At 66.9% G+C, this 57,671-nt stretch carries 47 protein-coding genes (1 of these 47 running past the window's edge); 28 read left to right on the top strand and 19 right to left on the bottom strand.

The window, feature by feature from the left end; translation table 11 throughout:
* Positions 1-817: the 3' portion of a hypothetical protein gene (locus AAGA11_11290; protein ID MEM9603439.1), read on the top strand. 152 nt of this gene lie to the left of the window's left edge; the window shows 817 of its 969 coding nt (coding positions 153-969); the start codon falls outside the window, past its left edge; it ends in the stop codon at positions 815-817.
* Positions 818-845: 28 nt separating this feature from the next.
* Here AAGA11_11290 and AAGA11_11285 read toward each other — a convergent pair whose 3' ends face one another.
* Together AAGA11_11285 and AAGA11_11280 are read right to left on the bottom strand one after the other, a co-directional pair.
* Positions 846-2,339: an oligosaccharide flippase family protein gene (locus AAGA11_11285; protein ID MEM9603438.1), complete on the bottom strand. Its 1,494-nt coding sequence runs from the start codon at positions 2,337-2,339 to the stop codon at positions 846-848.
* A gap of 48 nt (positions 2,340-2,387) precedes the next feature.
* Complete coding sequence (locus AAGA11_11280; protein ID MEM9603437.1) at positions 2,388-3,593, bottom strand: GNAT family N-acetyltransferase; 1,206 nt, start codon at positions 3,591-3,593, stop codon at positions 2,388-2,390.
* A gap of 309 nt (positions 3,594-3,902) precedes the next feature.
* Between AAGA11_11280 and AAGA11_11275 the strand changes: the two genes are divergently transcribed.
* From AAGA11_11275 to AAGA11_11255, 5 genes are all read left to right on the top strand, one after another.
* The gene (locus tag AAGA11_11275; GenBank protein MEM9603436.1) at positions 3,903-4,160 is read left to right on the top strand and encodes an OadG family protein; all 258 of its coding nucleotides are present in this window, start codon (positions 3,903-3,905) and stop codon (positions 4,158-4,160) included.
* A 30-nt stretch (positions 4,161-4,190) separates the two neighbouring features.
* Positions 4,191-5,999 carry a sodium-extruding oxaloacetate decarboxylase subunit alpha gene (gene oadA / locus AAGA11_11270; protein MEM9603435.1) on the top strand — a complete coding sequence of 603 codons (1,809 nt, stop codon included), beginning with the start codon at positions 4,191-4,193 and terminating at the stop codon, positions 5,997-5,999.
* The gene (locus AAGA11_11265; GenBank protein MEM9603434.1) at positions 5,996-7,132 is read left to right on the top strand and encodes a sodium ion-translocating decarboxylase subunit beta; all 1,137 of its coding nucleotides are present in this window, start codon (positions 5,996-5,998) and stop codon (positions 7,130-7,132) included. Before oadA ends, AAGA11_11265 begins: the two co-directional genes overlap by 4 nt.
* A 193-nt stretch (positions 7,133-7,325) precedes the next feature.
* Positions 7,326-9,533, top strand: a complete 2,208-nt coding sequence (locus AAGA11_11260; GenBank protein ID MEM9603433.1) for a di-heme-cytochrome C peroxidase — start codon at positions 7,326-7,328, stop codon at positions 9,531-9,533.
* A gap of 18 nt (positions 9,534-9,551) precedes the next feature.
* A complete protein-coding gene (locus tag AAGA11_11255) occupies positions 9,552-10,811 on the top strand; it encodes a cytochrome P450 (protein ID MEM9603432.1) in 1,260 nt (419 codons plus the stop codon).
* A 29-nt stretch (positions 10,812-10,840) separates the two neighbouring features.
* Here AAGA11_11255 and lptE read toward each other — a convergent pair whose 3' ends face one another.
* The gene (gene lptE, locus AAGA11_11250) at positions 10,841-11,341 is read right to left on the bottom strand and encodes an LPS assembly lipoprotein LptE (protein ID MEM9603431.1); all 501 of its coding nucleotides are present in this window, start codon (positions 11,339-11,341) and stop codon (positions 10,841-10,843) included.
* A gap of 64 nt (positions 11,342-11,405) precedes the next feature.
* Here lptE and AAGA11_11245 point away from each other — a divergent pair, with 64 nt between their 5' ends.
* The 3 genes from AAGA11_11245 (at position 11,406) to AAGA11_11235 (ending at position 14,053) form a co-directional block, all read left to right on the top strand.
* Positions 11,406-12,278 (top strand): 1-aminocyclopropane-1-carboxylate deaminase, encoded by an 873-nt coding sequence (locus AAGA11_11245; GenBank protein MEM9603430.1) that lies wholly within the window; start codon positions 11,406-11,408, stop codon positions 12,276-12,278.
* 64 nt (positions 12,279-12,342) lie between these two features.
* The gene (kynU, locus tag AAGA11_11240; GenBank protein MEM9603429.1) at positions 12,343-13,536 is read left to right on the top strand and encodes a kynureninase; all 1,194 of its coding nucleotides are present in this window, start codon (positions 12,343-12,345) and stop codon (positions 13,534-13,536) included.
* 280 nt (positions 13,537-13,816) lie between these two features.
* Positions 13,817-14,053, top strand: a complete 237-nt coding sequence (locus AAGA11_11235; protein ID MEM9603428.1) for an Lrp/AsnC ligand binding domain-containing protein — start codon at positions 13,817-13,819, stop codon at positions 14,051-14,053.
* 25 nt (positions 14,054-14,078) lie between these two features.
* Here AAGA11_11235 and AAGA11_11230 read toward each other — a convergent pair whose 3' ends face one another.
* Complete coding sequence (locus tag AAGA11_11230; protein MEM9603427.1) at positions 14,079-14,885, bottom strand: 2OG-Fe(II) oxygenase; 807 nt, start codon at positions 14,883-14,885, stop codon at positions 14,079-14,081.
* Positions 14,886-15,007: 122 nt separating this feature from the next.
* Between AAGA11_11230 and AAGA11_11225 the strand changes: the two genes are divergently transcribed.
* Both AAGA11_11225 and AAGA11_11220 read left to right on the top strand, forming a co-directional pair.
* On the top strand, positions 15,008-15,907 hold the full coding sequence (locus tag AAGA11_11225) for a DNA-formamidopyrimidine glycosylase family protein (GenBank protein ID MEM9603426.1): 900 nt from the start codon (positions 15,008-15,010) through the stop codon (positions 15,905-15,907).
* Positions 15,908-15,994: 87 nt separating this feature from the next.
* The gene (locus AAGA11_11220) at positions 15,995-16,834 is read left to right on the top strand and encodes an MBL fold metallo-hydrolase (GenBank protein ID MEM9603425.1); all 840 of its coding nucleotides are present in this window, start codon (positions 15,995-15,997) and stop codon (positions 16,832-16,834) included.
* 4 nt (positions 16,835-16,838) lie between these two features.
* On the opposite strand, the gene AAGA11_11215 is transcribed toward AAGA11_11220, so the two are convergent.
* Entirely contained in the window at positions 16,839-18,098 is a 1,260-nt protein-coding gene (locus AAGA11_11215; GenBank protein MEM9603424.1) for an MFS transporter, read from the bottom strand.
* Positions 18,099-18,212: 114 nt separating this feature from the next.
* Positions 18,213-19,025: a LysR family transcriptional regulator gene (locus AAGA11_11210; GenBank protein MEM9603423.1), complete on the bottom strand. Its 813-nt coding sequence runs from the start codon at positions 19,023-19,025 to the stop codon at positions 18,213-18,215.
* 93 nt (positions 19,026-19,118) lie between these two features.
* Between AAGA11_11210 and AAGA11_11205 the strand changes: the two genes are divergently transcribed.
* The gene (locus AAGA11_11205; GenBank protein ID MEM9603422.1) at positions 19,119-20,351 is read left to right on the top strand and encodes an aminopeptidase P family protein; all 1,233 of its coding nucleotides are present in this window, start codon (positions 19,119-19,121) and stop codon (positions 20,349-20,351) included.
* 44 nt (positions 20,352-20,395) lie between these two features.
* On the top strand, positions 20,396-20,905 hold the full coding sequence (locus AAGA11_11200; GenBank protein ID MEM9603421.1) for a carboxymuconolactone decarboxylase family protein: 510 nt from the start codon (positions 20,396-20,398) through the stop codon (positions 20,903-20,905).
* A gap of 69 nt (positions 20,906-20,974) precedes the next feature.
* Here AAGA11_11200 and AAGA11_11195 read toward each other — a convergent pair whose 3' ends face one another.
* Positions 20,975-21,706 carry a transporter substrate-binding domain-containing protein gene (locus tag AAGA11_11195; protein ID MEM9603420.1) on the bottom strand — a complete coding sequence of 244 codons (732 nt, stop codon included), beginning with the start codon at positions 21,704-21,706 and terminating at the stop codon, positions 20,975-20,977.
* 172 nt (positions 21,707-21,878) lie between these two features.
* On the opposite strand from AAGA11_11195, the gene AAGA11_11190 reads away from it, so the two are divergent.
* From AAGA11_11190 to AAGA11_11140, 11 genes are all read left to right on the top strand, one after another.
* Positions 21,879-22,634 (top strand): amino acid ABC transporter ATP-binding protein, encoded by a 756-nt coding sequence (locus AAGA11_11190; GenBank protein ID MEM9603419.1) that lies wholly within the window; start codon positions 21,879-21,881, stop codon positions 22,632-22,634.
* A gap of 4 nt (positions 22,635-22,638) precedes the next feature.
* Complete coding sequence (locus AAGA11_11185) at positions 22,639-23,379, top strand: amino acid ABC transporter permease (protein ID MEM9603418.1); 741 nt, start codon at positions 22,639-22,641, stop codon at positions 23,377-23,379.
* A 35-nt stretch (positions 23,380-23,414) separates the two neighbouring features.
* Positions 23,415-23,996: a peroxidase-related enzyme gene (locus tag AAGA11_11180; GenBank protein MEM9603417.1), complete on the top strand. Its 582-nt coding sequence runs from the start codon at positions 23,415-23,417 to the stop codon at positions 23,994-23,996.
* A gap of 83 nt (positions 23,997-24,079) precedes the next feature.
* Positions 24,080-25,057 carry a 2OG-Fe(II) oxygenase family protein gene (locus AAGA11_11175; protein ID MEM9603416.1) on the top strand — a complete coding sequence of 326 codons (978 nt, stop codon included), beginning with the start codon at positions 24,080-24,082 and terminating at the stop codon, positions 25,055-25,057.
* 3 nt (positions 25,058-25,060) lie between these two features.
* Positions 25,061-25,657, top strand: a complete 597-nt coding sequence (locus AAGA11_11170; GenBank protein MEM9603415.1) for a helix-turn-helix domain-containing protein — start codon at positions 25,061-25,063, stop codon at positions 25,655-25,657.
* Positions 25,654-26,739, top strand: coding sequence for a hypothetical protein (locus AAGA11_11165; protein ID MEM9603414.1), 1,086 nt, complete (start codon positions 25,654-25,656; stop codon positions 26,737-26,739). The genes AAGA11_11170 and AAGA11_11165 overlap by 4 nt, the downstream gene beginning before the upstream one ends.
* 76 nt (positions 26,740-26,815) lie before the next feature.
* On the top strand, positions 26,816-28,498 hold the full coding sequence (locus AAGA11_11160) for an AMP-binding protein (GenBank protein MEM9603413.1): 1,683 nt from the start codon (positions 26,816-26,818) through the stop codon (positions 28,496-28,498).
* A 191-nt stretch (positions 28,499-28,689) separates the two neighbouring features.
* Positions 28,690-30,741 (top strand): EAL domain-containing protein, encoded by a 2,052-nt coding sequence (locus AAGA11_11155; protein MEM9603412.1) that lies wholly within the window; start codon positions 28,690-28,692, stop codon positions 30,739-30,741.
* Between the two features lie 83 nt (positions 30,742-30,824).
* Positions 30,825-31,715: a helix-turn-helix domain-containing protein gene (locus AAGA11_11150; GenBank protein ID MEM9603411.1), complete on the top strand. Its 891-nt coding sequence runs from the start codon at positions 30,825-30,827 to the stop codon at positions 31,713-31,715.
* 178 nt (positions 31,716-31,893) lie between these two features.
* On the top strand, positions 31,894-33,546 hold the full coding sequence (locus AAGA11_11145) for an HlyD family efflux transporter periplasmic adaptor subunit (protein ID MEM9603410.1): 1,653 nt from the start codon (positions 31,894-31,896) through the stop codon (positions 33,544-33,546).
* Positions 33,547-33,551: 5 nt separating this feature from the next.
* Complete coding sequence (locus AAGA11_11140) at positions 33,552-36,950, top strand: efflux RND transporter permease subunit (protein MEM9603409.1); 3,399 nt, start codon at positions 33,552-33,554, stop codon at positions 36,948-36,950.
* 46 nt (positions 36,951-36,996) lie between these two features.
* Here AAGA11_11140 and AAGA11_11135 read toward each other — a convergent pair whose 3' ends face one another.
* A complete protein-coding gene (locus tag AAGA11_11135; protein ID MEM9603408.1) occupies positions 36,997-38,187 on the bottom strand; it encodes a M24 family metallopeptidase in 1,191 nt (396 codons plus the stop codon).
* Between the two features lie 67 nt (positions 38,188-38,254).
* On the opposite strand from AAGA11_11135, the gene AAGA11_11130 reads away from it, so the two are divergent.
* Entirely contained in the window at positions 38,255-39,007 is a 753-nt protein-coding gene (locus tag AAGA11_11130) for a sulfite exporter TauE/SafE family protein (GenBank protein ID MEM9603407.1), read from the top strand.
* A gap of 18 nt (positions 39,008-39,025) precedes the next feature.
* Here the strand turns inward: AAGA11_11130 and AAGA11_11125 are convergent, their stop codons facing one another.
* From AAGA11_11125 to AAGA11_11090, 8 genes are all read right to left on the bottom strand, one after another.
* Positions 39,026-40,627, bottom strand: coding sequence for a tetratricopeptide repeat protein (locus AAGA11_11125; GenBank protein ID MEM9603406.1), 1,602 nt, complete (start codon positions 40,625-40,627; stop codon positions 39,026-39,028).
* 193 nt (positions 40,628-40,820) lie between these two features.
* The gene (locus tag AAGA11_11120; GenBank protein ID MEM9603405.1) at positions 40,821-41,126 is read right to left on the bottom strand and encodes a hypothetical protein; all 306 of its coding nucleotides are present in this window, start codon (positions 41,124-41,126) and stop codon (positions 40,821-40,823) included.
* 98 nt (positions 41,127-41,224) lie between these two features.
* Positions 41,225-43,057 (bottom strand): ABC transporter ATP-binding protein, encoded by a 1,833-nt coding sequence (locus AAGA11_11115; protein MEM9603404.1) that lies wholly within the window; start codon positions 43,055-43,057, stop codon positions 41,225-41,227.
* Between the two features lie 74 nt (positions 43,058-43,131).
* Positions 43,132-43,887, bottom strand: coding sequence for an Asp/Glu racemase (locus AAGA11_11110; protein MEM9603403.1), 756 nt, complete (start codon positions 43,885-43,887; stop codon positions 43,132-43,134).
* The gene (locus AAGA11_11105) at positions 43,884-44,912 is read right to left on the bottom strand and encodes a histidinol-phosphate transaminase (GenBank protein MEM9603402.1); all 1,029 of its coding nucleotides are present in this window, start codon (positions 44,910-44,912) and stop codon (positions 43,884-43,886) included. Before AAGA11_11105 ends, AAGA11_11110 begins: the two co-directional genes overlap by 4 nt.
* A gap of 26 nt (positions 44,913-44,938) precedes the next feature.
* A complete protein-coding gene (locus AAGA11_11100) occupies positions 44,939-46,600 on the bottom strand; it encodes a hydantoinase B/oxoprolinase family protein (protein ID MEM9603401.1) in 1,662 nt (553 codons plus the stop codon).
* A 1-nt stretch (position 46,601) separates the two neighbouring features.
* A complete protein-coding gene (locus AAGA11_11095; GenBank protein ID MEM9603400.1) occupies positions 46,602-48,707 on the bottom strand; it encodes a hydantoinase/oxoprolinase family protein in 2,106 nt (701 codons plus the stop codon).
* Between the two features lie 227 nt (positions 48,708-48,934).
* Positions 48,935-50,224, bottom strand: a complete 1,290-nt coding sequence (locus AAGA11_11090; protein ID MEM9603399.1) for an Hsp70 family protein — start codon at positions 50,222-50,224, stop codon at positions 48,935-48,937.
* 251 nt (positions 50,225-50,475) lie between these two features.
* On the opposite strand from AAGA11_11090, the gene AAGA11_11085 reads away from it, so the two are divergent.
* Positions 50,476-51,129: a flavin reductase family protein gene (locus tag AAGA11_11085; protein ID MEM9603398.1), complete on the top strand. Its 654-nt coding sequence runs from the start codon at positions 50,476-50,478 to the stop codon at positions 51,127-51,129.
* A gap of 117 nt (positions 51,130-51,246) precedes the next feature.
* Positions 51,247-51,705, top strand: coding sequence for a prepilin-type N-terminal cleavage/methylation domain-containing protein (locus tag AAGA11_11080; protein MEM9603397.1), 459 nt, complete (start codon positions 51,247-51,249; stop codon positions 51,703-51,705).
* 31 nt (positions 51,706-51,736) lie between these two features.
* On the opposite strand, the gene AAGA11_11075 is transcribed toward AAGA11_11080, so the two are convergent.
* The 3 genes from AAGA11_11075 to AAGA11_11065 form a co-directional block, all read right to left on the bottom strand.
* A complete protein-coding gene (locus tag AAGA11_11075; protein MEM9603396.1) occupies positions 51,737-52,861 on the bottom strand; it encodes a DUF4147 domain-containing protein in 1,125 nt (374 codons plus the stop codon).
* A 184-nt stretch (positions 52,862-53,045) separates the two neighbouring features.
* The gene (locus AAGA11_11070; protein ID MEM9603395.1) at positions 53,046-55,307 is read right to left on the bottom strand and encodes a DUF255 domain-containing protein; all 2,262 of its coding nucleotides are present in this window, start codon (positions 55,305-55,307) and stop codon (positions 53,046-53,048) included.
* A 62-nt stretch (positions 55,308-55,369) separates the two neighbouring features.
* A complete protein-coding gene (locus AAGA11_11065) occupies positions 55,370-56,056 on the bottom strand; it encodes a hypothetical protein (GenBank protein ID MEM9603394.1) in 687 nt (228 codons plus the stop codon).
* Between the two features lie 188 nt (positions 56,057-56,244).
* Here AAGA11_11065 and glyA point away from each other — a divergent pair, with 188 nt between their 5' ends.
* Entirely contained in the window at positions 56,245-57,501 is a 1,257-nt protein-coding gene (gene glyA, locus AAGA11_11060) for a serine hydroxymethyltransferase (protein ID MEM9603393.1), read from the top strand.
* Positions 57,502-57,671 lie beyond the last annotated feature (170 nt).

Below are 57,671 nucleotides of genomic sequence, written 5' to 3'. Positions count from 1 at the left end.
GCAGGCCTTCACCATGGGGACGGACCCCTGCAGGGCACAAGACTGGAAGAGTGTCGACATCCCCGACGGGATGTCGGGTGCCGAGATCTGGCGTGCCGTTGCCAATGGCCGACTGTGGGTCAACCTGACCCACGTCGAGGATGTCAGCGCGGCGTGTGCCAGTCTGATCGGCGGTATGTACGCCCACCTCGGCAGCCAGTGTCCGTCCCTGCACGAGCACTCGCCCGGCTACAGCACGCTGCTGATCAGTTCGCCGCGTGCCCAGGTGTACTTCCACGTGGATTCGCAGCCAAACATGCTCTGGCACCTGCGGGGCACCAAGCGGGTCTGGGTGTACCCGGCGCTCGACTCCCGGCTGACGCCGCAGACGCTGCTCGAAGACATCTACGCCGGCGAGATCGACGAGGATCTGCCGTTCGACCCGGCCTTCGACGAGATCGGACAGGCCTACCCGCTGTCGCCCGGTGACGTGATCTCCTGGCCGCACAACGCGCCACACCGCGTCGAGAACGACGACATGAACGTGTCGCTGACAACAAGCTACTACGCACCGGCGATCTACCGCCGGCAGTACGTGCAGCTGGCCAACCGGTTCCTGCTGCGCAACCTCGGCGTCCGGAACCGCAGCATGGCAGAGACCGGGGTGATCCCGTCGCTCAAGCGCGTGTCCTACCGCCTGATCAACAAGGTCCGTCCGTTTGCCCGGCGCGACCGCGCCGCAAGCTACGTGACCGACCTCGCCATCGACCCCGATGCGCCGCTGGGCTACCGCAACACCGGGAAGATGCGGCCAGCCTCCTTCTCGCGCGCCGCCTGAGGCGGTGGCCACACTGCGCCGAGCGGTGTCAGCCGCGGGGTGATTCGCCGGGCTGGATGTCATCCCAGGCCTGGCGTTTGAGTGCCACCGAGACCCAGGCGCGCGTGCGTGCACTGAGCACGAGCATGGCGGCGACGTAGCTCAGCAACGCCACCGTGCCGCGCGCGACCAGGTCGAGGAAGGGGTGGGCAGTGTGGATCGCGCCTGTGATCACCACGATGACCGCACCGACGGTCGCCCCGGTGGCCATCACGGCCCATGGCAGCGCCACGGGAAACACGGTTCTGAACGACCACTGCACGCCGAAGAACTGGAGCATCGACGCGAGACAGGTCACGACCGCCGCGGCCTGCAGACCCCAGATTGGCACGGTCAGCAGGTTGAAGCAGAAGTTGAACACCAGGGCGACGCAGGTCCAGGCCAGCAGCGGTTGGGGCCGTTTCAGTACGAAGGCGCCGGCGCCGGTGATCGTCAGGGCACCGAAATGCACCAGGCCGATGGTCAGCCAGGGAATCACCACCAGGCCCGGTGCGTAGCGTTCCCCGGCCAGTAACAGCACGAGCGCCGGGGCGGCGGCACCGAACACCGCGAACACGCCCAGACCGACAATGAAATAGATTTCGGCCGCCGCGTTCAGGAAACGCTGGGTCGCCGCCCGGCCACGCTCTTCGAAGAGCTTCACGTACTGCGGCACGATGGTGTTGTCCAACGCCAGCAGCAGCACCCACTCGAGGTACATGGTGACGTTGACCGCCGCGGAGTAGTGGCCGAGCGCCTCGCCGCCGAGGTAGCCCTGGATGATGTACTTGTCGCCCGTCTCGAGCAGCACGCCAACCAGCTCCTTGGCCATCAGCGGCACACCGAAGAGCACCATCGGGCGCAAGGTCGGTGATGACAGGGTGGGGCGCGTGTTCACGAGGTACTGCCGGCACCAGTAGAGTGCGACGCACAGCACGGTGATCTCGACCACCACGGCAACCCAGAGGATGCGCGACGCAGTGGCGCCCAGGGTGAAGACCACGGCGAGAATCAAGGCGAGTCGGCCGAGCTTGTCGAGCACCGTGAGCGAACTCACACGCGCACTGCGTTGGTCGGCCTTGAGCACGCTGGTGGCGATGCTGAACACCACGCCGATCGGCAAGAGCGCTGCGGCGATCGTGAACAGCGGCACCGTGTGCTCGCCGTCCTTGAGCAGCGGCACGGCAAATTGCGTGTAGAGCAGCCAGAGGCCGAGCGACAGCGCGGACAACACCAGCGTCGCGCCGACGATGTTGCTGATCAGATCGCTCAGGGCGCGTTCGCCAGCGGCTTGCGCTTCGCTGAAATAGCGGATCACCGACGACGACAGGCCGAGCTTGCCGACGCTGATGAACACGGTGAGCGTCGCGGTCACCAGCCCGATCCAGCCGTACTCTTCGACGGTCAGGGAACGGGTCAGCAACGGGAAGCTGATGATCCCGATCAGACTGCCGATCAGACCGGCGGAGAAGTAGTTGCGAAAGTGCCGGACAAACGGGCTCATGCCCTTGGCGTCCCGGGCGGCTGTGTCATGGCAGCGGCACCGAACCCGTCACGCCGCGTCGCGCCGCTGCGGGCCACCGTCGTCGCGGTCGATCCAGTTGCGTGCGGTGTGCAGGCCCAGGCGAGCCAGGCGAATACCACCGTGCACGAGGCGCGCGCGCAGGGCCGGGGTGCCGTAGCGCGCTTTCCAGATCGCGCGCCGCTGTTGCAGGGTCTCGGCGTACAGCCGGACGGCGGGGTCGCCACAGGAATCGATGCCGAGCCGTGGCTCGCACTGCATGGCGTGGCAGATCATGTCGTAGGTGAGCAGCAGGCCCGGCGAGTGCGCCTTGAACTGATCGTCATAGCCGAGCTTGTAAATCATGACTTCGTTGTCGTTGATCAACCCGAGTTGCGCGGCAACCGGCTTGTCATCGAGGTAGGCTGCAATCAGGTAGAGTCGGCCGGTCGACGCTGCGTAGTCGCAGAGCGCCGTGACGAACGCCTTTACGCCCGGGTTGCAGGCGATCGCCGAGCCGTGCCCCGCTTTCCAGCTGCGCGCTTCCACGTCGATCAGGTCCTGAAGCAACGTCTGCCAGTCCGCGGTCGCGGTCACAGAGGTGGTGCCCGCGTCAACGGCAGTGGACGACGGGCTGAAGCACCGCACCGTCCAGGTGCCAAAAGCCTGAATCTTCTTGCGCTTGCGTTTGAGCGTGTTGCGGCGCTTGCCGCTGGTGCTTTGCTGCAGGTACGTCTCGAACGACACCGTGCTGCGCTCCAGCACGGCGCGCTCGTAGGCGGCGTAGCGTTCGACCGAGTAGCCCAGCCGCGCGGCGCTGGCGTCGATGGCCTCGGCGATCCCGGATTTGCCGGTGACCTCGTCGAACCCGAACAGGTCGACGTCGGCATCCCGGTGAACCCAGCTCAGGAAAGCCTCGACGGCCCCGTCGACGTGGTCGGCGTGGAGCAACGGCACGCTCGACATCATGTGCGAGGAATCGTAGTAGGTCGCCAGTTGCCGCACCGGCAGGTTGAAGGCCTTGCGGACCCGGAAGGGCCAGACGCCCACCAGCGTGTCGCCCTGCCACAGCAGTGCGAGCGACGCCGCGTCGTCGCCGTTGGCCTCGAGCAACGCGTAGAACGGTGTCGGCGCGAAATTGAGGTTGTCTTCGGCCGCCAGCGGCAGCAACGCCTCCCACCGGGCCAGGGTATCGGGCGAGGCGTCGTGGGCGCGGCACACCTCGACGCGGATGTCGGTGGGGTTTTCTGAGCTCATGACCCGAAATCGACCGGCAGATGGCCTGCCTTTAACCCGCCGACCTGACGGTTTTGATACGCGCTGCGGTCGGTTGGGCAGGCGGCGCCTTCAGTGTATGTGATCCCTGCGCTGATGGTGGGGCCGCGGTGCGGTCTACGCCGTTGCATGCCGGCGGTGTGACGGATGCGGCATTGCCGCATTTGCAAATCGCGCGCAAATATTTCAGGTGAAACAGTCTCAAGTGTGCATTTTGAGGCTCCAGTGGCGTATGAATTTGTCTGATTTTTGCGTTATTATGCTGGATTGCGGTACCAGAGGTGTAAACGGATGGGTGAAACACTGGACCAGGGGCTGTTGTTGATGGCGCTGGGCATGGGGACGGTGTTCGGTTTCCTCGGGCTGCTTGTTGGCGCGGTCTCGCTCATGAGCCGGCTGCTGGCCACCGCGCCGGCCGTCGAAGCCACCGAGGCAGGCGGCGCGGACCCCGCGCGCCCGGCGGTGTCGCAATCGGTCGAGAGCGACGACCCCGAATTGATCTCGGCCATCATCGCAGCAGTGCACCGCTACCGCGGTGACAAGCGCTAACGTCTTTACACACGCTTCCCGGACACGGCCATGGCTGGTTTGAAACTCACTGAATTGGTGTTGCGCGATGCTCACCAATCCCTTTTTGCAACCCGATTGCGGATCGCCGACATGTTGCCGGTGTGCGAGGCCATCGACCGCGCGGGCTACTGGTCGGTTGAGAGTTGGGGAGGCGCCACCTTCGACGCCTGCATCCGCTACCTCGGCGAGGACCCGTGGGCACGGCTGCGCACGCTCAAGGCCGCGATGCCGAACACCCGCCAGCAGATGTTGCTGCGCGGGCAGAACCTGCTGGGCTACCGGCACTACGCCGACGACGTTGTCGAGCGCTTCGTGGCGCGGGCCGTGGCCAACGGCATGGACGTGTTTCGGATCTTCGACGCGCTGAACGACGTGCGCAACCTCGAAACGGCGATCCGAGCTGCAATTGCCAACGGCGCCCACGCGCAGGGGGCGATGAGCTACACCCTCAGCCCGGTGCACACGATCGAAACCTGGATCGACATGGGCAAGCGGCTCGAGGACCTCGGCTGCCACTCGATCTGCATCAAGGACATGAGCGGGCTGATCACGCCGTATGTGGCCTACGAGCTGGTGTCACGGCTGAAGGAGACCGTGTCGGTGCCGATCGCGTTGCACACGCACGCCACCACCGGCTTGTCGACCAGCGCCATCGTCAAGGCCGTCGAAGCCGGCCTCGACATGGCGGACGGCGCGATCTCCTCGATGAGCATGACCTACGGCAACTCGCCAACCGAGTCGCTTGTCGCCATTTTCGAGGGCACCGAACACGACACCGGTTTCAGTCAGGCCTCGCTCGCGCCGATCGCCGAGCACTTCCGTGCGGTGCGGAAGAAGTACGCCAAGTTCGAGGGCGAATTGCGCGGGGTCGACGCCCGCATCCTCGCGGCGCAGGTGCCGGGAGGGATGTTGACCAACATGGAGAACCAACTGCGCGAGCAGGGCATGAGCGAGCGCATGGACGAAGTGCTCGAAGAGGTGCCACGGGTGCGCGAGGACCTCGGATTCGTCCCCCTGGTGACGCCAACGTCGCAGATCGTCGGCACGCAGGCGGTGCTCAACGTCATGACCGGCGAGCGCTACAAGACGATCACCAAGGAGACCCTCGGCGTGTTGCTCGGCGAGTACGGCGCCACCCCGGCACCGGTCGACGCGGCATTGCAGGCCCGGGTACTCGAGGGAGCCGACCACGAAGTCATCGAGCAGCGCCCGGCGGACCTGCTGCCGAACGAAATGGACCGATTGACGGGCGAATTGCAGGGCATTGCACAGGTCAAGGGTATTGCGCTCGGCGAACACATCGACGAGGAAGCGTTGATCCACTTGCTGTTTCCGCAGGTCGGCATCAAGTTTCTCGAAAACCGGGGCAACCCCGATGCCTTCGAGCCCGAGCCGACTGGCAAGGAGCTCGAGTTGCCGAGCGAGACGCCGACGCAGAGTGACGGCAACTATGTGCCTGAGATGTACCGCGTCAACGTCAACGGCAACACCTACGAGGTGTCAGTCAGCAGCGGTGGCGACGTCCACTACATCGCGCCGATCGAGGCTTCGTCTCAGCCGACACCGGCGGCAAGCGCGACCGCAGCGCCGTCCGGTGGGGCGGGTGAGGTGATGCCCTCGCCGCTGGCCGGCAACGTGTTCAAGGTGCTGGTCGCCGAAGGGCAACACGTCGCGGTGGACGACGTGCTGGTGGTGCTCGAAGCGATGAAGATGGAAACCGAAATCCGCTCGCTCAAGGCCGGCACTGTCACCCAGGTGGCCGTGCGCGAGGGCGACGCAGTCGCACAGGGCCAGGCGCTGGTGTCAATCCGCGAATGAATGACGCCCTGATCCTGCTGTGGGAATCCACCGGCTTGGCCAACTTCGACGTCGCGCAACTGGCGATGATCGCCGTGGGCGGCGGGCTGCTCTACCTGGCCATAGCGCGGCAGTTCGAGCCGCTGCTGCTGGTGCCGATCGGCTTCGGCTGCGTGCTGAGCAACATCCCGGTCGCGGGCATCGGCGGCCCGGACGGTCTGCTCGGCATGCTCTACAACGCGGGCCTCGAGACCGGCGTGTTTCCCTTGCTCATCTTCATGGGGGTCGGTGCCTTGACCGATTTCTCCGCCTTGATTGCACGACCGAGCATGCTGATTCTCGGTGCTGCGGCGCAGTTCGGGATTTTCGCGACCCTGCTCGGTGCCGTCGCGCTCAACGCGGTGCCGGGCTTTGATTTCACGATCGAGCAGGCCGCGGCAATAGCGATCATCGGTGGCGCAGACGGGCCCACGGCCATCTTCGTCAGCGCGCGGCTCGCGCCCGAGCTGCTCGGCGCGATTGCGGTGGCGGCCTATTCGTACATGGCCCTTGTGCCGATCATCCAGCCGCCGATCATGCGGGCGTTGACGACCGAGCGCGAACGCGCCTTGCCGATGACGCAGCTCCGTCAGGTCAGTGTGCGTGAACAGGTCGCGTTCCCACTGTTGGTGCTCGCGCTTTCGGCCCTGCTGCTGCCGGACGCGACACCGCTGATCGGCATGCTCTGCTTCGGCAACCTCCTGCGGGTCTGTGGGGTGGTCGACCGGCTGAACAAGGCCGCGCAAAATGAAATCATCAACATCGTGACCATCTTTCTCGGGCTGGCTGTCGGGTCCAAGCTCTCGGCTGACCAATTCCTGAGCGTTGAAACGCTCGGTATCCTGGCGCTCGGCGCCGTGGCTTTTTCGGTGGGCACGGCCGCCGGAGTCTTGATGGCCAAACTGATGAACCGCCTCAGTGCCGATCCTGTCAATCCGCTGATCGGTGCGGCGGGAGTCTCGGCGGTGCCGATGGCCGCGCGGGTCGCCAACAAAGTGGGCCTCGAAGCCAACTCACAGAACTTCCTGTTGATGCACGCCATGGGTCCCAACGTCGCAGGCGTGATCGGGTCGGCGGTGGCCGCCGGTATCCTGCTCGCCGTGCTCGGCGGCTGACCCGTTCGGGGCGTGTCGTCTGCTGTACACGGGTCTGCGTGCGGCGGGTGGGGCCTGTAATTGATTCACTTTAAGCATTCCGATCCGCCGGTCCGGCGGATATGCTTGAGTTGCCAGCTGATGGGCTTTTTGTAAGTAGGCTATCGATCCCTCAGCTGTTTCGACACGCTGGCGGATACGACAAGGAGTGCGCATGACCACGTTTCAAGAGGCCCGGTGGGAGGCGCGCTGGACGCGGTTGCGCAACCTGGTGCTGCTGCTCGTGGTGCTGTGGGTCGTCGGCAAGCTGCTGGCCGACTCGACCCACGCGTTGCTCGATGCCCTGCGCGCGCCCAACCTGCCCAAGGCCCCTCGCGTCGAGTCTCAGCAGTACCTCGAGCAGGGCTGGGACGCCGAGACGCGTGACCAATTCCACCATGTGTCCCAGGGCAGCCGCACCTTGCCAATCCCCTACCGGTGGTTTGCAGCACTCGAGCAACCGTCTGCCTGGGCGTTGGGCACGCTGACGTCATCTGACGACCTGTTTGCCGACCCCGACTACCTGCAGCGCTTCGGCTTCCTCGTCGATCACACCGATTGCAGCGCTGGCAGCTACGCCAATTGGCGTCGTCACAACGGCGAGCCGCTGCCCGAGGCCGCCAACTGTGACCCCGACACGATGCCGTCGTACCGCGCAGTCGCGCTCGACGGCACCCCCCGTCGCGTGTTGGACCCGCCGGTGCCAATCGGCTTCAGTTTGTCGAAGGACCAACCGCTGGATGGCCTGCCAGGGCGACGCACGGCGATCGGGTTGACCTGTGCGGCCTGCCACACCGGTGCGGTGATGCACGAGGGCAGTCAGTTCATCATCGACGGCGGGCCGGGCAACGCCGATTTCGGTGTGTTCTCCAAGACCTTGGCTGCGGCGATCGGGCAAACCGTGCTGTCCTCGAAGCTGCCGGTGTTCAACGGACGGTTCGACACCTTTGCGAGCAACGTGCTTGGCGAACAGGACTCACCTGGCACGCGCGAGGCCTTGCGCGCGGATATGGTCAGTGCCGTGAAGGTGCTCAAGCAGTTTCAACACCGTTTTGACGTGGTCGAGGGCGCCGGGCGCCTCGATGCGCTCTCGCGCATCGGTAACCGGGTCTTCGCGCGCAACATGCAACGTGCGGAGAACTACGCACCGATCAACGCACCCGTCAGCTACCCGCACATCTGGACGGCGAGCTGGTTTGATTGGGTGCAGTACGACGGCTCGATCATGAACCCGCTGGTGCGCAACGCCGGTGAAGCGCTGGGTGTCGGTGCAGCCATGGATGTCGATGCGGCTCCCGGTGATCATCGCCTCGCGACCGGCATCCCGATGGACAAACTCGCCTGGATCGAAAACGCGCTCAAAGGCGAGCGCTTCACGCGTGAGGAACCCGGTGGTCTGTGGGCGCCAAAGTGGCGCAATGCGCAATTCGGCGCGCCCGATCCGGACGATGTCGAAGCGGGACGGCTGCTGTACGAGCAACGCTGTGCGTCCTGCCACCACCCGGCGATGAACACCGACGCGTTCTGGGCCGCGACCAACGACAAGGGCAAGACGCCCTACCAGTGGCGTCCGTTCAAGTGGACCGACGCCGACGGTGAGCGGCAGACCTACGAGAACACGTTGCTCAGGCTCAAGACCATCTCGCTCGCCCAAGTCGGCACCGATCCCCTGCAATCGTCCCTGCTCGAGGGGCGCATGCTGAACACGGCTGATCAGCTGGCCCGCGGGGCGCGACCGGCGCAACCGGCGCTCGGGATGGACGCGTCACTGTGCGTCGCGGTGAAGTACGACCGCGCGGGGCCCTACGACAAGCTGTCCGGCATCCCGCCGTACCGCACACGATTCGAAACCGTGGCGATCGGCGACTCGCCGTCGACCGCGTTCGGTGTCGCACTCGGTGCTGCCACCACAGCAGCGATCGAGGCGACGTTTGAAGCCACACTGGCCTCCGAAGATCAACGGCTGGCTGCGTGGACAGACCGACCCAACTGCTACCAGGTGGGCGCAGGATACAAGGCGCGGCCCTTGAACGGCGTCTGGGCCACGGCGCCCTTTCTGCACAACGGGTCGGTGCCCACCATCGAACACCTGCTGGGACCGGCGGAGGCTCGACCGACCCGCGTGGTGCTCGGGTCACCCGAACTGGACACGGAAAAACTGGGCATCCGGCAACCTGCCAGGCTGCCGGACACAGAACGCCACTACGACCGAGACGGGCGTTTCGTGCTCGACACGAGCTTGCCCGGCAACAGCAACCGGGGGCACGAATTTTCGGATACCTTCGACGCGGACAACCCCTACGCGCCGCAGGGCGGTGTGATCGGGCCGGCGTTGTCGGAAGCAGATCGGCGGGCCCTGATCGCGTATCTGAAGACACTGTGAGACGCGGGGTACAGGGACATGACACACGCAGCAGCCCACGCACCTGCAGACGCGAACCGCCTGGCCAATTTCCTGCGCAAGCACGCAGACACGGTGTTCTTCCTCCTGCGCAACACCATCCCGAACCTGCCGATACCGGGGCGCGCGATCACCGTGGTCACGCGGTACCGTGACGTCAAGGAGGTGTTGGACAACCCTACCGTGTTCCGGGTGGGTTATGCACCGATGATGGACGACTCGGTCGGCCCCTTCATGCTCGCGCGTGATGGCACGGAGTTGAACGAACGCGACAAAGGCATCATGCGCGCTGTCATACGGCGTTCGGACCTCGCCGGCATCCGCAGCGCCACACGCCAGAACGCCGAAGCGGCGCTTGCGTCGATGCAACACGGTCAGATCGACCTCGTACCGCAACTTTCGCGGCGTGTGCCGGCGATGCTGACGCAGGACTATTTCGGGCTGCGCGCCGAGTCGCTCGACGACATCCTTCGCTGGTCGCGCGCAACGCAACACGACATGTTTCACAACGGCTTCGAGAAAAACCTGGACACCAAACGCGCGGTGCACGAGCGCAATCTGCAGGCCGGCAAGGAAATGCGTGAACGGCTCGAGCGTGTTCTGATTCCCGAGTGCCGAGCGGCACTGGCGCGCGGCGACACGCCCGATCACATCCTCGCGCGCCTGCTGCGCATCCAGTTCGACGACGCCGTCGAGTTCGACGAAGGGCGGATCCTGTCCAACCTCATGGGCACGCTGGTCGGCGGCATCGAGACCACATCGGCGGCCGTCGTTCAGACACTCAACCAGCTCTTTCGCCAACCGCGGCCGTTGGCGATGGCGCGCGAGGTGGCCAACGGCGACGGTGACTCCGAGGCGGACCACCAACGGCTGTACCAGCTTTGCCGTGAGGCGCTGCGCTTCGACCCGATCAACCCGTTGGTGGTGCGCGTGTGCGACAGCGACGTCGTCATTGCGCGGGGCAGCCTGCGGCGGCGGCGCGTCAAGCGGGGCGCCACTGTGTTGGTGTGCACGCGTTCAGCGATGCGCGATGGCCGGCAACTCGAGTTGCCCTCGGCGTTCATCTCCGACCGGCCCGACCACCACTACCTGCACCTGGGCTACGGCCACCACCGTTGTCTGGGTGACCACATCAGCACGGTGCAATGGCCCGAGATGGTACGAGCCGTTTTGCGCTTGCACAACGCGCGGCCGGTCGGTGAGATTGACCAGGCCGGTGGTCCGTTCCCGGAGCACTACCGCATCCAGGTTGACGCCTAGCGACGCAACTGCGCTCGCCGACGCGTGGGTCAGCCGTCCTCGGCCGAGCGCTGCACGGCGTGCACGGCGTCGTACACGAGGTTTTCGATGATGCGGTCGGCGAGTTCGACCCGCATCTCCTCGAGTATCAGTTGCCTCTCCTGGTCCTTGCCGAGCACCACAGACGCGTCGTAGGCGTAGTCCCGGATCGCGCTGTAGTCCCGCCAGTCGCCCGGCTGCTCGCCCGTCCAGTGCGCGCGGGCTTGCACCGCGTGTTCCTCGCGGTATTCTGCGGCGCGGCCGGCACTGTCGATGGCCAACAGGCGCTGGTCGGTGGATTCGGCGCGCACCGTGACCGTGCGCCGCGCCGTGGCGTCGGCGCGCATCAGGCCGTGGAGCTGCAGACGCTGCCGCAAGGTCGCCGCGAGCCGCGGCGCACCGCTGTCACGCACCGTCACGTGAATCGGCTCGGGCGTCGCGGTGGGCACCAGCAGGTGGTACCCGCAGCCGCCCAACAGCAGGCAGAACAGCAGAATGACAGTCGCTTTCATGGCACCAGACAGGACAAAGTCACCGGAGCTTAGCAGTCCGGTGCGGCCCGATCGACCGCCCACGGTGCCCCGTGAGCGTATCGTGCTGCCCGGCGGCGCCTGCCTCACGGTCCACCGCCTTGACCGCTGCTATTCCGGTCAATCGGGCAACAAGGGGCCCAAACTGCAAGCCCGTCTGGCTGCGGTGATGGCAACCGGCGCGGACGCGGTTGTGTCCCTCGGCGGCGCCTACTCGAATCACCTGCACGCCCTCGCGGCGGCCGGCCAGCGCCTCGGTCTGCGCACGGTGGGTATCGTGCGTGGTCTGCACGCCGACCTCGACAACCCAACGCTGCGCGATGCGGCGCGCTGGAGCATGCGGATTCAGCGCGTCGACCGCGCCACCTACGCACGCCGTGAGTCGGCGGCCTTTGCCAACTGGCTTGCGCGCACGTACCCCGACCACGTGCTGATTCCCGAAGGGGGGAACGACCCGGTCGGTGTCGCCGCGTGTCGCCGCCTGGCTGCGGGGCTGCAGCTTGCCGATTGCCGGACCCTGGTCGTGCCGATGGGCACCGGGGCCACCGTGACCGGCCTTCGCGGCGGTCTGTCGGCAGCGGTGGCCCTGATTGCGGCGAATGTTGTCGGCGCGATGGGGGAGACCCGTGCTGCGAAGCTCGGCGATGGCGTGGTCGAGACGGTCGACGCGGCGCGTGGTGGTTATGGCAAGGTCGACGCACCGCTGCTCGATTTCCTGGCCCGCACCTACGCTGAGACCGGCGTGCTGTTCGACCCGCTGTACACCGGCAAGGCGGCGCATTGGTGCGCTCGCGCTGGCCGCGCGCAGCTGCACCTGGTGCACACCGGGGGTGTGCAGGGTTGGCGCGGGCTCGCCGAGCGCGGTGCGCTGGCGCGACAGCCCGCGTTGGCCGCGGCGGTGGCCAACCTCCGATTCTGATGCTGACCTGCCGCCCGCCGGAGCGAATCCACTACCATACGGCGGTGTCCGACCGGAGAGTCCCATGACCGATTTCGCGCGAACCCGCGCCTGTTTCGACCTGCCAGGTGGGACGGTGTACCTCGATGGAAATTCACTCGGGCCGTTGCCGAACGGCGTGCTGAGCGCCCTCGAGCAGACCGTGCGCAACGAGTGGGGTGACATGCTGATCACGGCCTGGAACCGAGCGGGTTGGATGGCGCAGCCGGCCGCGGTCGGCGACCGCATCGCACGCCTGATCGGGGCGCCCCCCGGGCAGACGACCGTCGGCGACACCCTGTCAATCAAGGTCCACCAGGCGGTGGCGGCGGCGTTGCAGCTGCGCCCGTCGCGCAAGACCGTGCTGTCCGACACCGGAAACTTCCCCACCGACCTCTACATGGTCGACGGGTTGATCAACACCATCGACCGAGGTCACACGCTGAAGACGGTTGCGCCCGACGCGGTGTCGGATGCCATCGACGAGTCGGTGGCGGTGGTGATGCTGACGCACGTCGACTACCGCACCGGACGCGTGCACGACATGGCCTCGATCACACAGCGCGCGCACGACGCCGGTGCGCTGGTGGTCTGGGACCTCGCGCACTCGGCTGGCGCGTTGCCGTTATCCGTCGGTGACCTGGGTGTCGACTTCGCGGTGGGCTGCACCTACAAGTACCTCAACGCCGGGCCGGGCGCGCCGGCGTTCATCTACGTCGAGAGAAGCCTGTCCGACGCGTTGGACCCGGCCCTGCCCGGGTGGCTCGGGCACGACGCGCCCTTTGCCTTCGAGCCCGGTTACCGCCCGGCTGCCGGCGTCGAACGCATGCGGGTCGGCACGCCACCGGTGCTCGCGATGGCGGCCTTGAATGCGGCGCTTGATGTGTGGGAAGGCGTGGATCTCGAGGATGTGCGCGCGCAGTCGATTGCGCTCTCCGAGCATTTAATCGCGCGGGTCGAAGCCGAGTGCCCGATGCTGACGCTCGCGTCTCCCCGGGCCGCCAGCGAGCGGGGCTCACAGGTGTCCTTTGCCTTTGCCGACGGGTACGCCGTGATGCAGGCCCTGATCGATCGGGGCGTGATCGGGGATTTCCGCGCGCCCGATCTGCTGCGGTTTGGCTTCACACCGCTCTACCTCGGTTTGGCGGATGTCGACCGCGCCTGCGATGTGCTGGCCGAGGTGATGGCGAGCCGGGCCTGGGATCAAGCGGTCTACCAACGGCGTGCGACGGTCACATGAGCGGCCCCCGCGCGCCGTCGCGTGACGGCGCCGAAACCGATTTCCGGGCACGGATGCCCTACGGCGACGACCTGTGCCTTGACCCGGTGCTCGACGCGCACGACGACATGCTGTGACTTCCGTCGCGGTACGTGCGGTGTCTCGTGCCTCGAGCTGATGCTCGAGGTGGAAGACTTCCCGGAACTTCGGCACATGGGCACGGCGATGTGAGCCGAGAGCAGAAAGCCGCACGGCGCGGTACACTGTCGCGGAGCGTTCCCACCGATCGGGCTGTTGCACCATGACCTGCGTTTTCGTTCAACTTCGCTGTTTTCCGGGCAAGACCTACACGGTTGCCGACGAGCTGTACGCGCAGGAGATTGCGTCGGAACTCTATTCCACGAGCGGGGAGTGGGACCTGCTCATGAAGGTCTACATCGACGACGGTGTAGACGTGGGGCGGTTCATCAACGAGCGCATCCTGACGCTGGACGGCATCAAGGATTCGCTCACAACGCTGACCTTCAAGGCGTTCTGAGCGCGGCGTCTGCGGGCCTGGGGTGTCAGCGGGTGCCGGGGGCAGTGGACGTGGCGCGACCGTAGAAACCGCGTTGCTCTGACGGGCTGAAGTGCACACCTGGCCGATCGAAATACGAAAACACGGCGATCAGCCGCGGTGTCGCCCCGCCGACAGGCGTCACGCGGTGGGCGGTATTGCGGCCCTTGAACACATTCAGGGTGCCCGGTGTCAGGCGCACGCGCTCCACAGCCATGTCCTCACCGCGCAGCAGCCGTGCAACCCCGTCGTAGTTCGGGTCCGTGTCGCTGCGCGCGTGCTGTCGGTATTCGAACTCACCGCCACTGTCGGGCGCCTGCAGCAGCAAGGTGATGGTGAATTCGGACCGGTCGAAGTGCCAGTTGAGCGCCTCGCCTTCGCGGTACCCCATCACGTTGACCGCAGCCAACGGGTCGGCCATCGGGTAGAGCGCCGGCTTCTCGAGGGTGGCGGCGACGAAATCGATCAACGCGGGGTAGCGGTAGATGCGGTCGAGCGCAGACCGGTCCAGCTGGTCCGCGCACAAGGTGTGATTGCAGGTTTCGACCTGCTGACGAGCGGGGTGTGACGGGTCCAGAGCCACACTGTCGTCGAAGTAGATGTTGTGCCGTCGACGGTGCTCGAAACCCTCGGCGAAAACCCGGGCACCGAGGTCGGCAGCGAGGTCCGCTGTGACCTCGGGCCGCACCAGCGCGTCGAGGTTGAACAGGCCGCGCGAGGCCAGCGACGCCTTGCACGTCGCCACCAGGGCCGCGGCCGCCGGTGTGCTCGGTGCGTCGATCGGGTAGGTGTCCAAATCGAGGATGTCGCGCACGCTGACCTCACCGCAAAAAGAGCAGCATAGTCGCTGCGCGCGTCTGGCGACACCTCTGCGTCGGTGGGTTCGACCTCGGCGGTTGTGTATGCTGGCACCACGCTGTCAGCCGAGGCGATCGCATGCCCGAACTGCCCGATATCACGGTGTACATCCGTGCATTGGAACAGCGGGTGTGCGGCAAGCGCTTGCAGGCCATCCAGCTCAACAGCCCGTTTTTGTTGCGCAGCGTCGGTGTGTCGCCCGACGGCCTTATCGGGCAGCGCGTGGTCGGTTGCGAGCGGCTCGGCAAGCGTGTCGCGCTCGAGTGGGAGGGCGATGTGTGGAGCGTATTCCACCTGATGATTGCCGGTCGGCTGCACTGGCGTGACACGCCGTCCCACCGCCCCGGCACGTCGGCGTTGATGTGGATGGCGTTCGACACCGGCGTGCTCTGGTTGACCGAGGCGGGCAGCAGGAAGCGCGCTTCCCTGCACCTGTGCACTGCCGACGAACTCGACGATCACCGCCGTGACGGGCTCGAGCCGCTCGAGATCGATCTGGATGCGTTCTCGGCGCGGCTGACACGCAAGAACCACACTCTCAAGCGGGCTCTGACCGACCCGAACGTCTTCAGTGGCATTGGCAACGCCTATTCGGACGAGATCCTACACACCGCAGGCCTGTCACCGGTCAAACTCAGCCAGACGCTCGGTGAGGCGGACATCGCGTCCTTGTACCACGCGTGTCAGGCTGTGCTGCGCCAGTGGACAAACACGTTGCTCGCTGAAGCTGGCGGTGGCTTTCCGCGCAAGGTGACGGCGTTTCGCGACGGCATGGCTGTCCATGGACGCTACGGCGAGCCGTGCCCGGTGTGCGGCTCGCCCGTGCAGCGCATCCGCTACGCCAGCAACGAAACCAACTACTGCCCCCGGTGCCAGACGGACGGGAAGTTGCTCGCGGACCGCTCGCTCTCTCGCCTGCTGAAACAGGACTGGCCCAGGACACTCGACGAGCTGGAAAAAAAACGCGGGGCGCGCTGAGGCCCGCTCGGGCTTGTGATTCGCCAGTGACTGTGTCAGCGTCTCAACGCCAGGCTCGGCCCACCGCGTTCAGCGCACGGATGCACCATGACTCTGACTCAAACCCTGGCGATCGGCGACATCAGGCTGAGCGCACTGCGCGACGGTGAACTGAGCTTCGTGCCGTCGCAGTTTCCCGACGCGCCGCCGGACGAAGTTGACGGCCTGATGTTGCAAGCTGGTGTGTCGAGCTTGCCGAGCGCCATCAACGCCTACCTGATACAGGTGGCCGGTCGCACCACGCTTGTGGATTGCGGCCCGCGCGACCTGTTCGGGCCCGGGGCCGGACGCCTGCACACGGCGCTGGCCGAGTGCGGGGTGGCGGCAGCGGACATCGACCGGATTGTCATCACGCACCTGCACGGTGACCACATTGCCGGCGCAGTGGATGCGTCGGGTGACGCCGTCTTCGGCAACGCCGAGTTGTGCGTACACCAGGCGGACCACGACCACTACACCAGCGACATCAACCGGGCGCGGGCGCCCGATGCCAGCCGGCGTGGCTTCGACCTCGCGCGGCAGGTGATCGACGCCTACGGGGCGCGCTACACCACCTACACCGACAACACGGATTTCGGCCACGGCGTCTTCGCCATGCCCTTGCCAGGCCACACGCCCGGGCACGCCGGGCTGCGCCTCGACAGCGGTGGCGACGCGGTGCTGCTGGTCGCCGACATCGTTCACTGCCAACTGCTGCAGCTCGGGCGGCCGGAGTGGGGCACGGTGTTCGACGTCGATCGGGACCGCGCTGCCGCCACGCGCGCTCGGTTGCTCGATCAGCTCGCAAGCGAGCGAGTGCTGTTCAGCGGCAGCCATTTCGAGCGCCACCCGCTCGGGTACCTTGTGCGCGGGTTGCAGGGGTATCGGTTCGAAGCGCTCGGCGACTGAGCGCTCAGCGCGCACTGTCCTCGGGCGGGTCTCTCGGGGTCTCGTCCACCCAGTGTTCCGCCGCCGTCACCACCGAGGCGTAGGGTGACACCGTCGGGATCGCGACCATGTCGGTCTGGGGTTGCCGGGCCTCGCGGCGGAGCATACGCAGGCACACGAGCGTGGCAAGCACCGCCATCAAGAGTGCGTTGACGTGGAAGAAGTACGCGGGAGAGTGGTCCAGCAAGGGCGCCGTCACGGCGGGGGTGATTGCGAAGCCCAGACCGTAGAGGAGGATCAGTGTGCTCGCGGCGGGCACGACTTCCTGCGTGGCAATGTGGTCGTTGGTGTGGGCGATGCACTGGCTGTAAAGGCTCAGCACACAGGCGCTGAGCAAGAATGCTGCAACGCAGGCACGCAGGAAGGTGTCGGTCTCCGTGACGCCAAAATACAGCCCAGTCACGGCGCCGAGGGCCGACACCGAAGCCAACACGGCGCGCCGGTCGTAGCGGTCGGACAGCAGGGCGATCGGCCACTGGGTGATCACGCCGCCGCCGAGGGCGATGGTGATCAGTGTGGAGATCTCGGCGACACTGAACCCCGACACGGTACCGAACAGCGCGACCGTGGCGAAGAAGGCGCCGTGGCAGGCCCCCGAGAGCAGCGCGCCGATGACCCCGAGCGGCGTGCGGCGGTACAGGGTCCGGAAGCCGAGTCGCTGGGTGTCGAGAAAGCGTGGGGTCCTCGAGGCCGACAGCAGCATGGGCACCACGGCGAGCGAGATGCAGATCGACGCGACAATGAAGAAAAACGCCGATTCGGTGCTGGCAAAACGCAACAGCCACACACCGATCATCGGGGTACCCCAGGAGATGATCGTGTAGAGCGCCAGCACCTTGCCGCGCACCGTGTTGGCCGACATGTCGTTGAGCCAACTCTCGCACACCACCATCAACACGGCCGTGCAGATGCCCATGGCGAAGCGTTCGGCGAGCCAGATCGTGGGTTCGATGACCAACAGGTGGGCGATGATGACTGCCGAACTCGCTGCCGCCATGGCGCTGAACACGCGCACATGGCCCACGCGGCGGATCAGCGTCGGTGCGATCAAGGCCGCGACCAGCCAACCGAGTTGGTAGGCCGACTGCAACAGGCCGATCTGAACGGTACTGAACCCCTCGGCGTCAGCGCGGAAGACCAGCAGCGTGTGCACCACACCGGTGCCGAACCACAGCAGGATCAAGCCGAAATACAACACCCACAGTGACCGCAACGCCTGCCACATGACCTTCTCCTCGCCGACGGTGCGTCAGGTGTAGCAGTTCAGCGGGGCAGGGGGCAGCGGGGTGTCGTGAATCGGACACTCCGGTCGGTGGTGCGTGTGAGCCGTCGGTCCGAATCAGGCACCCAGTGCGGCCCGGATGGCCTCGCCTGCCGGCTGCGCCCAGGCGGCATCCGGCGTGCGTTCGACAGCGTTCAGGTCGATCGGAAAGGTCGCGGCGTTGGTGACCCGGTGCAGCGTGTGGCTCGCCAGCGCCTCGGTGCACCAGCTCAGCGGCACGTAGGCCGATCCGCCGACGGCGATCAGACAGTCGAGCGACCAGCGTTCGGCGGGCAGCTGGAGTTGCGGGACGCGGTCGACCGGGTAGTGGCGCGCGTAGGCCTCGCGGAACGGGTGTCCCCAATCGATTGCCCGGTAGTCCGGGTCCCAGTCGACGGCGGTTCGCGCGGATGTGGCCACCAGCACCAGCTCATCCGCGACGCGGGCGAGCGGCGCGCGACCCGGGAGCGGCGTCATACCGTAGCCGATCGCGAGGTCGGCGTCGGTTTGCGGGGCCTCGAGCACCTCCACGGACCAGTCGGGCAGGGCGTTGAGCAGGCCCGCGCTCACGGCCAGGCCCACCTGCGGCGCGAGCCGTCGATCGAGTTCGACCCGCACGGTGCCTTTCAGGCGACTCGGCAACCCGAGCGCCTGCTGAGCCTCGCGCCAGGCCAACAGCAGGCGGTCTGCGTAGGGCCTGAAGCGGCGTCCCTCGGGGGTTGGCGCGGCGCCGGCGCGGCTGCGCACGAACAGCGCCCGCCCGAGCAGCTGTTCGAGCTGCTTGATGCGCGCCGTCACGGTCGATTGCGTGCAGTGCAGCTCGGACGCTGCGTGTTTGAAGCTGCCGTGCGTCATCACGGCGAGGTAGGTGCGTGCCAGGTCGATGTCCATGTATCGATATTCGTGAATTCAATTATTGATAAATTTCATTTTACAGATATATCAGGGAGGTCAATACTCCGCCCCACACCGCAGGAGACAGACATGACACGCGCCGCGCTGACCACCCTTGAAAACGGCGAGAAAGCCCGGAGCACCTTCAGCGAGGCCGAGTTCGCGCGCCGTCGCGCCGGTTTGCGGTCCGCCATGGCGGCTGGTGATCTCGACGCCGTGCTGCTGACGTCGATTCACAACGTCAACTACTACGGAGACTTTCTCTACTGCGCCTTCGGTCGGCCCTACGCGTTGGTGGTGACCGCCGACCGGGTCGTGTCCCTCTCGGCCAACATCGACGGTGGCCAGCCGTGGCGCCGCACGGCGGACGGTGACAACCTCGTCTACACCGATTGGCAACGCGACAACTTCCTCTGCGCGGTGCAACACGCGCTGGGTCGGGTGCGGCGGCTCGGCGTCGAGCACGACCACCTCACTGTCGACCGCCACCGCGCGCTGCAGACCGCCCTGGCCGACACGGTGTTGGTCGATGTCGCACCGCTGTGCATGTCGGCGCGCATGCTGAAATCCGCGGAGGAGATTGCCCACATCGCCGCAGGTGCGGCCGTGGCCGACATCGGCGGTGCCGCCGCGGTGGCTGCGTTGGCCGAAGGCGTGCCTGAACACGAGGTCGCGCTGGCTTCGACGCAGGCGATGGTGCGTGAGATCGCGCGGCGCTTCCCGGACGCGGAACTGATGGACACCTGGACCTGGTTCCAATCGGGCATCAACACCGACGGCGCCCACAACCCGGTCACGTCACGGCCCGTTGCCCGCGGCGACATCCTGAGTCTCAATTGTTTTCCGATGATTGCGGGCTATTACACCGCGCTGGAGCGCACGCTGTTCCTCGATCACTGCGACGACGATTCACTGCGTATCTGGCAAGCCAACGTCGCTGTGCACGAGGCGGGGCTCGCCTTGATTCGGCCTGGCGCACGCTGCAGCGAGATTGCAGCCGAGTTGAACGGGGTATACGAGGCACACGGATTATTGCAATACCGGACCTTTGGCTACGGACACAGTTTTGGTGTCTTGAGCCACTACTACGGCCGGGAGGCCGGCCTGGAGTTGCGCGAAGACGTGGAGACGGTACTCGAGCCCGGCATGGTGGTCTCGATGGAACCGATGGTGATGTTGCCCGAGGGCCTGCCCGGCGCGGGCGGGTACCGGGAGCACGACATTCTGGCGGTCACGGAGTCCGGTGCGCGCAACCTCACGGCGTTTCCGTACGGACCCGAGCACAACATCGTCTCCCTGGCCGAGTCGGCTTGTGCGCCGTAGCGCTGCGCGACACAATCGTCGCCACACCACGACGTGGAACCGCCATGACGCTGCTCGACACGCCGGCACCTGAGGCCATTCCCGAGTCTGTCGTAGACGCCTTCACCGCCTTGACGGGCCAACAGCGTATGCCGCCGCTGTACCGACAGATCGGCAACAGCCCGGGCGCGCTCGCAGCCTACCTCGGCGCCGAGCAGGTGCTCAAGGACGGGGTGTTGAGCACGCTCGACATCGAGACCGTGAAGCTGGTCGTCAGCGGGCACAACCGCTGTGCGTTCTGCCTCAAGACCCACCGGGCAAAAGCCGAGGCTGCCGGCCTGGCGCCGGATGACATCGAGGCTGCGCTCGCCGGCGGTGCGATGTCGGATGCGCGGCTCGAGGCCATCCGGGTCGCGTGCGTGCAGCTCCTCTGCGGCACGGAGTTGGGGACGGTGGAGCGCCGGGCACTCGACGACGCGGGCATCGATCAGGCGGGTCTGGTCGAGCTCGCTCTGGCGATGGCGACGATCGGTTTCACGAACTGGTTCAACCACATCAATCACACGCCGGCCTGAGGCCCCGATCGATACTCAGGCAAAGAAAAAGGCCGCGTAAAGCGGCCTTTTCCCGTGCGTCACGCGGATTCAGTTGTTGAGTTTCCACTTGCGTCCAAGCTCGGTGAAGAAACCGCGTTCTTCCTTGAGCTTGATCCAGGTGTTGACGTAATTGATCCACACCTGGTCGGCTTGCGGCAGCAGCATCGCGATGGGGGTCGGTGCCTTGGGGGCGCTGACCGGCACGATCATCATCTGCGGGTACTTCTCGACGAGTTTGAACGCCTCGACGTTGGACGTGATGTGGGCATCGGCGCGTCCGGCGAGCACTTCCTGAAAATCCCGTGCGGGTGCTTCGACAATGGTGTGTTCGGCGTTGGGGAAGAAGTCCTTGACCTGCTTTTCCTGCGTGGTGCCGAGCGTGGCGGCGACCTTGACGTCTGGCTTGTCCAGGTCGGCCCAGTCGGTGAAGCGATCGGCGTTTTCCGCCAGGGTCAAGGGCACGGTGGCCAGCGAGAAGTAGCTGATCGAGTAGCCGGCGGCCTTGGCGCGCGCGGGTGACACGCTGGCCGAGCCGGTCATGTGATACTTGCCGGCGGTGACGCCGCTGACCAGGGTTTTCCAATCGGTCGGCACGAGCTCGAGCTCCACGCCGAGGTCCTTGGCCAGCTCGGTCATGACGTCGATGTCGTAGCCGGTGTAGCTGTCGGTGGCGGGATCCTTCATTGTCATCGGGTTCCAATCGCCGGTCGTGCCCACCTTGAGTACGCCGCCATTGAGGATGTCGTTCAACGCCGATGCCGACAGGGCGGGCGCAGCCATCAACGAGAGGCTCGCAGCGGCGATCAGGTGTTTGAAAATTTTCACAGTTGTCTCCGGTCAACCTGGTTGAGTGTGTGGCAGCCGGCCATCAGGCATGGCCTTGTTCGCAGTGCAGTCTTTGCATGCGCGGCGTTTCCACGTGCACAATCATTCTGCGCCATGCGGGGGAACTATGCAAAAGGACAACGCGGCCACACGGGCGATTGATGTCGTCGGTGTGAACAAGTTTTTTGATGACTTTCACGCGCTCAAAGACGTCTCACTGCACGTCGATCGGGGCGAGAAGGTGGTGGTCTGTGGGCCCTCGGGTTCGGGCAAGTCGACGCTGATCCGCTGCGTGAATCGCCTGGAGAAACACCAGAGTGGCGTGATTCGGGTTGAGGGTGTCGAGTTGAACGACAGCCGTGAGGCGCTTGACGCGATCCGCGCGAAAGTCGGGATGGTGTTTCAGCAGTTCAACCTCTTTCCTCACCTGAGCGTGCGCGAAAACCTCACGATCGGACCACGTCGGGTGCGGGGCCTGTCCGACGCCGATGCCGACGCGCTGGCCATGCACTACCTCGAGCGCGTGCGCATCCCCGAGCAGGCCGAGAAGTTTCCGCGTCACCTCTCGGGCGGCCAACAGCAGCGCGTGGCGATCGCGCGCTCCCTCTGCATGGAGCCCGACATCATGCTGTTCGACGAGCCGACATCGGCACTCGACCCGGAGATGATCAGCGAAGTGCTCGATGTCATGGTCGAGTTGGCCGACAGCGGCATGACCATGGTGTGTGTGACCCACGAGATGGGGTTCGCGCGCCGGGTCGCCGACACCATGGTGTTCATGGACCACGGTCGCGTGGTCGAAACCGCGCCGCCCGACACCTTCTTCAGTGCGCCCGAGAGTGAACGGTGTCGTGACTTCCTGAAACAGATTCTGAGCCACTGATCCGATGCGTATCCTTGTCGTTCTTCTGAGTGTCGCGGTCCTGAGCGGGTGTGCATCGGCCAACTGGGGCTGGTACGTCGTCGACCCGACCACGACCACCGGCGCCAACAACATCCGATTCCTGCTCAGCGGCCTGTGGAACACGGTGCTGTTGTCGCTCACCGCGATCAGCATCTCCATCGTCGTCGGTTTGCTGGTGGCCTTGCCGGGGCTCTCCGAACGCGCCTGGCTTCGACGGTTCAACCGCGTGTACGTGGAGCTCGTGCGCGCGGTGCCGATCCTGGTGCTGATCCTCTGGGTCTACTACGGTCTGCCCCAGGTGACGGGCTTGTCAATAAACGTGTTTTGGGCGGGTGTGATTGCGCTCGCCCTGTCCGACAGTGCCTTTCAGGCGGAAATCTTCCGCGCCGGTATCCAGTCGATCAGTCGGGGCCAGTACGAAGCGGCGCACTCGATCTCGCTCAACTACCGCGACACCATGCGCTACATCATCTTGCCGCAGGCCATCCGGCGGATCCTGCCCGCGCTGGGCAACCAGTTGGTCTACATGCTGAAGATGTCGTCGTTGGTGTCGGTCATCGGCATGGGTGAACTGACGCGCAAGGCCAACGAACTGGTCGTGAGCGAGTACCGGCCGCTGGAGATCTACACGGTGCTGGTGCTGGAGTACCTCGTCCTGATTCTGCTGGTCTCGGCCGGGGTGCGGTGGCTCGAGCGGCGATTGCAAAGTGATGAACGCGCCTGAGCGCGGCGGGCGGTGCGCCACGGGGAGGCGGTGACATGAGTGCCTGGATTCGGATGCTGAGCGACGACGAGGCGGACGCGAACCTGCTCGACGCGCTCGCGCTGTCGCGCACGCCGCACGGCACGGTGGACAACGTCATGCGCGTGCACTCACTGCGGCCGAGCACCTTGCGCGGACACGTGATGCTCTACCGCGCCGCGCTGCACGACGACGACAACACCCTGCCGATGTGGTTGCAGGAGACGATCGCAAGCTACGTGTCGATCCTCAACGCGTGTCCGTATTCGCTGGCCAACCACTGGGCCAACGCACGGCACCTGATCGGCGACGCCACGCGTGCGGACCGAATCGAGCAGGCGCTGCACGCGCGTGCGCCGGAGTCGGTGTTCGACGGGGCCGAGTTGGCGCTGTTGCGTTACGCCGACAAGCTCACGCGTGACCCCGGTGCCATGGTCGAACGTGACGTTGCCGACTTGCGCGACGCAGGCCTCGACGACGGCCAGATCCTCGAGGCCAACCAGATCATTGGCTACTTCAACTACGTCAACCGCTGCCTCAACGGCCTTGGCGTGACGACCGACGGCGATGTGGTGGGCTACTACGCCAACGCGGACTGACTCCGCCCAGGCCCGCGGCGTGTTGCTTCAGAATAAAGTATTTGTAGAATACGCAACACTTCGTCACTGTTGAGGCCGCCGCCATGCCCGACGTCGCCCCGGAACACCGGTCCACTGCGCCGCGCGCGGACGCCGTGTCCGCAGACCGCATCCCGGTCGTCGACATCACCGCGTTGCGCGACGACAGCAACCCGATCGGCGTCGCCCGCGCACTGCACGCGGCGAGCCGCGATCTCGGCTTCATCTACGTGTCCGGCCACGGTATCCCGTGCGACGTGATCGAGCAGGCGCGTGCGGCCGCGTACGGCTTTTTCCGCAGCGACGCGGCCAACCGCTCGCGCGTGGCCGTGTCGCAACACCACCGCGGTTGGATCGCCACCGGCGGCGCGGTGATGGCCGACGGCGTCAAACCCGACTTGAAAGAGAGTTTCGTCTGGGGCATCGAGCCCGCCGCCGACGACGGCCACCCGCTGCGGGGCCCGAACCAATGGCCGGATAGCCCCGCGGCATTTCGGGCGGCGAGCCTTGCCTACTTTGCGGCGGCGGACCGGGTCGCACGGCACCTGATGCGCGGGTTTGCGCTCGGGCTTTCTCTGCCCGACGATTTCTTCCTCCGGCGGTGCGCGCAGCCGCTGAGCCGGGCGAGCTATGTGTACTACCCGCCCCAGGCCGTCGTGGATCACCGCCAGTTCGGGGTCGGCCCGCACACGGATTTCGGCGTGCTGACCGTGCTGTGCCAGGACGACGTGGGGGGCCTCGAGGTGCAGGACACCGGCGGGCGCTGGCTCGCGGCCCCACCCATCGAAGGCACCCTGGTGGTGAACGTGGCAGACCTGCTGTCGCGGTGGACCGACGGCTACTACACCTCAACCCCGCACCGGGTTGTGAACCGCTCCGGCCGCGAGCGCCTCTCACTGGTGTTGGCCTGGGACCCGGACCCCGACACGCCGATCGACAGCCGCGCTGTGTTCGGTGAGGCACACACGCCGAGTCAACCGCCCATCACCTGCGGTGACTACCTGGTCTGGCGGTTTGCTCAGGCCTTCGCGCACCGGAAGTGAGCCATGCAACAGAGCGATGCCCCGACCCAGTCGAGCGTCGAACAGGCGATCGGTGAAACCCTGCGCACCCTGCGCACGGCTGCCGATCTGACGGCGCGGGAGCTGGCCGCGCGTTCGGGCGTGTCCACTGCCATGATCAGCCGCATCGAGAGCGCCCAGGTGTCAGCGTCGATCAGCACCCTGACCGCGCTGAGCGCCGCGCTGGACGTGCCCCTGGTGCGCTTTTTCCGCGACACCGACGGGCGTCGAGGCGACTACACGGTGGTTCGTGCGGGCGAGGGGATCCGCTCGCGGCGGTTGGTCGAATCCCACGTACACGACTTCGAGAACCTCGCAGTGCACGTGCGACGCGACTTGCAATTCGAGGCACGCATCGTGACGGTGACCCGCCAGGCCTCGTCGCCACCCCAGTACGTCGGCCAGGGTGTGGTGTTCGTCCACATCCTGGCAGGCGAAGCGGTCTATGCGTGCGGTGAGGACACCGTGACCCTCGGTGTTGGCGACAGCGTGACACTCGACGCCGAGATGCGACACGGCTTCCAGGCGGTGCTCAGTGACACGCTGGTGTTCCTCACGGTCCAGTCGGAGCGCCGGCGGTGAGCACCTGCCCGTTTGCACGTGCCGGCGCCCGAAACCTGCTGATGGGCTGCGCCGGTATCGACCTCATGCGCGGGGCGCGCGTGCTGGTGGTGCGCGAGGACCCGGCCCTCGGGTGGTACGACGGCTACGCCGCTGACGCGGTCATCGCCGAGGCCGAGGCACTCGGCCTGACGGTCGATTGCCTGCACGTCGGCGCGCCGGACACCGAGACGCTCTCTTCGGTCGATGCGCACGTTCAGGCCTACGATGTCACGGTGTTCTTCGCCCGGCTTGGCGACCTTGACCGGTTTGCCGAACGACCTGAACACACCGTGCGGGTGATGGCCTACACACGCGATCACGCCATGCTCGGGTCCGAGTTCGGTACCACGCCACACGCCGCGATGCGCGAGCTCAAACTCGCAATCGACCGGCTGATGCTCGCCGCTGACGACATCCACGTGCAGTGCGGTCTCGGCACCGATTACCGCGGTCGCCTCGACACGGTCGCTCGTACCGCGCACCGTGACGTCAGCGTGCGCCGTTTTCCGCTCGGTGTGCCCCAGCCCACGTTGGCACAGCACTTCAGTGGCCGGGTGGCGGTTGCGCACCACCTGGTCAGCACCGGCACGCGCATCGACGCCTGGACCGTGCAACGGCTGCCCGACACCGTTGTCGCGTGCATCGACGAGGGCCGTATCCAGGGTTTCGATGGGCCGGCGTCGGCGTGTGAGATGGCCGAACTCCACCTGCGGCGGGTTGCGGAATTGGGCGGCCTGGACTGGCAGCGGGTGCATTCCTGGCACGCCGGCATCCACCCAGGCTGCGGCAGCGCGCACGCGCGGGGCATGGACCCGGACCGGTGGGCCAACACCGTGTTCTGCAACCCGCGGCTGTTGCACTTCCACAGCGTTGGCGAGAGCGCTCCGGGCGAAGTGAGTTGGGCGGTAACCGACCCGACGATTTCGCTCGACGGGCGCGCGTTGTGGTGTGAGGGCAGGCTGCAGGTGGAGGCGTTCGAGCAGACGCAGCACGTACTCGAGCGCTGGCCGCTGCTGTCGGAGTTGTGGTCGAAACCTGTCGCGTCGGTGGGCCTCGGCTAGGCGCGTGCGTGCGCCTGTGCCGCGGTGACATGCGATACACTCCCGCGCGAATGTCCAGACACGTGTGGAGTGCCCCATGGGCGAGGCCGGCGAGGATGCACAACCCCGACGCGTGGCGCACCCACCGTCAGCCCGCGTCAACCATCGGGTACCGCAGTGCGCAGCGAATTTCGAGCCGCTGTCGCCGCTGAACTGGCTCGACCGCAGCGCTGAGGTGTACCCGGCGCACACCGCCGTGGTCTACGGCGCGCGCCGGTTGTCGTGGGCCGACGTGCACCGCCGGGCACACGCCATGGCGGGGCAGCTGCAGCGCGGTGGTGTTCAGCCTGGCGACGTCGTGTCGGTCTTGGCTTTCAACACACCCGAGTTGTACGAAGCCCATTTCGGTGTGCCGCTGGCCGGTGCCGTGCTCAACGCCATCAACACACGCCTGGATGCGGACACGGTCGCCTGGATCCTCGACCACGCCGAGTCGAAACTGTGCCTGTATGACGCTGAGTTTCGTGAGACGGTGCGGCAGGTGGTGGCCGGTCTTGCGAACCCGCCTGTCCTGGTCGAAGTGATCGACGAGCAGGTCGCCCCGCCGGCTGCCGACCCCGTTGCGGGTGCGCTGGACTACGAACATTGGCTGGCCGACGCGGACCCGGGGTTTCGCGGTTATCTGCCGGCGGACGAGTGGCAGTCGCTTTCACTGAATTACACCTCCGGCACGACCGGCCGACCCAAGGGGGTGCTGTACAGTCACCGCGGTGCGCAGCAGCTGGCGCTGGGCAACGTGCTCGCCTGGGACCTGCCGCACCACCCGGTCTACCTCTGGACCTTGCCGATGTTCCACTGCAACGGCTGGTGTTTCCCGTGGACACTCGCCGCGGTGGCCGGCACCAGCGTCTGCCTGCGCGAAGTGCGTGCGGACCGGGTCTTCGACGCGATCGAACACGAGCGCGTCACGCACCTCTGTGGGGCGCCGATCGTGCTCGATACCCTTGCACGCGCGGTGGCCGACGGTGCGTCGCCGCCGACCGACCGGCGTATCGCGGTGATGACGGCGGCAGCGCCGCCGCCCGCGGCCACCCTCGCGGCTGTCGAGGCGGCAGGCTTCGACGTCACCCACGTCTACGGCCTCACGGAGGTCTACGGTCCGGCCGTGCTGAACGCCTGGCAGGATCGCTGGTCCGCGTTGTCGGGCGAGGAGCGCGCGGAGCTCAAATCGCGGCAGGGCGTCGCGTACCACGTCCAGGCGGCGCTCAAGGTCGCCGACCCGGACAGCGGCGTACCGGTGCCGCGCGACGGCGAGACCCTCGGCGAGGTCATGACCCGCGGGAATGCCACCATGAAAGGCTACCTCGCCAACCCCGAGGCGACCGAGGCCGCCTTCGCCGGCGGGTGGTTCCGCACCGGAGACCTCGGTGTCTGGCACGCGGACGGCTACGTGCAGCTCAAGGACCGCAGCAAGGACATCATCATTTCCGGCGGTGAGAACATCTCGTCCATCGAGGTCGAGGACGCGTTGCGGCGTCACCCGGCGGTTGCCCTGGCAGCGGTGGTGGCCAAACCGGACGACACCTGGGGCGAGGTCCCCTGCGCCTTCATCGAGTTGTTGCCGGGGGCCAACGCGGACGCCGAGGCCCTCGATACACACTGTTTGTCGGTGCTGGCCCGGTTCAAACGGCCACGGGCGTACGTGTTCAGCGAGATTCCCAAGACCTCGACCGGCAAGGTCCAGAAGTTCGTGTTGCGGGAGCGCGCGCGGGCCCTCTGACGCGGTTCCGCAGGCGGTGTCGCGGTCTGCGCAGTCTGCTTTGGTGTGGCGCCACGGGCGGAACGGAGCCGGTTGACTGAACGGGTGCGCGGCATCGGTGGCCGCGTGGCGCTGTTTTGCACCTCGAACCGTCAAGCGCGGCGCGTTTTGGCCGATCCACTGTCAAGACGGTGAGCAGGGTTTGGCAATCAGTGAGCGGCGACGACGCCAGTCATCTCTTTTTTGTGCTCGATGGGGCAAGCGGGCGCGTGGTCGACGTGGCCGAGGACCTCGCGCGCATGCTCGATCAGCCACTCGATGCGCTGATCGGACAACGCTGGGATGAATTGCTTGATGTCGAACAGCCTGATTCCCTGAGCTCGGCCGCAAGTGGCGCCGACTCGACCGCGGGCGCCGGTTGGGTGGGTGCCTTTCGGCAGGGCGACCGTGTCACACCACCCCACGCCTTTCGCGCCGCCCTGAACGCCGACGGGGATCGGCTGTACATCAGCGTGACCCCACTTGAGGCACCCGAGCGCGGCACGTCCGTCGCCGAGGCGCCAACGCCGGGGTCCGACCCGGGTGGCGTGGCTAGCGTGGCCACCACGCCCTCGTCGTCCGCCGAACTCAGCCAGCAGTTTTTCCACATGTCCGAGCACCTGCTCGGGGTGCTGGATGCCGACGCCAACATCGTGTTGGCCAACCCGTCCTTCGTGAAAGCCTCGATCCTCCCTGCCGATCGGATCACCGGCACGCCGGTGCGCTCTGCGTTGCAGATGCAGGACGCGGAGACCCTGGAACAGGCCGTCCGGCGACTGAGCCAGTCCGACGGTGCGGAGAAGATGTCCGTCCGTGTGACGCGCGAAAGCGGTGTCCACGTGCTCTCGGTGCGCCTGCGTTCAGAGCCGGGTGCGAGCGAGGTCTTCCTGGCCGCACACGACGTCACCGAGGAGCACCGTCTCAACGAGCAGCTGGTCGACCGTGCCACGCGAGACCAGCTCACGCGTCTCGCCAACCGGGAGGCCTTCAACGCCGAACTCGAGCGCGCGGTGGCCGAGGCCGAGCCGCTCGCGATGATCATGCTGGACCTCGACGATTTCAAACGCGTCAACGACAGCCTCGGCCACAGCGTCGGCGACGAACTGCTGGCGATCACGGGGCACCGCATCGTCAACGTCGTGCGTCAGAGTGACCTGGTGGCGCGGTTCGGGGGCGATGAATTTCTGATTCTGCTGCGCGACATAGCGTCGCCGACCGACGTCGAACGCATCGCCGAAAAGATCCGACTCGCGTTGTCGCTGCCGTGCATGATCGGCGGGCGCAAGATCCACGTGACCACCTCGATCGGCGCGGCGATGGGCCAGGGCGGTTCACACGACGCCGAGCGGTTGTTCTACGAGGCCGACGCGGCCGCTTACGAAGCCAAACGCCTCGGCCGCAATCGGTGGATCCTGTTCGACCAGCAACTCGACAGCGCCCTGCGCGAGCAGGCGGCGATCGAAGTCGAGCTTCAACACGCGATCAGCAACAACGGCATCGTGCCGTACGTACAGGGCATCCACTCGGTCGACGGCACGCTGCGCGGTGTGGAAGTGCTCGTGCGCGTCCGGTCGGTCAGCGGCAAGATGCTGAGCCCCGGCCATTTTCTCGACGTGGCGCGTCAGCTCGGTCTGCTGACCAAACTCGGTGAACACGTGTACGACTCGGCGCTGGAGCAGCTGGCGCCGTGGCTCGCCGAAAACCCGAATTGCACTGTCAGCCTGAACGCCGACCCGCGCGAGATTGTCGCACCGGGCTTTGCCCGTATCCTTCGGCGTGTGATCGTCAAACACCGCGTGGAGCCGCGGCAGATCTACCTCGAAGTGACCGAGACCGGCATCCTCGCTGCCGCGGGACTCGGGGGCAAAGTCATCGCCGAACTGCGCGAGATGGGCATCCGCATCGCGATTGACGATTTTGGTACCGGGGCATCGTCGCTCGGGTACCTGCGCGACCTGATGATCGACCGAATCAAGATCGACCGGACCTTCGTCACAAACCTGCATCTGAACCCGTCGAACGCCACGATCACCGAAACCGTGATTCGTCTCGGCGAAGCGCTGGGCATCAATGTGGTCGCCGAGGGCGTCGAATCGCAGCGAGAACTGGATCACGTCGCGTCGCTCGGCGCGCCTGCGATTCAGGGGTATTTCTTTCACAAGCCCGAATCGATTTCGGATTTTCTCGCCGGTCACGGCGACGCAACGCTCGCGAAAACCGGCTGAATGTGACGCAGCCCGCGCGAGGCGTCGCGTTTTTGTGATGTACCGCATTCGCCGCGGAGAGCGCGGCCGTATGCTATGTCAGCATGAGTATCGACGTAGACACCACGCTCGCGCCACCCGCTGAAAGCGCCCTTGTCTGGGGTGCGAACGCGGCTGCGGATATCGTGTTTGCCGACGCGCTCGATGCCTATCTTGCGCTGCACAGCAGCACCACGCGAGCAGTCCAACGCGACGACCTCGTCCACCTGGTGTTTGTCAGCCACGGTGCGGTGACGCTGTCCACGGCGGGCGGCAGCAACACGATCGAAACCGGCCAGGTGGTGATCCTGCCCCCGGATCTTCAATTTGCTCTGAGCGGCGGCAGCGCCGCGCGGGGGACGGTGGTGGCTGTGCCGGTCGACATCCTGCGGCGCTCGGCGACGACGTCTGCGGCGGTGCACACCTGCCTGAGTGCGCACGACGCGCTGTGGCTTGCGCCGGCCGACACGGTCGCGACGGCACGCGCCTTCGACACCTTGCGCACGGCCACGCGGGTCATCGCGCGTGCCTCCGACCTCGCGGTCTACTCCGCGCTCTACGCCGTGCTCGATGACGTCGCGCGCGCGATGCAGGCGCTGCCCGGCGGGACGACCGATGCCGGCGACGCGGCGGAGCGAGTCGCCACGCTGTTCGTTTCGCTGATCGAGCAGCACTACCGGTCGCAGCAACCGCTGACGGCCTACTGCGATCTGCTCGGTGTCACCGAGCGCGCACTGCGCCGTGCCACCCACCGTGTGCACGGTCAGACGCCCTTGCAGATGATCCACGCGCGAACGGTGGTCGAGGCCAAACGGCTGTTGCGGTTCACGCACGTCAGCGTGGCCGACATCGGTGCTGCGCTCGGCTTCGACGACCCTGCCTACTTCAACCGCTTCTTCAAGAAAGCCGTTGGCGATTCACCGCGGGCCTGGCGGATCTGGCGCAACAGCCTCTGAGCCGCGCCAGCGCCGACCAATGCACGGCATTGGGGCGCACCCATCCGGTGTAAACCTTTGTCAAGACCGCGGCGCCGGCGCGCAACTTGAGTAGACTTCCAGTGAACGCGACCGCGTGTCCGGGCGTCCAAGCCCCCGGTGCGCCGGCGGGCACGGGACTGGGAGACTCATCGAACTCATGCGATTTCTATTGCGCGCGCTCTCTGGCGTGTTCCTGCTCGCGCTGACCCTGGGCCTGTTGGTGCTCGGGGTGGGTGTGCTCATCCAGGCGGACGCGGACAGCGACGGTCGCCGCGATGGCCGGCCGGCACAGGAACGCGTCTACACCGTGTCAGTGACGCCAGTGGAACCGACGACGCTCGCCCCGGTGTCCCGGGCTTTCGGTCGGTTGCAGAGTTGGCAAACCGCCGACGTGCGGTCCGCCAGCGCGGGCACGGTCACGGCCATCGGCGACGCGGTGCGCGATGGAGGGCGCGTGGCCCGCGGAGACCTGTTGTTCGAGATCGACCCGGTGATTGCCGAGAACACCCTGGCGAGCCGCGAAACCGACGTCGCCGAGGCGCGAACCGAACTCACCGACGCGCAACGCGCACTCGAGCTCAGCGTCGAGGAGCTGACGGCTGCAGAGTTGCAGCACCGGTTGCGCGAGCGGGCGCTGGCGCGGGCGCGCGACCTGAAGCGGCGCGGCTTCGACACCGACGCGGGCGTCGAAGCCGCCGAACTGGCCCTGGCCAGTTCGTCACAGTCGCTGGTCACCCGCAAGCAGGCGATTGCCCAGGCGGAGGCACGCGTGGCGCGCGCCGAAATCGGCATCGAACGTCGCGTGTTGGCACGCGATGCTGCGCTGCGCGACCTCGAGGACACGCGCATCCTCGCGCCGTTCGAGGGGGTGCTCAGTGAGGTCGACGCGGTGGTCGGTCGGCGCGTCGGCGCCAACGAGCGCCTGGCGACCTTGATCGACCCGACTGCGCTCGAGGTGGCGTTCCGCGTCTCGGTGGAAGCCTTCGCACACCTGGTCGACGCGCGAGGCGAGGTGCTCAGGCAACCGTTGACGGTGGAATTCGAGATGGGTGCACGCGACATCCAGTTGCAGGCGCGCATCTCGCGAATCAGTGCCGAGGTGGGCGACGGTCAGTCCGGCCGGCTGGTCTACGCCGAACTGCAGCCACCGTTGCCCGGCGCCCTCACCGTGGGCGACTTTGTCACGGTGGCCATCGAGGAACCGGCGCTGAGCGGCGTCGCGCTGATCCCGCGTGCCGCCGCGACCGACGACGGTCGTGTGCTGGTGGTTGACGACGAAGACCGGCTGGTCGAGCTGCGCTCGAGGGTTGAACGCCGACAGGGTGACAGCCTGATCGTCTCCGGTTTGCCCGCGGACGCGCGGTTGGTGTTGGCCCGGACCGCGCAGCTTGGTCCTGGTGTGCGTGTCAAGACAGTCGGGCCCGACCGGCAGATCGAACAACGCGAAACCGTCAAACTGACCGAGGCACAGCAGGCCCGGTTGCGGGCTGCCATCGGCAACAACACCCGTATGCCGGCCGACGTCAAGGCGCGGCTGCTCGAGCGCATCGACAGCGGCGAAATCAGTGCGGCGATGTGGCAGCGTTTCCAGAACCGCATGGGCGGCGGGGCAGGGTCTGCAGCCGGCAGCGGTGACGGCGACACCATCGCCCTCGACGACGCCCGTCGCGCCCGCTTGCGCGACGCGGTCAACGCCAACACCGATCTGCCCGAGTCGGCACGCGACCGCCTGCTCGAGGCCTTGGAACAACCGCGTGTGCCGGCGGCCATGGTCGAACGCATCGAATCGCGGCTGGGGCAGTCCTCGTGATCTCGATGCGCGAGGAAACCGGTGGCGTGCTGTCGTATTTCACGCGCCATGCCACCCTCGCAAACCTGTTGTTGCTCGTCATGCTGGTGTCGGGTTTCTACGCGGCAACCCAGATTCGGGCGCAGTTCTTCCCCGACGTGGTGGTGGACGGCGTCTCGGTCACGGTGCGCTGGGACGGCGCCGGTCCGGAAGACCTCGACCTCGGCGTGGTCGAGGCACTCGAGCCCGCGTTGCAGGGTGTCGAGGGTGTGACCAACAGCAGCGCACGGTCGGTCGAGGGCAGGGCGGTGATCGACCTCGAGTTCGAGCCCGACTGGGACATGTCACGTGCCGCTGAGGACGTCACCACCGCAGTCGATGGCGTGACCACCTTTCCCGAGGGCATCGACGACCCCATCGTCAAACGGGGTGCCTGGCGGGATCGGGTGACGGATATCGTTCTGCACGGTCCGGTGACGCGCGAGCAGCTCGGCCAGTTTGCCGACGAATTCGTGCAGCGGCTGTTCCGCCTCGGTGTGACACGCACGACCGTGCGTGGCGTCGTCTCGCCCGATATCGAGGTCACGGTGCGCCAGGCGACCCTGATGACGCACGACATCAGTTTGGCGGATATCGCGCGTGTGATCGGCGAGTCGGTGGAATCCGATCCGGCCGGCGAAACGCGCAGCGGCGATGCCCGAATTCGCAGCGGGGTGGCCAAACGCTCGGTCGCAAGCATCGGCGATGTGGTGGTTCGGGCGCAGCGTGACGGCGACAGCCTGTTGTTGCGCGATGTTGCCGAGGTGGGTTTGGTGCGTGGAGCCGACGGTCGCGAGTACTTCGTCGGCGACAACCCGGCCATGTCAGTGCGGGTCGACCGCGCCGACCAGGGTGACGCGATCGAGATGCAGGCGGTGGTGGAGGACGAGGCGCAGGCCTTCCAGGCGCTGTTGCCGGAGGGCGTGCGTGTCGAGCTGATCCGCACCCGGGCCGAGGCAATTTCACAGCGACTGAGTCTCCTGATCGACAACGGCCTGCTGGGCCTGGCACTGGTGGTCGGCCTCTTGTTCCTGTTCCTGTCTGCGCGCACGGCGTTTTGGGTGGCCGCGGGCATACCGGTGGCAATGATGGCGGCGATCGCCCTGATGCACCTCTCGGGCATCACACTCAACATGATCTCACTGTTCGGTTTGATCATCTGTCTCGGTATTGTTGTCGACGACGCCATCGTCGTCGGTGAACACGCGGATTTCCGTGCGAGGCAGCTCGGGGAGAGCCCGACACTGGCTGCGGTCAACGCGGCCCGGCGCATGTCTGCACCGGTGGTGTCCGCGACGATCACGACGGTGATCGCCTTCTTCGGTCTCACGGCCATCGGCGGGCGCTTCGGCTCGCTGATTGTCGACATCCCGTACACGGTGATCGTGGTCTTGCTGGCATCGCTCGCCGAGTGCTTTCTGATCCTGCCCAACCACATGCGTCACGCGCTCACCGCGGTGGATCAGTCTGCCTGGTACGACGCACCGAGCCGTGCCGTCAACCGCGTCTTCAACCGGTTCCGGTTGCGCGTGTTCAAACCCACCATGGCTGTGCTGATGCGTGCGCGCTACCCGGTTGTGGCGGCCTGCTTCGCTCTGCTGGCGGCGTCGGTAGCGTTGCTCATTCGCGGCGATGTGCCGTGGCGTTTTTTCAATGCGCCGGAACGCGCCTCGGTCTCGGCCAACCTCGCCATGTTGCCCGGGGGGACGCGTGAGGACACCCTGGCAATGGTGCGCGAGACGCAGCGGGCTGTCGAAACCGTTGGCAAGGAACTCGAAGCCAAGCACGGCACGAACCCGGTTGCGTTTGTCGTCGCAGAGGTCGGTGGTACGACGGGTCGCGGACTCGCGAATCAGGAAAACAAACTGCCTGAACAACTCGGCTCCATCGCCATCGAGCTCATCGACCCCGACGATCGCCCCTACAGCTCGGCGGTGTTTGTCAACGCCGTCGAGGAGGAGGTCGGCTCACACCCGCTGCTCGAGACCCTGGCGTTTCGCCGCTTTCGGTCCGGGCCCGGGGGGGATGCGCTCGATGTCGACCTGATCGGGGCGGACAGCCGCACGCTCAAGCGCGCGGCGGACGCGCTCAAGACGGCGGTCTCGGACGTGCCAATCGTCTCGGCCGTCGAGGACAACCTCGCCTGGGACAAGGTCGAGTTCGTGCTTGAGCTCACCGCGCGTGGCGAGGCGCTGGGCTTCAGCACCGAGGCAGTGGGGCGGGAGCTGTTCCAGCGACTCAACGGCGTGGTGGCCGCGGAGTTTCCGGTCGGGCCACGCACCGGTGAGATCCGTGTGCAGTTGACCGACACCGAAGCCGGCGGCGATGTGATCGGCACCACGTTGTTGCGCTCGCCGGGTGGCGACTACGTGGCCCTGAGTGACATCGTTCGGGTGCGCAGTCAGAACGGCTTCGCGTCGGTGCTGCGCGAGAATGGTGAACGGGTCGTGACCGTGACGGGCGATGTCAGCGAGGACGAACCCGAGGCCGCGTCGGCTTTCGACACGCGGCTGCGCGAGCGGATACTGCCGGCGCTCGAATCCGAGTTCGGTGTGCGTTGGCGCCTCAGCGGTCTGGCAGAGCAGGAGCGCAATTTTCTCGATGATGCGCGTACCGGCTTCCTGTTGTGCCTGCTCGGCATCTACCTGACGCTGTCGTGGATCTTCGCGAGCTGGTCTCGACCGCTCGTGGTGATGTCGGTGATTCCCTTCGGTCTCACCGGTGCGTTGTTCGGCCACTGGCACTGGGGTGTGCCACTGTCGATGTTTTCCGTGATTGGCCTGATTGGCATGACCGGTATCATCATCAACGACTCGATCATCCTCGTGAGCACGATCGACGAATACCTCGAGGACCGCGACTGGCGCACCGCGATCATCGACGCCGTTGTGGACAGATTCCGCCCGGTCCTGCTCACCACGCTGACCACCGTGCTCGGCCTGACGCCGCTGTTGTTCGAATCGTCGCAGCAAGCGCAGTTTCTCAAGCCCACGGTGATATCGCTCGTTTACGGGCTCGGCTTCGGCATGGTACTGGTGTTGTGTCTGGTGCCGGCGTTGGTCTGGATCCAGCAGGACGTTCATGTTTTCGGACGCGCACGGCAGCGTATGCTGCGAGGCAGCCGCGTGCCCGTGCGGGTTCGAGCGCTCCTTGGTGCAACGGTGGCCATGTCGCTCGCGATCATCGCGGCGACGGCTGGCACCTTCGCGGCCACCGGCGAGATGCAAGGCTGGCTACTCGGTGGCCTGGCCCGTGCGCTGCCCGATGCCTCGGCGACCGTGCTGGTGATGGGCGCGATGGTCGTCGGCCTCGCGTGTACGGTTGGGGCGGCGTACGTCGTCTCCAGCGTTGTGCCCGCCCGGTCGGCGGCGCGTGGCCCGCAGTGACGCGTGCAGCGTGGGTCTGAGGGCGCGTGCCCGCGGGCAGGGTGGCTCAGTCCTTGACGAACACTTCTCGCGGGGTGTTGCACAGACACTCCGCGCCGCTCTCGGTGATCAGGATTGATTCGGTGATCTCCAGGCCGCCGTCGTCGAGCCACAGCGCCGGCATGAAGTGGAACGTCATCCCGACCTCGAGCACGCTGCTGTCCCCCGCGCGAAACGACATCGTCCGTTCGCCCCAATCAGGGGGGTAGGACAGTCCGATGGCGTACCCGGCACGGCTGTCCTTGTGGAATCCAGCCCGGTTGAGTGCACGGTTGAAGGCGTTGGCGATGTCCTCGCACCGGTTTCCGGGTCTGGCTTCGGCAAGACCGGCTTCGATTGCCTCGAGCACCGCCGCCTCGGCCCTGCGGTAGCGGTCGGGTACACGGTTGAAGAACAGCGTGCGGGACTGCGGACAGTGGTACCGGCGGTGCACGCCGGCAATCTCGAAGAAGGTGCACTCGTTTGCCTGGATCGGTTTGTCATCCCAGGTGAGGTGGGGCGCGGTCGCGTCGAGGCCCGAAGGCGTCAACGGCACGATCGCGGGATAGTCGCCCCAGATGCCGTCTGTGCCGGCGATGGCGCTGCGGTAGATCTCGGCAACCAGCAGGTGTTTCGGCATGCCGGGTTCGGCGGTGTCGAGAATGCGTTGGTGCATGTGCTCGACGATGCGCGCAGCCGCCCGCATGCAAGCGATTTCGGTGTCGCTCTTGACGGCGCGCTGCCAATTGACGAGGCCGGTCGCATCGGCCAGTGTCGCGTTCGCGAGGCCGCTGCGCAATGCCTGGTCGGCCGCTGCGGAATAGTAGTAATTGTCAAGCTCGACCCCAAGCGTGCCACGCGCGAGGCCGCGCTGCTCGAGGACGGACGCGAGGTCGCGCATCGGGTGTTTGTCCGGGTTCTGCACACAGGTGTCGTCGTAACCAAGAATGTTGTCGGTGTTCATCCAGACCGTGCGTCGGGCGCCGAGCGCGTCCATGCCGCGGCCCCACCAGATCGGCTCGCCCGCCTGGCCGATCACCACGGCCTGGTGGGTGTAGAAACTCCAGCCGTCGTAACCGGTCAACCAGGCCATGTTGGACGGGTCGCTGACGATCAGCACGTCGATGTTCCGACGTTGCATTGCCGCGCGCGTTCGTGTCAGCCTGTCGTCGTATTCACGGCGCGTGAACGCGGGAATGGGGTGCGGCTGGTGTGTCATCTGAGTCTCTTCGGGGGGCGCCCGTGCGCAGTGTATCGCGCTGACCGCGACCCGTGCGGACGGGGGCATGGGGTGGTGTTTGCCTGACACCCTGACGCTGAGCCTGCTGCTCGCCGGCGCGGCGGCGGGCGGCTTCGTCAATGGCCTTGCCGGTTTCGGCACAGCGCTTTTCGCGCTGGGATTCTGGTTGCTCGTGCTGCCGCCGATTGAGGCCGTGGCCCTTGCTGCGAGCCTCTCCGTGCTCAGCGGCCTGCAGGGCGTCTGGGTGGTGCGTCACGGCATCGCCTACCGGCGGCTGGCGCGTTTCGTCGTGCCGGCGGTGCTCGGCTTGCCGTTGGGCGTCGCCTTGCTCCAGCACCTGGACGCGGGCCCGCTGCGGCGCCTGATTGCCGTGTTGCTGCTTGGCTATGGCGTGTGGTTTTCGATCCGGGCGCTGCCGCGCTGGCGTGGCGTGCCGCGGTGGGCAGACAGCGGTGTGGGATTCCTCGGTGGGTTGCTCGGCGGCATGGCCGGCCTGTCGGGCGCACTGCCGATGCTGTGGTGCAGCTTGCGTGGCTGGAGCAAATCCGAAACCCGTGGCGTGTTGCAGCCGTTCAACGTCGTCGTGCTGATTCTCGCGGTGGCCTACTACGGTGTACTGGGTCACCTGGACACGGCGTTCCTCGTCAAACTGGCAATCAGCCTGCCTGCCACCTTGGTCGCGGCCCAGCTCGGCATCGGTCTGTTCAATCGCCTCAGCGACGCGCAGTACCGCCGTTTGCTGGTCTCGTTGATGGTGTTGTCCGGTCTCGGCTTGCTGTTGCGAGAGGGCGTCGGTTGATTCCCTCCCGGGTCCGGCTCAGCCGTCGTCAAGCGCGACGTCGGTCAGCTCGATCAACGGCGTTTGCCGCAAGGTCGGCATCGGGTAGTCCGGGGTTTGCCGCAGAAACGCCAGTGAGAAGTCCGGGTCCAGTCGGTGCAGTCGACGCAAGGTCTTGCGCGCCAGGTCCGGTTGCCCTGTGGCGATGTACAACGCGTAGAGGTGTTGCAACGGCGCCTTGAAATCCGGCGAACCGAGTAACGCGCGCTGTGCCCACTGAATCGCCTCGGCGTGGTCACCCTGTCTGAGGTGGGCAATCGACAGAAATTGGCTGCACCAGTTGTACATCGGGGTGTGGCTGCCGAGTTGCACGCCGCGTGTCGCCAGGCGCAGCGCGTCGGTGATCCGGCCGCTGTGCAACCGACACACCGACGCACACACGTTTGCCATGGCGAGCCCGGGGTTGAGGGCCAACGCGTCTTCGGCCATCGCCGAGGCGGCGTCGAGGTCCTGCTCGAGGAACAGCGTCGGTTGACTCAGCAGGGCCAACACCATCGGGTTGCGAGGGGCTTCGGACAAGGCGGCGTTGGCCAGGGCGCGGAACCGCGCGACCGTGTCGGCCTGGGTCAGGTGGGACGCTTCGAGGTGCACGAACAACAAGACAAGCGCGCGCCAGGCCTGCTGGGTGGGGTGGGGCCGGAGGGCGTGTGCCTGGTCCAGCAGCCGTTGGCTCTCCATCAAGTGCGCCGGCACGAAACTGAACATCAGCCGCACGGCCTCGCCGACGAGGTGGTCCGCGCGGGCGTGCAGGTTGGTGGACCGCTCGGGAGTCCACAGGGCTTTGAGCACGTGATCGCAGGCCGCGTGCGCGATCGCGTAGAGCGGTGTGTCGTCCGCGGTCACGGCCGCGTCCGCTGCGTCGAAACTGCCGCGCCAGAGCAATTCCCGACCGCCCGCGCGCTTGAGCGCCAGTGCGTAGGCGCGCGTGTCGTCCGCGCGGTAGGGCACGATTTGCAGCAGCAGGTCGTGCGGACTGCGTTGCTGCACACCGGCGTCGTGGTATTCGATGCACTGCAGCGGTGTCTGGGCAGCCAGCGTACTCAGAATCTGGGTCTGAAGTCGGTCGACGTGTCGGTTGAGTTCGATGTCTTCGTCAACCTGCACCCAGAGTGTGCGACGGCCCGAATCGCCTGGGTGTGTGGGGTCGGCGTCGGGTTGCGCGCGGTCCCGGTCGCGCTGGCGCTCGGCCTCGAGCCAGAGCCCGAAGGCTGGCGCCTGCAAGGTGATGCCCTCGAGCAAGCTGCCGTGGTCCCGGTTTGCGGGGGCCCGGGCGAACGCGAACAGGGCGGTGTCCAGCCAGACCTCACTGTGGCTGGTTTGCAACAGGTGTCGGGCGGGTGTCCGCGAGCGTGCGAGGTGTTTGCGAATGGCCGTGAGGCAGGAGCGCAGCGACATCTGGCGTGAATGCGGTTCCGACGTCCAGAGCATGGACTCGATCTCGCGCCGCGCCATGCGGGCCTCGCTGTTGCGGGCCAGCAAGCCGATCAGCGCGCGGGCGTGTTTCCCACTCGGCGTCAGATCGACGCCGTCCGAGTCGATCAGTGCGATTGTACCGTGGAGCTGAAGTGTCGCCTGAGCCATCTGCTGCCGCTGCCACCCGGGTTGGCTGTGTGTTGTCGCTGCGGTCCGGCGGTCCGGCGGTCCGGCGCACCGGCGGCCTGGAGCACCAGCGCACAGGCGCACCGGTTGCGTCAGCGAAATCCTACACCGGAATGGGCCTGGGAACCGGGTCGGGTCGACCGGCTACCGGCCCCGGACAGCCGGGGTCACGGGTTCACTCGTCGAAGTGGATGATGCGCTTGTCGCAGGTGTAGCCGAGCACGCACTGGCGGGTGTCCTGCGCCCGCCAGGTGGAGCGCACCGCGTCGTGCGTGAAACTGTCGCAGGCGTCGCGTGACGCGTGTACCGTCAACTGTCCAAACCGCACCTTGAAGGTGAGTTTGCCCTCGTCCTTGACACGCTCAATCAGGCTAGCGCAACGGTAGTCGCGGGAGTGCAGGGTGTCGGCGTGGACAACGGGTAGCAGCGCACCGGTCGTCAACACCGTGGCCGCGAGCAGGGATCGCAGTGGAGTGGGCATGGCTGGCTGTCCTCGTGACCGACGCGACGCTGCGCCTGTTTACAAAGACCGGTTTTCATGGCTTCGGTTCCGGTCTGCTCGACCGTGCGGGTCTCTACCTACCCGCCGATGAAACCGCCGGACTGCCGGTGCCATAGCGCGGCGTAGTGTCCGCCGCGCGCCACCAGTTCCTCGTGGGTGCCGGTTTCGACGATCCGGCCGTTGTCGATGACCACGAGGCGGTCCATGCGGGCGATGGTCGACAAGCGGTGCGCGATGGCGATCACGGTCTTGCCGCGCATCAACGCGTCGAGGCTGTCGGATATGGCGGCCTCGACCTCGGAATCGAGTGCCGACGTGGCCTCATCGAGCACGAGTATCGGTGCATCCTTGAGCAGGACACGGGCGATCGCGATGCGCTGGCGTTGTCCGCCGGACAACTTGACGCCGCGCTCGCCCACGTGGGCCTGGTAGCCGGTGCGCCCCTTGGCGTCCTGCAAGGTGTCGATGAAGTCGACCGCCTCGGCCTGGTGTGCCGCCGCCGCGATCGCGGCAGCGCTGGCGTCCGGTTTGCCGTAGCCGATGTTGTCCGCGACCGAGCGGTGCAACAGCGAGGTGTCCTGGGTGACCACGCCGATCGCCGCGCGCAGGCTGCGTTGGCTCACGCGGTCGATGCGCTGGCCGTCGATCCGAATCGCGCCAGCGTCCACGTCAAACAGGCGCAGCAACAGATTCACCAACGTCGACTTGCCGGCGCCGCTCGTGCCGACCAGGCCGATCCGCTCACCGCCGGCGATCCTGAGGTCGAAGCGCTCGAACACGCCGGTCTGGCCGGGGTAGGCGAAGTCGACCGCGTCGAACTCGATCAAGCCCGCAGACAACGCGAGCGGCGTGGCGTCGGCCGCGTTGGTCACGTTCAGCGGCTTGGACAACATCTGCATGCCATCGAGCGTGGTGCCGATGTTCTCGAACAGGTGGTTGATCTCCCAGCCGAACCAGTGCGACATGCCCTCGATGCGCAACACCAGCCCGATGCTCACCGCCACGGCACCGGCGCCGACATCGCCCCGCAGCCACAGCCACAGTGCGAGCGCTCCGGACGCGATCAGCAGGGTCGTGTGGAGAAGGCTGAACGCCACCTCGTACACCGTGGACAGGCGCATCTGCTCGTCGACCGGCTTGCGAAATTCGACCATGCCCTCGCGGGCAAACGCGGACTCCCGCGCCGCGTGGGAAAACAGCTTGACCGTCGTGATGTTGGTGTAGGCGTCGGTGACGCGGCCGGTCATGTTGGAGCGTGCATCCGACTGAGCCTCGGCGATGCGCGCGAACCGCGGCACGAAGTAACGCATGCCGGCGGCGTAGGCGATCAACCAGACGCCGAAGGGCAGCGCGAGGCGCCAGTCAAGTTGCGCGACCACGACGAAGATGCCGGTCACGTAGGTCAGCACGTAGACAAACACGTCGGTCAGCTTGGTCGCAACGTCGCGCACCGAGAGCGCGGTCTGCATGAGCTTGGTGGAAATCCGCCCGGCGAATTCGTCCTGATAGAAGGCCGCACTCTGGCGCAGCAGGTAGCGGTGAAAATGCCAGCGCAGGCGCGCCGGGAAATTGCCGTAGATGCCCTGGAACATCGTCAGGTTGAACAACGCCGACACGATCGGTAGGCACACGGCCGCTACCGCTGCCAGCGCGAGCATCGGGCCGTAGGCCTCGAGCAAGGTCGCGGGGTCGTGTTCAACCAGCGCGTCGACGAGGTGACCGAGGAAGGCAAACAACCAGATTTCGATCGCACCCGCGGCACAGGCGAGCGCCGACACAGCGGCGAACACGCGCCAGTGCGGGCGAATGAAATACAGCACGAAGGCCGAGAGCCGGTTGGGCGGCTGCGCTGCCTCGTCCTCGGGGAACGGCTCGATCAGCGATTCGAAGTAGTCGAACACTCGACGCACGGCGCACCGCCACGGAAACGGGAAAGTTGCCATTGTCGCACAGCGCTCGTGCGGCGCGTGTGCCGTGTGTTTAGTCAGAGGTGGTCGCGCAACAGCGTGCCACACGCGTCCGGCGGTGGCGGACAGCCCACGGCGGTGCACAGGGTGTGGACCATCGCCTGATTGGATGTCACAACAGGTTTGCCAAGGGTGGCCTCCAGCGCCTCGACAGCTTCGACCGACCGCATGTCGGTGCACGAGAGCACAATGGCCTCGGCCTCGGGGTGGTCCGCCGCACACCCGAGCGCGTACACCTCGGCTGGCGTGAGCTCCCCCTGGCCGTAGTTGTCGAGGGCGCGGCCGATGTCGTGGCACCTCACCGTCTGCACGCCTGCGTCGGCGAGAAACGCCGTCGCCTGGGTGTTGATCTCACCGAGGTAGGGGGAGGCGAAGCCGACGCGTCGGACCCCGAGGGTGTGCAGCGCCGCCACCAGCGCGCCGGCCGCGGTGATCGACACGGCGCCGCAGCGCTCGGCCAGGGTGGCCGACAACGACTGATCAAATGCCCTTCCGTGCGTCAGCGTGGCCGACGTGCAGCCGTACAGCACCGCGTGGGGCCGCACGCCCGCGATCAACCGAACCGGTTCGTCCACGGGCGAGGCGCCGAGACCGGCCATTTGGTCGGCACCCGGAATGGCCTCGCTGTCGTAGCCGCCCAGGCGCGCGCTGTGCAAGGTCGCACCCGGGGGTTTCAGCCGCACCATGTCCGGTTCGAAGTTGGTGTTGGTGAACGGCACCAACAGGCCGATGCGCAGCCCCCCGCGCGAGTCGATGTCGGTTGGTGCGGTCATGACAAGCTGTCCTCGATGGCGGAGAGTACGGTCGAGATGGTCGGGGGGTCGGCGACCGTGATGCGCAGGCAGTGGCTGAGCCCGTAGCCGCCGAGGGACCGCGCCTGCACGCCACACGACCGCAGGGTGGTGTCGGCACGCGTGCAGGTCTGTGCGTCGGCGAACGGCACCAGCACGAAGTTGGTGTGGCTCTCGGGCGCGGCCAGGCCGAGCGCTCGCACGCCGTCGCACAGTTGGGTGCGCGCCGCACGCGTTGCGGCGACAACGGTCTCGAGGTGGTTCGCGTCTTGTATTGCGGCCGCCGCTGCCCGTTGGCTCGCGCGGGACACGTTGTTCGGGTTGAGCAGTTTGCGCACCTCGGCCGCCAGCGAGGCGTGCAAGGCGCACCAGCCGACGCGTGCCCCGGCCAGGGCGTAGGCCTTGGAGAAGCTGCGGGTGACGACCGTGTCGCCACGCTCGATCAGGGGCCAGAGCACCCCGCCGTCGGCCGGTGCGAATTCGCCGTAGGCCTCGTCCACCACGAGCAGCACGTGGTCGGGCAGGGCCGAGCGCAGCCGGATCAGCTCACGTGGGGGCACGTGGGTGCCAGTCGGGTTGCCGGGGTTGGCGACGAAGACGATGCGGGTGGTGTCCCGCACTGCGTCGAGCAGCGCGTCGACGTCCACCCGGTAGTCCGGCTCCGGCACCGACAGGCGCTCGCTGCCGGCGTGCCGGCACGCGGTGGCAACGTAGGCGTAGCTGTAGTCGCTCGCCAGCACGGTGTCGCCCGGGCCGCTGAACGCCCGGATCACGGCGCCAAGCAACTCCATCGACCCCGAGCCGCACAGCAGGTGGTCGGGCGGCAGGCCGTGCACCCCGGCGATGGCGGCGCGCAAGGCCGTCCAGTCCGGGTCGGGGTAGAGGGCGTGCGCGGTGTGGCCGTCGGCAAGCGCGGCGAGCGCAGCCGGGCTCGGCGGCCAGAAACTCTCGTTCTGGGCGAGCGAGAATGCGTCGCTGTCGAGGTCGGTGAGGGCGTAGGCGGCCATCGCCGCGACCTGTGGTGTGGGACGGATCACGGGGCCTCCGTGCGGCCGTACACGGCCGCGGCGGTATCGGGGTTGACCAGGCCGTTTCTGAGGTCGCGCTCGAGGTCGGCCGCGCTGCGTTGTGACGGCGGGCCATAGCCGCCGCCACCGGGCGTGTCGAACACCAGGGTTTGGCCCGGTTCGATGCGCAGTTCGCCCTTGCCGGGGAAATCGGCGTCGGCGCCATCGAGTCGGATGCGGCCCGGTTCACCGTCGAGGCCACCGGCGCGGCCAGCGGCCGGGTGTTGCACCCGTTCGACCGAGAGGTAGGCGATCACGGCGCCGCCGCCGGACGGGGTGAGGCGGATGCGTTGGCCGAGGCCGCCGCGGAAGCGGCCCGCACCGCCGCTGTCGGGGCGCAACTCGCGTTGCTCGATGCGCACCGGCGCGACCGCCTCGGTGATTTCCACCTGGCTGCCGAACACCCCGCTCGGAAACGCTGTCGCCGACAGGCCATCGAGCTGCGGCCGGGCGCCGGTGCCGCCGTTGTGAACCAACTCGACGGCGAAGGCGTGCCCGCCGTCGCGCGCCACCTCGGGTGCGCTGCGCAGTGGCAGGTCGTACATGCACGACGCGCCCTCGGCTGGCACCGCATCCGGCAACGCCTGGTGCAAGGCGCCGTACACCAGGTCCGGCATCATCTGCCCGAGGGTGTGGCGCATGGCGACCGGTGCCGGCCGCTGGGCGTTCAGAATGCACCCGGCGGGACCGACCACGCGGAACGGCGCGAGGCTGCCGGCGTTGTTCGGGATGTCCGGGCCGACGATGCACCGCAACGCGAACACGGCGTAGGCGGTGGCGTAGTTGAGTGGCACGTTGATGCCTCTCTCCGAGCACCCGTCGGTGCCGTCGAAGTCCAGCGTCATGTCCGCGTCGGTCACGGTCAGACTCGCGGCGAGCGTGATAGGCCGCTCGTAGCCGTCGACGCGCAGCGCGTGGTGGTAGGTGCCGTTCGGCACCGCGCGAATAGCGGCCTCGGTGCCGGTGAGCGAAGTGCTGATGATGTGCTCGGCCAGCGGGTCGAGCGTGTCGAGGTAGAATTCGCGCAACAGCAATTCGAGTCGGGCCACGCCGGCTTCGCAACAGGCAATCAACGCGTAGATGTCGCCCTCGTTGGCCACCGGTTCGCGCGAGTTGGCGCGTACGATGTCCATCAGCAACGCGTTCAAGTGCCCGCGGTCGACCAGTTTGCACGGTGGCACCAGCAAGCCCTCGTCGAACACGTCGCTGCCCTCCGGGCCCATGCCTTTGCCGCCGAGGTCCACGAGGTGCGAGGTGCAGCTGCTGAAGCCGATCACCTCGCCGTTGTGAAAGGCGGGCATCAGCAGCAGAAAGTCGTTCAGGTGGCCCGAGGCGAGCCAGGGGTCGTTGGTGAGGTAGATGTCGCCCGGTCGCATGGTGGTCGTCGGAAAGTGGGCCATCAGCGCGTGCACGGCTTCCGCCATGGTGTTGATGTGGCCAGGGGTGCCTGTGACCGCCTGTGCCAGCATGCGACCCGAGCGGTCGAAGAGGCCGGCCGAGATGTCACCGCACTCGCGCACGATGGGGCTGAACGCGGCCCGGATCAGGGTTTGTGCCTGCTCCTCGACCAGGGCGAGCAAGCGGTTCCATTGCACTTGCAGCAGTGCAGACGATGTCGAAGCGGCCATGTCAACGGGCCTCCCGTGTGAGCACCAGGTTGCCGAACGCGTCGACCTCCGCGCCGAAGTCGGCACTGACCAGGGTGGTGGTTTGGGGTTCGACGACCAGCGCCGGTCCGGTGATCCGGTGGCCGGGCGTCAGCGCGTCACGGTTGACCACGAGCGCCTCGACCGGGGTGTCGTTGAGGTCGCACCGGAGTGTGGTGGTGGTACCGTTCGGTGTGCTGTGGGTTGCTGCGTCAGTCGCCGCCTGGCGCTCGCTCGCCTCGTCGAGCGCGCGCGTGCGCACCGTCACCGACCAATTGAGTATCTCGATCTGCATGCCTGGCACAGGGCGGCTGTATTGCGCCGCGTATGCTGTGTCGAAGGCGTTGCGCACGGCGCCCAGGTCGGTGTCGCGCAGCGGCCGATCGGGCAGCGCGATTTCGATCTCGTGCCCCTGACCGTGGTAGCGCAGGTACGCGATGCGGCTGACGTCCACCGCGGCACCGGGCGCGCCGGCGTCAACCACCGTGCGTGCGTCGCCGATGAGTTCGTCAAACAGGTGGTTGACGGTGTCGAGGTCGAGCGTGTCGAGCAGTCCGTACTGGCTGCGCACGATCTCGAACGACACCGGTGCGTGGAGAAAGCCCAACGCCGACCCGACACTCGGGTCGGGTGGGACGACGATGCGGTCGACACCCGCTGCGCGGGCCACACGCGTCGCGTGCAACGGGCCGTTGCCGCCAAACACGATCATCGTGCGGACACCGAGGTGTTTGCCGGATTCAACGGCGTGCATACGGGCCGCACTCGCCATGTTTTCGTCAACCACACGGCTGATGCCGTAGGCGGCCCGGGCTGCGGCATCCGCGCCAGCGAGGTCGAGGCTCGGCGCGATCTGATCGGCAATCACGCGTCGCGCCTTGTCGGTGTTCAGGGTGAGGCGCCCCTCGGCGAACCGGGTCGGGTCGAGGTAGCCGAGCGTCAGGTCCGCGTCGGTGACCGTCGGCGACACTCCGCCACGGTCGAACGCCACCGGGCCCGGTTCGCTGCCGGCACTCTCCGGGCCGAGTTGCAGGCGTCCGAGCCGGTCGATCGACGCGATCGACCCGCCGCCGGCGCCGATCTCGATCATGTCGATCACCGGGATGCGAACCGGCATGCCGCTGCCTTTGATGAAGCGGGCCTGGCGAGCGATCTCGAACTGCCGGGCGCGTTGCGGCGTACCGTCGATCAGGCAGAGCTTGGCGGTGGTGCCGCCCATGTCGAAAGACAGCGCGTGCGGGAGCTGCAGTTGGCGGGCAATGCGCTCGGCCAGCAGCGCCCCGCCGGCCGGCCCCGATTCCACCAGGCGAATCGGAAAGCGGGCGGCGGTGTCGAGGGTGCACATGCCGCCCCCGGCGGTCATCATCAGCACCGCACAACCGAGACCGGCCTCGTTGAAGCGCCGGTCGAAGTCGTGCAGGTAGCCCGACATCAGGGGCTGGATGTAGGCGTTGGCCACCGTGGTGCAGAGCCGATCGAACTCGCGCGCCTCCGGGCTCACGGCACTCGAGAGCGACACGTGCAGCCCCGGCCGGCGCCGCTGCACGGCGTCAGCCAGCTTCTCCTCGTGTTGCGGGTTGGCGTAGCTGTGCAGCAGACACACCGCCACCGCCTCGGCCTCGAGCGCGTCCAGTTGCACGATGACCGCGTCGATCGCCGCGTCGGTCAGCGGCCGCAGCACCTCGCCGCGGACCGACACGCGCTCGTCGACAGACAGGCTGCGGTGGCGGGGGACCAACAAATCCGGTTTGCGGAGGTTGATGTCGTACTGGCTGTAGCGCCGCTCGTAGCCGATCTCGAGGATGTCGCGAAAGCCCGCGGTGCAGACGGTCGCGACGCGGGCGCCGCGCCGTTCGATCAACGCGTTGGTCGCGAGCGTGGTGCCATGCACCATGCCGTCGACCGCGTCAAAGTGCAGGCCCGCTTCGCCCAACACGCGGGTCGCGCCGACCAGCGCGCCCTCGGCGGGCGCAGCGTGGGTGGTCAGTGTTTTGGTGGTGGCGAGGACAGCCCCGTCGTGCATCAACACCGTGTCGGTGAAGGTGCCGCCAATGTCTGAGGCCAATCGAAGCCCGGAAGCGTTGGTCACCGCAGCGCCCTCCGTTCGAGCCGGGGTGAATACCAGGGGAGACGTCCGCGTCACTCACGGGCGCGCGGCGGCCCGGCGTCAGCGGCCGACGAGGTCGCAGCCGGTGTGGCGGCGAATGCAGGGGTGGCGGTGGGGGGCAGCGGTGTGCATGCTGAAACGCCTGCGGTGGTGGCACGACAGTAGACCGCGACGCGGCGGCGCGTCAACTCCACCCGTGGCGCGGCAGGTCAGCGGTAGCGTTTGCGCGCTTCGGCGAGCAGGCCGGTGCCGACGCTGGTGTAGAGGTCGCCAGCGACGTGCCGAGCCGTCGGGAAGGCGCGTTGGCAGCAGTCGGCGATCAACGGCAAGGCGGTCGAGCCGCCGGTGGTGAACACCGTGTCGACACGGTCGTGCGTCAGGCCGGCCCGGGTCAGCGTTTCGTCCAGGGCCGCGAACACCGACGCGACCGCGTCGCCGATGGCTTCGTGCAACATCGGCCGCGTGAGATCACACGGCGGCACCGGCTCTGTGCCGGCCGGCAACAGCGTATCGAGTGGCACGGCGACCTGCTCGTGCTCGGACAAGGCGATTTTGGCCTGTTCGACCAGCGCCGCCAGGTGGTGTCCGCGGCGGTGTTTCAAGACGTCCAGCAACCGGTCCACGGGCCGCTTGTCCGACAGGTCGCGTTGTACCTGCACGAGCTCCCGTGCGATGTGGCGCTCGTACAACAGGTGGATGCGGTGCCAGGTGGCGAGGTCGAAGTAGTAGTAGCTCGGCATCACCATGCTCGGCCGTTGCGCGAGCGGCACGCCGCGGCCGAAGGTCGGCATGACACCGTGGACCGAAAGATTGCGGTCGAAGTCCGTGCCGCCGATGTGGACGCCGTGATTGGCGAGCACGTCGGCGCTGCGGTCGACGTCTGTGTGGCGGGCCGCCGAGAGCCGGATCAACGTGAAGTCGGAGGTGCCGCCGCCCACGTCGATGATCACGGCGAGCTCTTCACCCTGCACACGCGACTCGTAGTCGAGCGCGGCGGCGATCGGCTCGTACTGGAACGACACGTCGGTGAAACCCGCCAGGCGCGCGATCGTCGCGAGGTGCTCTTCGGCTGCCCGGTCGCGGGCCGGGTCGCTGTCGTTGAAAAACACCGGCCGCCCCATGACGACCGCGTCGAGTTCAGCCTGCCCGTCGAAGACGCGGTTGCCGGCCGCGCGCAGCCGCGTGACGAACAGGCCGATGATGTCGTCGTAGCTCAACGACCGACCGAGGACCTGGGTGTGCTCGCCCATGAGACCGGTGCCGAGCACGCTTTTCATCGACCGCATCAGGCGGCCCGGTTCACCGGCGGTGTAGCGCGACACCGCGCGGCGACCCACGTCGGTTGCGGTGTCCTCGAAACCGAAGAAGATCGCGCTGGGCAGGGTGGTATGAGTGACGCCCTGCGCGTCGGTTTCGAGCGGCACCATGGTCGGCGCGCCGTCCCTGAGCACCGCCAGCGTGGAGTTGGATGTGCCGAAATCGAGTCCACACAAGGCCATGGCGGGTCCGGGGTATCAAAGGGGGCCGCGAAATGCGGCCGCGCAGTGTACTCGCATCGGGGCTGGCATGCACCTCGTTTGCCGTATCATTCCATGTAAATACAGCTACGGCACAAGCACTCAATGCGTCTGCAGCCGAAGTCCTGCGGCACGGTAAAGCGCACGCGCAGCTCACACACACTGGGTCCGCTGTTGACACACCGCGAGATCGCTTTGTTACCGTCGAGGGCCGGGCCCGATGGAGTTCAGCCGTGGAGTACGCACCTGGTATCGATGACTGCCCCTTGCCGTACAGTCCCTTCAAAGCCTGCACGGTGCCGCGGCCCATCGGCTGGTTGCCAACCGTGTCCCCGGCCGGGGTACGGAACCTCGCGCCCTACAGCCAGTGGCAGAACCTGAGCTTCGACCCACCCATGGTGATGTTTGCGGCCAATCAGTACCCGGACGGCCGCCGCAAGGACACCGTCTGCAACGCCGAGCAGACGGGCTGGTTCGTCTGGAACATGGCGACCCGCGCGCTGCGCGACGCAGTCAACCGCTCGGCGATGGCGGTGCCGTCCGACGTCGATGAGTTTGCGCAGGCGGGGGTGACACCGACGGCGAGCGCGCGGGCGCCCGGTCCGCGTGTGGCCGAAAGCCCCTGCCATTTCGAATGTGAATACCTGTCGACCACGCGGCTACCAGGCAACAGCCCGGTCGGTTGGGTCGACGTGGTGTTCGGCCGTGTCGCCCTGATTCACGTCGACGACCGCGTGCTGCTGCCGTCGGGTAAACTCGATATCGCCTCGATCGAACCGATCGCTCGCCTGGGTTACTACGACTACACCGTGGTTCGGGACGTTTTCGAGATGCGCATCCCCGAGGCCTCCGGCGCGGCCGAGGACGGGCTCGAGGGCAAGGCCTGAGGAGCGATCGATGGGTCGCGGCGCGGCGTCGAAGGGACACCTGCCGCAGGTCCGCCTGCCGTTAAAGATTTGCCGTGGTCGGCCGATGGGGGTGTAGTTGTAGTAGAGAGATAAGACATGCGCGGTCGCACCCAGCGGGGATTCACGCTCATCGAGTTGATGATTGTCATTGCGATCATCGGCATCCTCGCGTCGATCGCCCTGCCGAGTTACCGCAGCTACGTCATGCAGGCCAACGTGGCCAGCGGCGTGTCCATGATGGAGGGTGTGAAAACCCAAATCATGGAGGAATACAACCTCAACGGCAGTTTCCCTGCGGCTCGCATCGACTATTTCGTCGACCCTGCGGGCCGCGCTGCCAAGGTCGAACGCATCATCTGGCAACCGATCTGGGATTCGCTGGAGGTCTGGTACGGCGACGAGGCCGGGTCGTTGTTGAGCGGCAAGATCGTGATGATGAAACCCGACCTCAGCAACCCGGCGATGATTCAGTGGGTCTGCAGCAACCACCCACAGGGTGGCCGCCAGGTGCCGGATGACGCCCTGCCGGGCGAATGCGCCCAGGCGTTTTCCTGATACCCCAAATAGTGCAAGCGTGACACTTTGATCAGCGCGGTTCGACGATCGCGATGGCGAGGTCCATCACGTTGGTGTGCGTGGGTCCGGTGGTGAACAGCCCACCGCAAGCCGACAGGAAGGTGCCGGCGTCGGCCGCATCCAATGCCGCCCGGGCGCCCTCGCGCCAGGTGCCACCGTCCACCACCCCACCGGCGTCGCCGGTGGGGCCGTCGCTGCCGTCGGTGCCGGCCACCAACACGCTGATGTGGGGTAGCCCGGCAATGTGCTCGGCGAGCGCCAGTGCCAGGGCCTGGTTGCGGCCGCCGCGCCCCGGTTCGGACGGCAACACAACCGTGGGTTCGCCGCCGTAGAGGTAGACGCCGGGTGTGGCGTCTGCGAGCGACGGGCCGAGGCGTGCCGCCAGGGCGAAGACGTCGTCGTACAAGGCTTCCGCGTTCTCGACCACGGTCAACCCGGCCGCTGTCGCGGCCCCGGCAGCGCGGGCGCGGGCGATGCGGTTGCTGGCAACCAGGCGCGCGCTGCAGCCCGGCCGATCGGTTGGGTCGCCGATGCCGGACCCGATGGTGTCGATGCCATCGCCCTCGACATCCGAGAGGGCGAGTACGGTGACCGGACAGCGACTCGCCGCCACGAGCTTGCCGCCCTTGATGCGGGACGTCGCTCGGCGACGCCGGTTCATCTCGCCGATCGGGAGCCCGCCTGCGAGCATCTCGGCGTTCAAGGCTTGCAGGTCGGCGAGTGTCCAGCCAGCGGGCAGGGCTTCGGCGAGCGCCGAGGCGCCACCGGAGACCAGCAACAGCACGTGGTCATTGGCTGCCGTTGCCGCCATGGCCTCGAGCAGGGCGTGACCGGCGGCGATCGAGTTTGCGTCCGGCACCGGGTGGGCCGATTCGATGACCGTGACGCCGTGCAGGGACCGCAGGGTGTCGCTGGCATGACCGTGTTTGGTCACCACCAGCGTCGGGGTGTCGGGAAAGTGGGTAAGTGCGCCCTCCGCCATGCCACTGGCGGCCTTGCCGACCGCGAGGATGCGTGTTGGCGGGGCGATCGGTTCCGATTCGAGCGCAGTGGCCACGGACCGGTGCCCACCCACCGCATCAACGGCGTCCCACCAGAGTGACTCAAGTCGTGTGCGTCGGGTGGAAGGGGACATACGGGGACTCATCGGGCGACACACGGCGGTGCCGTGGGGAGACAGGTGGCGCAATCGCAGAATTGTGCGGCACTGCCAGAGTGTGCCAGCAGAGTCGCCGGTGCGGCAAGCGGCGCTCAGCGCCAAGCAGCGGCGAGTGATCGACCAACTAAATGCAAGTGCGGACAGGCTGGGCAGCGCTGTCTCACAGCTGACCCGGCAACCTGAACTGCGCGGTGGTGGGGGGCAGGCACACGTCGTTTGAACAGGCCTGCAGGGTCAGGCCGATGGCGTGCGCGCCCGCGGTCGGTACGTCAATGTGCAGCTCGCCCTCGTGCAACAGCAGCTCGGTCGGGCTGTAGTCGAGCCGCTTTCGTGCAGGTCTCGGCAGCGACACGGTCGGTTGTTGCGCAAGCACGGCACCGTTGCTGCCGAGCAATTCGACGTGGGTGGGCGTGAGGTAGTCCTGCAACGGTTCGGTCGCATTGATGTGCCAGCCCGGCTCGATTCGCAAGCTCAGCCGCGTCGCGCCCGCCACGTGTCGGGCGCTGGCAAACACCCGGCCCTGCGAGAGGTGTTGCCGGGGGCCGTATTGGCCGCGCTGCAGGCGGTCGGCGGCGACCAGTGCGGCCGAGGCGACCGCCGGGCGCTCGGCCACGATGCCGCTCAGTGCCTCCATCAACGCCGTTGCGCGGTTTGTGTGTTCGGGGTCGAGCGTGCGGTTGGCCAGCGCGGCGTACAGCGCCAGGGCGCTGCCGTTGCCCGACGGGAAGGCCGAGTCGTCGCGGGACTTGAACCGGGGCATCGCGCTGTCCGCCGGGTTCATGAAGTAGTCGCCGACCCCGGCGTCGTGGAAACGGTGATGCATGTCGGCCGCGAGCGTCTCGGCTGAGCGCAACCAGCGCGCATCGCCGGTGGCGTCGTGCAGCGTGAGGTGCGCGAGCGCGAGCAGCGCGTAGTCGCGCTGTTGTGCTGGCAAGTCGGCACGGCCGTCAAAGAAGACCCGCTGCAGCGTGCCGTCGGCGTCGACCATGGCGGCGTCGACGAACGCGAGTGCCGCCTTCGCGGCCTCGAGGTAAATCGGGATGTCGAGCGTCTGCGCGGCCTCGGCGAGTGCGATCACCACGAGCGCGTTCCAGTCCAACACCCGCTTGGTGTCGCGTTTCGGCGCGGGACGCTGGTCGCGCGCGCGGCGCAACTGCAGCGTGACCTGGCGGAGCGCGAATCCGGTCTCGGCGACGGTCTCCTGGCGTTCGGCGGCCAGCGTTTCGATCGACGTGGCCCGGTGCAGCACGTGCCGGCCGTTGTGCGGGCCGTCGCCGATCACCCCGAAGTGCGCGGCCGCGAGCGCCCGGTCGGTGGCGCGCGGCAGGGCCGCAGCCAGGTCGGCGTCGGTCCAGGTGTAGAAGTGTCCCTCGCCGGCGGCGTCCTCCGCGTCGAAGGCCGAGTAGAAACCGCCGTCGGTATCGCGCATGTCGGTCAGCACGAAGTCCAGGGTGCGGCGCGTGGCGTCGCGGTAGCGTGGGTCCCCTGTCAGTTGGTAGAGCGCGACCAGCACGCGTGCCATCTGCGCTTGGGTGTACAGCATCTTCTCGAAGTGCGGAACACGCCACGACGGGTCGACAGCGTAGCGGTGGAAGCCGCCCTGCAGTTGATCGTGAATGCCACCGTCGAGGATGTTGTCCACGGTTGTCTTCACCGCCTGCAGTGCGGCGCTGTCACCGTCGCGTTCGGCGTGGTGCAGCAGCAGCAGCAGCCACGATTCACGCGGAAACTTGGGCGCGATGTCGAAGCCGCCCTCGACCGTGTCGTGGCGTGAGACCAGCTCGGCCACGGTGGTGTCCAGCAGCGCCGCGTCGAGTACCTCGGCAGCGTGCCGGCTGTTCATGAGCTCGAGCACGTGTGCCATGACCCGTTCGCCGTCGCGGCGGAGGCCGACTTCGGCGTCTTGCCACAGTTCGTTGCCGCGGTGCAGCAGCGCGAGCAGGGCGTCGCGGGGTTCGTAGATCGTGGCGAAGAACGGGTCCAGGTCCGGCGTCAGGAACACGTTGTTGGGCCAACCGCCCCGACCGGTGAGGGTCTGGGTGGCGAGCAGGTAGGGCTCGTCGACGTCCGGTCGCCGCTCCCGATCGACCTTGACGGCAATGAAGTGGCGGTTCATGAGCTCGCCGACCACCGGGTCCTCGAAGCTCTCACGCGCCATGACGTGGCACCAGTGGCAGGTGCTGTAGCCGACCGAGAGAAAGATCGGCTTGTTCTCGCGCCGGGCGCGTTCGAACGCCTCGTCGCCCCAGGGGTACCAATCGATCGGGTTGTGCGCGTGTTGGCGCAGGTACGGGGAAGCGCTGTCGGCAAGGCGGTTCGTCGGCGTTTCGGTTTCGGCAACGTCACCGGTGGCGTGCGCGGGCGCAGCCATCAGCGCAGTCAGCAACAGCAGGGTCGAGGCAGCGGGGCCGATCGCCGGCATGTGGTTATCCGGTGGATGTCAGACCAGGCGTCTGATCGCCGGCGGGCCCGCGGGTTCCGGTGTCAGTGGTCGAGCGTGACGGTGCGCGCCCAATCGCTGATCTCACCCTTGACGTCGCGCATCGCGCCGGGCTTGACCGTGTCATCGGCTTCGGGGAAGGACAGGAACACCGAGGCGAGTGGCTGCCCGCCGGGTTCCATGCCGAGCTGTGCCTGCAAGGCCGGCTCTCGCAGGATGCCGCCGGTGGACCAGTAGTTGGCGACGCCGGCGTCTGCTGCAATGAGCAGCATGTTCTGCACGGCGGCAGCGGTGGCGGCGATGTGTTCGCAATTGACGGTGTTCAGCGGCACCTCGGCAGCGTCGTCGGGCGTCGGGCACCAGTTGACCTGGACCACCGCGGCCGCCGCGGCGAGCAGGGACGGCATCTTCGAGCCCTGCGCGCGTGCCCAGGTGGACGTGGGTTCGGCCGCCGCGCGGGCGCTGATCAGGTCGATGAGCTGCCAGCAGGTCGGCTGCGCAATCACGTAGACCCGCCACGGCACCCGCGAGGTGAGCCTGCCCTGGCAGTGCAACGGGGCGTGTGCCGGCTTGTGGTAGGGCGCGTGCTGCGCGGCCGCGAGCATGGCCTCGAGCGTGGTGTCGAGCCGGTCCTGCTGCGCCGGTGTCAGCGGGGTTCGAACCGCGGTGTTGCGCAGCACCTTCTGCGTGTGGCGGCGAGCGATGCTCTCGTGCAGTGTCGGTGTGGCCATGCGGGGGTCCGGGCGAGTGGTGGCGGTGGGCTGAGTGTAGCAACGCCCGATTCGGGGCCGTTTGACACCGTGGCGTCGGGTGCGGCCCATTGAAGGAGATTTGTGTCGCAGTTGAGCGCGTTGCAGCACGGGGGTGGCGTATCGCGTGCGTATAATGGGCGGATTTCATCCCCTTGCAGGAACCCGCCATGTTCAGCGCCAACGACCGCATTGCCGACCTCGACGCCGAACTCCAGGCTGCGATCGACGCCGAAGTGACCCGCCAGGAGCACCACGTCGAACTCATCGCCTCGGAGAACTACACCAGCCCGCGTGTGCTCGAGGCACAGGGCTCGGTGTTGACCAACAAGTACGCCGAGGGCTACCCCTCGAAGCGCTACTACGGCGGCTGCGAGCACGTCGATGTGGCCGAAGCGCTGGCGATCGAGCGCGCCAAGGCGCTTTTTGGCGCGAACTACGCGAACGTGCAGCCCCATTCGGGCTCCTCGGCCAACAACGCGGTGTTTTTCGCGCTGTTGCAGCCCGGTGACACGGTGTTGGGTATGCGGCTGTCGGACGGGGGCCACCTCACGCACGGCGCGGCGCCGAATTTCTCCGGCAAGTTCTACAACGCCGTGCAATACGGGGTCGACGCCGACGGTATCCTCGACTACGACGAGGTCGAACGGCTCGCGCGCGAGCACAAGCCGAAGCTGATCGTCGCGGGCTTCTCGGCCTACTCGCAAATCCTCGACTGGCAACGCTTCCGTGACATCGCCGACGAGGTTGGCGCGTACCTGCTGGCCGACATGGCGCACGTCGCGGGCCTGGTCGCAACCGGCCACTACCCGAACCCGGTGCCGGTGGCCGATGTGGTCACCACCACCACGCACAAGACCCTGCGGGGCCCGCGCGGTGGCCTGATCCTCGCGCGCGAAAACGCCGAGATTGAGAAGAGACTCAACTCGATGGTCTTCCCGGGCATGCAGGGCGGCCCGCTCATGCACGTCATTGCAGGCAAGGCCGTGGCATTCAAAGAGGCCATGGATCCCGGCTTCACCACCTACCAGCAGCAGGTGGTCGACAACGCGGCGGCGATGGCCGCGGTGTTCATCGAGCGTGGCTACAAGATCGTCTCGGGCGGCACCGAGAACCACCTCTTCCTGCTCGACCTGTCCCCCAAGGGTGTCACTGGCAAAGCTGCCGACGCGGCCCTTGGCAAGGCCCACATCACGGTCAACAAGAACACCGTGCCGAACGACCCGCAATCCCCGTTCGTGACGTCGGGCCTGCGCATCGGCACGCCCGCGGCGACCACGCGCGGCTTCAAGGAAGCCGAGGTGCGCGAACTCGCCGGGTGGATGTGCGACGTACTCGACGACCTCGACAACGCGGAGGTGATCGCCGCAACGGCCGAGAAGGTCGTGGCACTCTGCACGCGCTTCCCGGTGTACCGCGCGGGCTGATCACCGGCTGGCGGCCCCGTCGGGCCGCCCGGGCTCGCACGCCACATCGGCGTGGGGGGGCGGCCCCGGGGGGGGGGGGGGACACAGCCGCGGCCCCCCCCCCCCAAGAACAAACACACCAGGTTTTTTGTGGGGTGGTGGGGGAGGGGGGGGGGAAGCCCGGGTGGGGT

This window comes from Pseudomonadota bacterium (genome assembly GCA_039196715.1).
Taxonomy (GTDB): domain Bacteria; phylum Pseudomonadota; class Gammaproteobacteria; order CALCKW01; family CALCKW01; genus CALCKW01.
This window is presented reverse-complemented; position numbering and strand designations above follow the sequence as displayed.

Coding starts and splice junctions, on each gene's coding strand:
- AAGA11_11285 (MEM9603438.1), bottom strand. CDS start 2,339: ATGAGCCCGTTTGTCCGGCACTTTCGCAACTACTTCTCCGCCGGTCTG.
- AAGA11_11075 (MEM9603396.1), bottom strand. CDS start 52,861: ATGTCCCCTTCCACCCGACGCACACGACTTGAGTCACTCTGGTGGGAC.
- AAGA11_11195 (MEM9603420.1), bottom strand. CDS start 21,706: ATGGCTGCGCCCGCCCTGTCGGCATCGGCGTTGAACGACATCCTCAAT.
- AAGA11_11135 (MEM9603408.1), bottom strand. CDS start 38,187: ATGACACACCAGCCGCACCCCATTCCCGCGTTCACGCGCCGTGAATAC.
- AAGA11_11235 (MEM9603428.1), top strand. CDS start 13,817: ATGACCTGCGTTTTCGTTCAACTTCGCTGTTTTCCGGGCAAGACCTAC.
- AAGA11_11255 (MEM9603432.1), top strand. CDS start 9,552: ATGACACACGCAGCAGCCCACGCACCTGCAGACGCGAACCGCCTGGCC.
- glyA (MEM9603393.1), top strand. CDS start 56,245: ATGTTCAGCGCCAACGACCGCATTGCCGACCTCGACGCCGAACTCCAG.
- AAGA11_11275 (MEM9603436.1), top strand. CDS start 3,903: ATGGGTGAAACACTGGACCAGGGGCTGTTGTTGATGGCGCTGGGCATG.
- AAGA11_11225 (MEM9603426.1), top strand. CDS start 15,008: ATGCCCGAACTGCCCGATATCACGGTGTACATCCGTGCATTGGAACAG.
- AAGA11_11190 (MEM9603419.1), top strand. CDS start 21,879: ATGCAAAAGGACAACGCGGCCACACGGGCGATTGATGTCGTCGGTGTG.
- AAGA11_11120 (MEM9603405.1), bottom strand. CDS start 41,126: ATGCCCACTCCACTGCGATCCCTGCTCGCGGCCACGGTGTTGACGACC.
- AAGA11_11065 (MEM9603394.1), bottom strand. CDS start 56,056: ATGGCCACACCGACACTGCACGAGAGCATCGCTCGCCGCCACACGCAG.
- AAGA11_11145 (MEM9603410.1), top strand. CDS start 31,894: ATGCGATTTCTATTGCGCGCGCTCTCTGGCGTGTTCCTGCTCGCGCTG.
- kynU (MEM9603429.1), top strand. CDS start 12,343: ATGACCGATTTCGCGCGAACCCGCGCCTGTTTCGACCTGCCAGGTGGG.
- AAGA11_11260 (MEM9603433.1), top strand. CDS start 7,326: ATGACCACGTTTCAAGAGGCCCGGTGGGAGGCGCGCTGGACGCGGTTG.
- AAGA11_11080 (MEM9603397.1), top strand. CDS start 51,247: ATGCGCGGTCGCACCCAGCGGGGATTCACGCTCATCGAGTTGATGATT.
- AAGA11_11140 (MEM9603409.1), top strand. CDS start 33,552: ATGCGCGAGGAAACCGGTGGCGTGCTGTCGTATTTCACGCGCCATGCC.
- AAGA11_11150 (MEM9603411.1), top strand. CDS start 30,825: ATGAGTATCGACGTAGACACCACGCTCGCGCCACCCGCTGAAAGCGCC.
- AAGA11_11180 (MEM9603417.1), top strand. CDS start 23,415: ATGAGTGCCTGGATTCGGATGCTGAGCGACGACGAGGCGGACGCGAAC.
- AAGA11_11265 (MEM9603434.1), top strand. CDS start 5,996: ATGAATGACGCCCTGATCCTGCTGTGGGAATCCACCGGCTTGGCCAAC.
- AAGA11_11185 (MEM9603418.1), top strand. CDS start 22,639: ATGCGTATCCTTGTCGTTCTTCTGAGTGTCGCGGTCCTGAGCGGGTGT.
- AAGA11_11220 (MEM9603425.1), top strand. CDS start 15,995: ATGACTCTGACTCAAACCCTGGCGATCGGCGACATCAGGCTGAGCGCA.
- AAGA11_11170 (MEM9603415.1), top strand. CDS start 25,061: ATGCAACAGAGCGATGCCCCGACCCAGTCGAGCGTCGAACAGGCGATC.
- AAGA11_11175 (MEM9603416.1), top strand. CDS start 24,080: ATGCCCGACGTCGCCCCGGAACACCGGTCCACTGCGCCGCGCGCGGAC.
- AAGA11_11205 (MEM9603422.1), top strand. CDS start 19,119: ATGACACGCGCCGCGCTGACCACCCTTGAAAACGGCGAGAAAGCCCGG.
- oadA (MEM9603435.1), top strand. CDS start 4,191: ATGGCTGGTTTGAAACTCACTGAATTGGTGTTGCGCGATGCTCACCAA.
- AAGA11_11100 (MEM9603401.1), bottom strand. CDS start 46,600: ATGGCCGCTTCGACATCGTCTGCACTGCTGCAAGTGCAATGGAACCGC.
- AAGA11_11090 (MEM9603399.1), bottom strand. CDS start 50,224: ATGGCCTTGTGTGGACTCGATTTCGGCACATCCAACTCCACGCTGGCG.
- AAGA11_11125 (MEM9603406.1), bottom strand. CDS start 40,627: ATGGCTCAGGCGACACTTCAGCTCCACGGTACAATCGCACTGATCGAC.
- AAGA11_11130 (MEM9603407.1), top strand. CDS start 38,255: ATGGGGTGGTGTTTGCCTGACACCCTGACGCTGAGCCTGCTGCTCGCC.
- AAGA11_11070 (MEM9603395.1), bottom strand. CDS start 55,307: ATGCCGGCGATCGGCCCCGCTGCCTCGACCCTGCTGTTGCTGACTGCG.
- AAGA11_11160 (MEM9603413.1), top strand. CDS start 26,816: ATGGGCGAGGCCGGCGAGGATGCACAACCCCGACGCGTGGCGCACCCA.
- AAGA11_11280 (MEM9603437.1), bottom strand. CDS start 3,593: ATGAGCTCAGAAAACCCCACCGACATCCGCGTCGAGGTGTGCCGCGCC.
- AAGA11_11105 (MEM9603402.1), bottom strand. CDS start 44,912: ATGGCCGCCTACGCCCTCACCGACCTCGACAGCGACGCATTCTCGCTC.
- AAGA11_11110 (MEM9603403.1), bottom strand. CDS start 43,887: ATGACCGCACCAACCGACATCGACTCGCGCGGGGGGCTGCGCATCGGC.
- AAGA11_11200 (MEM9603421.1), top strand. CDS start 20,396: ATGACGCTGCTCGACACGCCGGCACCTGAGGCCATTCCCGAGTCTGTC.
- lptE (MEM9603431.1), bottom strand. CDS start 11,341: ATGAAAGCGACTGTCATTCTGCTGTTCTGCCTGCTGTTGGGCGGCTGC.
- AAGA11_11210 (MEM9603423.1), bottom strand. CDS start 19,025: ATGGACATCGACCTGGCACGCACCTACCTCGCCGTGATGACGCACGGC.
- AAGA11_11215 (MEM9603424.1), bottom strand. CDS start 18,098: ATGTGGCAGGCGTTGCGGTCACTGTGGGTGTTGTATTTCGGCTTGATC.